Source organism: Thioalkalivibrio thiocyanoxidans ARh2, assembly GCF_000385215.1.
In the GTDB taxonomy this organism is placed as follows: domain Bacteria; phylum Pseudomonadota; class Gammaproteobacteria; order Ectothiorhodospirales; family Ectothiorhodospiraceae; genus Thioalkalivibrio; species Thioalkalivibrio thiocyanoxidans.
On the sequence record NZ_ARQK01000058.1, the window covers coordinates 57,672 to 113,758 of the forward strand.

General features: G+C 65.2%; 57 protein-coding genes and 1 pseudogene (2 of these 58 cut by a window edge). 32 read left to right on the top strand and 26 right to left on the bottom strand.

The window, feature by feature from the left end:
- Window positions 1-1,227, bottom strand: partial view of an amidase gene (locus G372_RS0110790; RefSeq protein ID WP_019624153.1) — the 5' portion only. 303 nt of this gene lie to the left of the window's left edge; only the first 1,227 of its 1,530 coding nucleotides appear in the window; its start codon is at window positions 1,225-1,227; the stop codon falls past the left edge of the window.
- A gap of 218 nt (window positions 1,228-1,445) precedes the next feature.
- Between G372_RS0110790 and G372_RS0110795 the strand changes: the two genes are divergently transcribed.
- The 5 genes from G372_RS0110795 (at window position 1,446) to G372_RS0110815 (ending at window position 6,388) form a co-directional block, all read left to right on the top strand.
- Window positions 1,446-2,756, top strand: a complete 1,311-nt coding sequence (locus G372_RS0110795; protein ID WP_019624152.1) for a GGDEF domain-containing response regulator — start codon at window positions 1,446-1,448, stop codon at window positions 2,754-2,756.
- Window positions 2,757-2,899: 143 nt separating this feature from the next.
- A complete protein-coding gene (locus G372_RS0110800; RefSeq protein ID WP_026278956.1) occupies window positions 2,900-3,649 on the top strand; it encodes a class I SAM-dependent methyltransferase in 750 nt (249 codons plus the stop codon).
- A gap of 92 nt (window positions 3,650-3,741) precedes the next feature.
- Window positions 3,742-4,059, top strand: a complete 318-nt coding sequence (locus G372_RS0110805; RefSeq protein WP_019624151.1) for a hypothetical protein — start codon at window positions 3,742-3,744, stop codon at window positions 4,057-4,059.
- Between the two features lie 25 nt (window positions 4,060-4,084).
- A complete protein-coding gene (locus tag G372_RS0110810; protein WP_019624150.1) occupies window positions 4,085-5,344 on the top strand; it encodes a GspE/PulE family protein in 1,260 nt (419 codons plus the stop codon).
- Window positions 5,345-5,380: 36 nt separating this feature from the next.
- The gene (locus G372_RS0110815; protein ID WP_019624149.1) at window positions 5,381-6,388 is read left to right on the top strand and encodes an MDR family oxidoreductase; all 1,008 of its coding nucleotides are present in this window, start codon (window positions 5,381-5,383) and stop codon (window positions 6,386-6,388) included.
- Between the two features lie 9 nt (window positions 6,389-6,397).
- Here G372_RS0110815 and thiI read toward each other — a convergent pair whose 3' ends face one another.
- Together thiI and G372_RS0110825 are read right to left on the bottom strand one after the other, a co-directional pair.
- Complete coding sequence (gene thiI / locus G372_RS0110820) at window positions 6,398-7,879, bottom strand: tRNA uracil 4-sulfurtransferase ThiI (protein WP_019624148.1); 1,482 nt, start codon at window positions 7,877-7,879, stop codon at window positions 6,398-6,400.
- The gene (locus G372_RS0110825) at window positions 7,872-8,810 is read right to left on the bottom strand and encodes a DUF523 and DUF1722 domain-containing protein (protein WP_019624147.1); all 939 of its coding nucleotides are present in this window, start codon (window positions 8,808-8,810) and stop codon (window positions 7,872-7,874) included. The genes thiI and G372_RS0110825 overlap by 8 nt, the downstream gene beginning before the upstream one ends.
- Window positions 8,811-8,907: 97 nt before the next feature.
- Between G372_RS0110825 and G372_RS0110830 the strand changes: the two genes are divergently transcribed.
- From G372_RS0110830 to G372_RS0110840, 3 genes are all read left to right on the top strand, one after another.
- Window positions 8,908-9,897 carry a patatin-like phospholipase family protein gene (locus G372_RS0110830; protein ID WP_019624146.1) on the top strand — a complete coding sequence of 330 codons (990 nt, stop codon included), beginning with the start codon at window positions 8,908-8,910 and terminating at the stop codon, window positions 9,895-9,897.
- Window positions 9,894-10,877: a pentapeptide repeat-containing protein gene (locus G372_RS0110835; RefSeq protein ID WP_019624145.1), complete on the top strand. Its 984-nt coding sequence runs from the start codon at window positions 9,894-9,896 to the stop codon at window positions 10,875-10,877. Before G372_RS0110830 ends, G372_RS0110835 begins: the two co-directional genes overlap by 4 nt.
- A 203-nt stretch (window positions 10,878-11,080) precedes the next feature.
- Window positions 11,081-11,494, top strand: coding sequence for a hypothetical protein (locus G372_RS0110840; protein WP_019624144.1), 414 nt, complete (start codon window positions 11,081-11,083; stop codon window positions 11,492-11,494).
- Here the strand turns inward: G372_RS0110840 and G372_RS14495 are convergent.
- A complete protein-coding gene (locus G372_RS14495) occupies window positions 11,491-11,685 on the bottom strand; it encodes a hypothetical protein (RefSeq protein WP_018863919.1) in 195 nt (64 codons plus the stop codon). The two genes, G372_RS0110840 and G372_RS14495, sit on opposite strands and share 4 nt — an antisense overlap.
- Window positions 11,686-11,805: 120 nt before the next feature.
- On the opposite strand from G372_RS14495, the gene G372_RS0110850 reads away from it, so the two are divergent.
- Both G372_RS0110850 and G372_RS0110855 read left to right on the top strand, forming a co-directional pair.
- Window positions 11,806-13,374 carry an EAL domain-containing protein gene (locus G372_RS0110850; protein WP_019624143.1) on the top strand — a complete coding sequence of 523 codons (1,569 nt, stop codon included), beginning with the start codon at window positions 11,806-11,808 and terminating at the stop codon, window positions 13,372-13,374.
- Entirely contained in the window at window positions 13,371-14,090 is a 720-nt protein-coding gene (locus G372_RS0110855) for an OmpA family protein (RefSeq protein ID WP_018863921.1), read from the top strand. The genes G372_RS0110850 and G372_RS0110855 overlap by 4 nt, the downstream gene beginning before the upstream one ends.
- A gap of 1 nt (window position 14,091) precedes the next feature.
- Here the strand turns inward: G372_RS0110855 and G372_RS0110860 are convergent, their stop codons facing one another.
- Window positions 14,092-14,793, bottom strand: a complete 702-nt coding sequence (locus G372_RS0110860) for a GGDEF domain-containing protein (RefSeq protein WP_018863922.1) — start codon at window positions 14,791-14,793, stop codon at window positions 14,092-14,094.
- A 629-nt stretch (window positions 14,794-15,422) separates the two neighbouring features.
- Here G372_RS0110860 and G372_RS0110865 point away from each other — a divergent pair.
- Window positions 15,423-15,869: a PRC-barrel domain-containing protein gene (locus G372_RS0110865; protein ID WP_019624142.1), complete on the top strand. Its 447-nt coding sequence runs from the start codon at window positions 15,423-15,425 to the stop codon at window positions 15,867-15,869.
- A gap of 252 nt (window positions 15,870-16,121) precedes the next feature.
- Window positions 16,122-16,862 (top strand): Crp/Fnr family transcriptional regulator, encoded by a 741-nt coding sequence (locus G372_RS0110870; RefSeq protein WP_026340370.1) that lies wholly within the window; start codon window positions 16,122-16,124, stop codon window positions 16,860-16,862.
- 35 nt (window positions 16,863-16,897) lie between these two features.
- On the opposite strand, the gene G372_RS0110875 is transcribed toward G372_RS0110870, so the two are convergent.
- Entirely contained in the window at window positions 16,898-17,110 is a 213-nt protein-coding gene (locus G372_RS0110875; protein ID WP_018863925.1) for a CsbD family protein, read from the bottom strand.
- Between the two features lie 370 nt (window positions 17,111-17,480).
- Between G372_RS0110875 and G372_RS0110880 the strand changes: the two genes are divergently transcribed.
- Window positions 17,481-18,029, top strand: a complete 549-nt coding sequence (locus G372_RS0110880; protein ID WP_019624139.1) for a hypothetical protein — start codon at window positions 17,481-17,483, stop codon at window positions 18,027-18,029.
- 35 nt (window positions 18,030-18,064) lie between these two features.
- On the opposite strand, the gene G372_RS0110885 is transcribed toward G372_RS0110880, so the two are convergent.
- Together G372_RS0110885 and G372_RS0110890 are read right to left on the bottom strand one after the other, a co-directional pair.
- Window positions 18,065-19,600 (bottom strand): L-lactate permease, encoded by a 1,536-nt coding sequence (locus G372_RS0110885; RefSeq protein ID WP_018863926.1) that lies wholly within the window; start codon window positions 19,598-19,600, stop codon window positions 18,065-18,067.
- Between the two features lie 72 nt (window positions 19,601-19,672).
- The gene (locus tag G372_RS0110890; RefSeq protein WP_019624138.1) at window positions 19,673-20,296 is read right to left on the bottom strand and encodes a hypothetical protein; all 624 of its coding nucleotides are present in this window, start codon (window positions 20,294-20,296) and stop codon (window positions 19,673-19,675) included.
- 131 nt (window positions 20,297-20,427) lie between these two features.
- Between G372_RS0110890 and G372_RS0110895 the strand changes: the two genes are divergently transcribed.
- Complete coding sequence (locus G372_RS0110895; RefSeq protein WP_026372265.1) at window positions 20,428-20,814, top strand: MliC family protein; 387 nt, start codon at window positions 20,428-20,430, stop codon at window positions 20,812-20,814.
- On the opposite strand, the gene G372_RS0110900 is transcribed toward G372_RS0110895, so the two are convergent.
- Window positions 20,747-21,433: a hypothetical protein gene (locus tag G372_RS0110900; protein ID WP_018863928.1), complete on the bottom strand. Its 687-nt coding sequence runs from the start codon at window positions 21,431-21,433 to the stop codon at window positions 20,747-20,749. The genes G372_RS0110895 and G372_RS0110900 overlap by 68 nt on opposite strands.
- 123 nt (window positions 21,434-21,556) lie before the next feature.
- On the opposite strand from G372_RS0110900, the pseudogene G372_RS14230 reads away from it, so the two are divergent.
- Window positions 21,557-22,217, top strand: a pseudogene (locus tag G372_RS14230) (flagellin); the annotation flags it as partial.
- 20 nt (window positions 22,218-22,237) lie between these two features.
- Here the strand turns inward: G372_RS14230 and G372_RS0110915 are convergent.
- Window positions 22,238-22,996, bottom strand: coding sequence for a hypothetical protein (locus tag G372_RS0110915; protein WP_026340369.1), 759 nt, complete (start codon window positions 22,994-22,996; stop codon window positions 22,238-22,240).
- A gap of 406 nt (window positions 22,997-23,402) precedes the next feature.
- Between G372_RS0110915 and G372_RS0110920 the strand changes: the two genes are divergently transcribed.
- From G372_RS0110920 to G372_RS0110930, 3 genes are all read left to right on the top strand, one after another.
- Window positions 23,403-23,654, top strand: a complete 252-nt coding sequence (locus G372_RS0110920) for a hypothetical protein (RefSeq protein WP_019624134.1) — start codon at window positions 23,403-23,405, stop codon at window positions 23,652-23,654.
- Between the two features lie 186 nt (window positions 23,655-23,840).
- Window positions 23,841-24,518, top strand: coding sequence for a DUF3047 domain-containing protein (locus tag G372_RS0110925; protein WP_019624133.1), 678 nt, complete (start codon window positions 23,841-23,843; stop codon window positions 24,516-24,518).
- A gap of 265 nt (window positions 24,519-24,783) precedes the next feature.
- Entirely contained in the window at window positions 24,784-26,067 is a 1,284-nt protein-coding gene (locus G372_RS0110930; protein WP_019624132.1) for a putative bifunctional diguanylate cyclase/phosphodiesterase, read from the top strand.
- A 21-nt stretch (window positions 26,068-26,088) separates the two neighbouring features.
- On the opposite strand, the gene G372_RS0110935 is transcribed toward G372_RS0110930, so the two are convergent.
- A complete protein-coding gene (locus tag G372_RS0110935) occupies window positions 26,089-26,484 on the bottom strand; it encodes a DUF4168 domain-containing protein (RefSeq protein WP_019624131.1) in 396 nt (131 codons plus the stop codon).
- Between the two features lie 286 nt (window positions 26,485-26,770).
- Complete coding sequence (locus tag G372_RS0110940) at window positions 26,771-27,472, bottom strand: DUF4197 domain-containing protein (protein WP_019624130.1); 702 nt, start codon at window positions 27,470-27,472, stop codon at window positions 26,771-26,773.
- A gap of 108 nt (window positions 27,473-27,580) precedes the next feature.
- Here G372_RS0110940 and G372_RS0110945 point away from each other — a divergent pair, with 108 nt between their 5' ends.
- Window positions 27,581-28,774, top strand: a complete 1,194-nt coding sequence (locus G372_RS0110945) for a lecithin--cholesterol acyltransferase (RefSeq protein ID WP_019624129.1) — start codon at window positions 27,581-27,583, stop codon at window positions 28,772-28,774.
- On the opposite strand, the gene G372_RS14070 is transcribed toward G372_RS0110945, so the two are convergent.
- Both G372_RS14070 and G372_RS0110955 read right to left on the bottom strand, forming a co-directional pair.
- Window positions 28,688-29,386, bottom strand: coding sequence for a substrate-binding periplasmic protein (locus G372_RS14070; RefSeq protein WP_026340368.1), 699 nt, complete (start codon window positions 29,384-29,386; stop codon window positions 28,688-28,690). The two genes, G372_RS0110945 and G372_RS14070, sit on opposite strands and share 87 nt — an antisense overlap.
- Window positions 29,387-29,490: 104 nt before the next feature.
- Window positions 29,491-31,014: an NAD(P)H-dependent oxidoreductase gene (locus G372_RS0110955; RefSeq protein WP_019624127.1), complete on the bottom strand. Its 1,524-nt coding sequence runs from the start codon at window positions 31,012-31,014 to the stop codon at window positions 29,491-29,493.
- A 113-nt stretch (window positions 31,015-31,127) separates the two neighbouring features.
- Between G372_RS0110955 and G372_RS0110960 the strand changes: the two genes are divergently transcribed.
- Window positions 31,128-31,619, top strand: coding sequence for an SRPBCC family protein (locus G372_RS0110960; protein ID WP_019624126.1), 492 nt, complete (start codon window positions 31,128-31,130; stop codon window positions 31,617-31,619).
- Here the strand turns inward: G372_RS0110960 and G372_RS0110965 are convergent.
- The gene (locus G372_RS0110965) at window positions 31,586-32,134 is read right to left on the bottom strand and encodes a cyclin-dependent kinase inhibitor 3 family protein (protein ID WP_020008865.1); all 549 of its coding nucleotides are present in this window, start codon (window positions 32,132-32,134) and stop codon (window positions 31,586-31,588) included. The genes G372_RS0110960 and G372_RS0110965 overlap by 34 nt on opposite strands.
- A gap of 102 nt (window positions 32,135-32,236) precedes the next feature.
- Here G372_RS0110965 and G372_RS14385 point away from each other — a divergent pair, with 102 nt between their 5' ends.
- From G372_RS14385 to G372_RS0110985, 4 genes are all read left to right on the top strand, one after another.
- A complete protein-coding gene (locus tag G372_RS14385) occupies window positions 32,237-32,380 on the top strand; it encodes a hypothetical protein (protein WP_018863942.1) in 144 nt (47 codons plus the stop codon).
- 35 nt (window positions 32,381-32,415) lie between these two features.
- Complete coding sequence (locus G372_RS0110975) at window positions 32,416-33,036, top strand: phosphoribosyltransferase (RefSeq protein ID WP_019624124.1); 621 nt, start codon at window positions 32,416-32,418, stop codon at window positions 33,034-33,036.
- 89 nt (window positions 33,037-33,125) lie between these two features.
- Window positions 33,126-33,779: a phosphoribosyltransferase gene (locus G372_RS0110980; RefSeq protein WP_019624123.1), complete on the top strand. Its 654-nt coding sequence runs from the start codon at window positions 33,126-33,128 to the stop codon at window positions 33,777-33,779.
- Window positions 33,766-34,413 carry a dienelactone hydrolase family protein gene (locus G372_RS0110985; protein WP_026340367.1) on the top strand — a complete coding sequence of 216 codons (648 nt, stop codon included), beginning with the start codon at window positions 33,766-33,768 and terminating at the stop codon, window positions 34,411-34,413. Before G372_RS0110980 ends, G372_RS0110985 begins: the two co-directional genes overlap by 14 nt.
- Before the next feature lie 36 nt (window positions 34,414-34,449).
- Here G372_RS0110985 and G372_RS0110990 read toward each other — a convergent pair whose 3' ends face one another.
- On the bottom strand, window positions 34,450-34,638 hold the full coding sequence (locus G372_RS0110990) for a hypothetical protein (protein ID WP_018863946.1): 189 nt from the start codon (window positions 34,636-34,638) through the stop codon (window positions 34,450-34,452).
- 49 nt (window positions 34,639-34,687) lie between these two features.
- Entirely contained in the window at window positions 34,688-36,745 is a 2,058-nt protein-coding gene (locus G372_RS0110995) for a sodium-translocating pyrophosphatase (RefSeq protein ID WP_026340366.1), read from the bottom strand.
- Between the two features lie 496 nt (window positions 36,746-37,241).
- Between G372_RS0110995 and G372_RS0111000 the strand changes: the two genes are divergently transcribed.
- From G372_RS0111000 to G372_RS0111020, 5 genes are all read left to right on the top strand, one after another.
- Entirely contained in the window at window positions 37,242-37,787 is a 546-nt protein-coding gene (locus G372_RS0111000) for an HIT family protein (RefSeq protein ID WP_019624120.1), read from the top strand.
- 122 nt (window positions 37,788-37,909) lie between these two features.
- Window positions 37,910-38,578, top strand: a complete 669-nt coding sequence (locus tag G372_RS0111005) for a c-type cytochrome (RefSeq protein WP_026340365.1) — start codon at window positions 37,910-37,912, stop codon at window positions 38,576-38,578.
- Window positions 38,579-38,656: 78 nt separating this feature from the next.
- Entirely contained in the window at window positions 38,657-38,872 is a 216-nt protein-coding gene (locus G372_RS14500; RefSeq protein WP_244263200.1) for a hypothetical protein, read from the top strand.
- 385 nt (window positions 38,873-39,257) lie between these two features.
- Window positions 39,258-40,040, top strand: a complete 783-nt coding sequence (locus G372_RS0111015; protein ID WP_019624117.1) for a hypothetical protein — start codon at window positions 39,258-39,260, stop codon at window positions 40,038-40,040.
- A 253-nt stretch (window positions 40,041-40,293) separates the two neighbouring features.
- Window positions 40,294-40,818, top strand: coding sequence for a DsrE family protein (locus G372_RS0111020; protein ID WP_019624116.1), 525 nt, complete (start codon window positions 40,294-40,296; stop codon window positions 40,816-40,818).
- Between the two features lie 197 nt (window positions 40,819-41,015).
- On the opposite strand, the gene G372_RS0111025 is transcribed toward G372_RS0111020, so the two are convergent.
- The 8 genes from G372_RS0111025 to G372_RS0111060 all read right to left on the bottom strand — a co-directional run bounded on the left by G372_RS0111025 (window position 41,016) and on the right by G372_RS0111060 (window position 51,628).
- Window positions 41,016-41,930: a TSUP family transporter gene (locus G372_RS0111025; RefSeq protein ID WP_019624115.1), complete on the bottom strand. Its 915-nt coding sequence runs from the start codon at window positions 41,928-41,930 to the stop codon at window positions 41,016-41,018.
- A 188-nt stretch (window positions 41,931-42,118) separates the two neighbouring features.
- The gene (locus tag G372_RS0111030; RefSeq protein WP_019624114.1) at window positions 42,119-43,618 is read right to left on the bottom strand and encodes an SLC13 family permease; all 1,500 of its coding nucleotides are present in this window, start codon (window positions 43,616-43,618) and stop codon (window positions 42,119-42,121) included.
- Window positions 43,602-44,171: a CBS domain-containing protein gene (locus G372_RS0111035; protein WP_019624113.1), complete on the bottom strand. Its 570-nt coding sequence runs from the start codon at window positions 44,169-44,171 to the stop codon at window positions 43,602-43,604. Before G372_RS0111035 ends, G372_RS0111030 begins: the two co-directional genes overlap by 17 nt.
- Window positions 44,172-44,424: 253 nt before the next feature.
- Complete coding sequence (locus G372_RS0111040) at window positions 44,425-45,210, bottom strand: TorD/DmsD family molecular chaperone (RefSeq protein ID WP_019624112.1); 786 nt, start codon at window positions 45,208-45,210, stop codon at window positions 44,425-44,427.
- Between the two features lie 4 nt (window positions 45,211-45,214).
- Window positions 45,215-46,054, bottom strand: coding sequence for an ethylbenzene dehydrogenase-related protein (locus G372_RS0111045; protein ID WP_019624111.1), 840 nt, complete (start codon window positions 46,052-46,054; stop codon window positions 45,215-45,217).
- Window positions 46,055-46,068: 14 nt separating this feature from the next.
- The gene (locus G372_RS0111050) at window positions 46,069-47,196 is read right to left on the bottom strand and encodes a 4Fe-4S dicluster domain-containing protein (RefSeq protein WP_019624110.1); all 1,128 of its coding nucleotides are present in this window, start codon (window positions 47,194-47,196) and stop codon (window positions 46,069-46,071) included.
- A 19-nt stretch (window positions 47,197-47,215) separates the two neighbouring features.
- Window positions 47,216-50,698, bottom strand: coding sequence for a molybdopterin-dependent oxidoreductase (locus tag G372_RS0111055; protein WP_019624109.1), 3,483 nt, complete (start codon window positions 50,696-50,698; stop codon window positions 47,216-47,218).
- Between the two features lie 153 nt (window positions 50,699-50,851).
- The gene (locus G372_RS0111060; protein WP_425274050.1) at window positions 50,852-51,628 is read right to left on the bottom strand and encodes a TolB-like translocation protein; all 777 of its coding nucleotides are present in this window, start codon (window positions 51,626-51,628) and stop codon (window positions 50,852-50,854) included.
- Window positions 51,629-51,831: 203 nt separating this feature from the next.
- On the opposite strand from G372_RS0111060, the gene G372_RS0111065 reads away from it, so the two are divergent.
- Window positions 51,832-53,100, top strand: coding sequence for a hypothetical protein (locus G372_RS0111065; protein ID WP_019624107.1), 1,269 nt, complete (start codon window positions 51,832-51,834; stop codon window positions 53,098-53,100).
- A gap of 77 nt (window positions 53,101-53,177) precedes the next feature.
- On the opposite strand, the gene G372_RS0111070 is transcribed toward G372_RS0111065, so the two are convergent.
- The gene (locus G372_RS0111070) at window positions 53,178-53,597 is read right to left on the bottom strand and encodes a CBS domain-containing protein (RefSeq protein WP_018863959.1); all 420 of its coding nucleotides are present in this window, start codon (window positions 53,595-53,597) and stop codon (window positions 53,178-53,180) included.
- A gap of 445 nt (window positions 53,598-54,042) precedes the next feature.
- On the opposite strand from G372_RS0111070, the gene G372_RS0111075 reads away from it, so the two are divergent.
- Together G372_RS0111075 and G372_RS0111080 are read left to right on the top strand one after the other, a co-directional pair.
- Entirely contained in the window at window positions 54,043-55,281 is a 1,239-nt protein-coding gene (locus G372_RS0111075; RefSeq protein WP_019624106.1) for an MFS transporter, read from the top strand.
- Between the two features lie 183 nt (window positions 55,282-55,464).
- Window positions 55,465-56,087, top strand: the 5' portion of a protein-coding gene (locus G372_RS0111080) for a hypothetical protein (RefSeq protein WP_026340363.1). Its footprint extends 316 nt past the window's final position; only the first 623 of its 939 coding nucleotides appear in the window; the start codon lies at window positions 55,465-55,467; its stop codon lies off the right edge, out of view.

Sequence of the window (56,087 nt, forward strand, 5' to 3'; positions counted from 1 at the left end):
GCGAACCAGGGGAACCGGCTCCAGCTCGCCGATCCGCGGCGGCGGCATGGCCACGGTCGGTAGCAGCAGGAGGTCGTAGCGCTCGAACAGCGCCGCCAGCTCGAGACGGACGCGGTGCCAGCCCTGCCGCGCGCGGGCGTATTCCCCCGCATTCAAAGCCCGGCCCAGGCGCGCCAGCGTGCGCGTATCCAGCTCGAATTCGCCCCGGCGCGCACCCCGTTCGCGCGCCCGCGCCACAAACGCTGCGGCCTGCCCGTAGAACAGCGCCAGTACTGCCCGCGCCACCCCCCGGCCGTCCACCGGCCAGTCCGTTACCCGCTCGACGACGTGCCCCTGGGCTTCCAGTAACCCGCCGGCTCGCTCAACGGCCTCGACACAATCGCGATCGACCCGCCCGCCCACGGGCGAATCAACGTTCCAGCCGACCCGCAGGCAGCCCGGCTCACGCCGGGCGAGCGCCTCGAAGCTTGCCGGAGGCGCCTCCACCCGAAAGGGCGCGGCGGCGCTGTGTCCGGAGGACAGGACATCGAGCATCCGGGCACTGTCGCGCACGCTGCGCGAAAGCACCCCCTCGCTCACCGCACCCTCCCAGGCCTCACCGGCCAGTGGCGTGGTCGGCACCCGCCCCCGGGAAGGCTTCAATCCGAACAGGCCGCAGTACGAGGCCGGTATGCGAATCGATCCGGCCCCGTCGTTAGCACCGGCCATGGGCACAACCCCGGCCGCCACGGCCGCCGCCGCCCCACCACTGGAACCGCCAGGCGACCGCTCAATGTCCCAGGGATTCCGTGTTGCCCCCCAGAGCACGGACTCCGTAATCCCCTTGAGCCCGAATTCCGGCGTCGTGGTCTTGCCCAGAATCACCAGGCCCGCTTCCTCGGCGCGCCTCACACTGTCAGCCGTGGCCGATGCGACCACATCGCGGCAGGCCCGACTGCCCGAGGTACTCCGCAACCCCTGCACGTCCTGCAGCAGATCCTTGATCAGGAAGGGGACGCCCGCAAACGGGCCTTCAATACGCTTCTCGATCCGTTTGCGGGCACGCTCGCGGGCGTCGATGCAAACCGCATTGAGCACGGGATTGACGGTATCCAGGCGCTCCAGCGCACAGTGGAGCAGAGACTCGGGCGTTACCTCCCCGTCCCGTACCGCTGCCGCACTGGCACAGGCATCCCATTGGCGATACGCGCGCGCATCCAGTGCCTGTTCCGGTTTTTCCCCTTTCATCCGGGAACTGTACCGTGGCTCGCCGCATGCGGTCAGGACACCAGGCTCCGTTTCCGGGCCGCCACCGCGGGGCTGCCGCGTCAAAGTTGTTGCAAAGGCGCACAGCACGCACTATACGAAGCGGCAGCACGGAGGCTGCAGTTTCAGGATGGACTCGGGAGCAAGGACATGCGCGGCCACAGGGGGCCACCGCCAGATCACCAACAGGGGCCGGGATCATGAGGATTCTGGTGGTGGATCGCTCGCGCGTGTTCCGGGCCCTGTGGAGCCGCATGGTGGGCGCCGCCGGGCATGAAGCCAGCATGGCCGGCACCGGCGCCGAGGGCCTCGCGCGCCTTGAGATCTTCCGCGCGCAGCTGGCCTGCGTTGCGCTGAACCTGCCCGACATGGATGGCCTGGCATTCTGCCGCGAGGCGCGCAAGAAGCGCTACGGCCAGGGTCTCCCCCTGATCATCCTCACGTCCAACCCGGACAGACGTATTCGTGAACGCGCTTTCGCCGTGGGGGCGACCGACGTCCACGACCGGACCAACATTGGCGACCTCTTCCAGCAGGCCGAACGCTACGCGCAGCCTCTGGAACACCTCCACAGCGCCCGCATTCTGTACGTGGAGGACAGCCCTACCGCCGCGCGTTATCTGCACCGCGCACTGGAGCCCATGGGGCTCGATATCGTCCACTACACCAGCGCCGCCGCGGCCCTCGCGGCATTCGAGCCGTCGCAGTTCGACCTGGTCCTGACCGATATCCTGGTCGAGGGCGACCTGAGCGGGATGGGGCTCGTGGGGCACATTCGTCAGCAATGCCCGGACATGACCGCCATGCCGATCGTCGCCATGTCCGGGCTGGATGACCAGCATCGTCGCGCGGAGCTGTTTCGCCTGGGGGTGAATGACTTCATCACCAAGCCTTTCCAGGGGGATGAACTTCGAGCGCGCCTGTGCAACCTGCTGAACAACAAGCGACTGGTGGAAGAGGTACGCCTCCAGCGCCAGAAACACTACGAACTGGCCATGGTCGACCCGCTGACCGGCCTCAGCAATCGCAATGCCCTGACCGACTTCGCCAGCCGTTATGTCGACGATCCGTGCAGCCGCGAGCAACCACTGGCCCTGATCCTGATGGACCTCGACCACTTCAAGGCCATCAACGACCGTCACGGTCATCTGATCGGCGACGAGGTCCTCGCAGCCATTGGCGAGCTCCTGCGGGCGGTCGCCGCCCCCGGCGAGGTCCCCATCCGCTTTGGCGGCGAGGAGCTGCTGATGCTGATGCCGGGCAGCGACCTGTTCGATGCCCATACCCGTGCCGAGGACCTGCGCCAGCGGATCCAGGATCTGCGCCCGGCGGGCCTGCCGCTCACCGCATCCTTCGGCGTCACCAGCCGAGAGCCCGGCAGCAATGCCGAACTCAATGACCTGTTCCGTGCGGCCGACGAGGCCGTCTACAACGCCAAGGCCCGGGGACGAAACTGCGTGGTCTCGGTCCCCGCACAGCCAGATGAGTCAGCGGAACAGCAGTTCGGCTGACTGGCATCTCTCCAGACCAGCGCGCCCTCCCGGGGCCGGAACCCGGAACCTCTTCACAGCTTCCCGCATGCGTCCCCCAGTATCCGCCATGGGGTTGTACAGAATCCCTATACTCATCACACATTCGCTTCCCGGAAGTCTGCGTGCCTGAGCCCGCCTCCCCGCACATGGCCGACCACGATCGGCTCCTCGACACCAACCGTCGTTTCTACAATGACTTGTGGAAGGACTCGCAGCTGGTGTCACCCGATCAGTTCAATACCTGGCCCCTGGTCTGCCGACTCAATCGGGAAGGCTGCGAGCGCCTCGAAGTCGGGCCCGGCATGCGTCCACGGCTGCCCCTGGCCGGCACTCACTTCGCCGACATCAGCGACCCCGCCCTGCGCACGCTGCGAGCCGAGGGCGGGCATGCGGAGTCCGCGGTCATCGGCGACCTCCCCTACGAAGACGGGCGCTTCGACCTGATCTGTGCGCTCGATATCATCGAGCACGTGGAGGATGACGAGCAGGCCCTGCGCGAACTGACGCGAGTCGCGGCACCGGGCGCGCGCATCCTGCTGTCGACGCCACTCCATCCGCAGTACTGGACCCGCTTCGACGAAATCGTGGGGCACTATCGGCGCTACACACCCAACAGGCTGTTCGCCTTGCTGGAACGCCATGGTCTGGTCATCGACCAAAGCGCTGTCTTCGGCATGAAGCCCCGCTCGTCGCTGCTCACCCGGCTGGGTATGTGGTTCCTGCAGCATCATCGCGATACGGCCATGCATTACTACAACCGTTACTTCATGCCGATGGCCCTGAAGCGGCAAAAGACGCTGCAGCTCTACCCGGGCATGATCCCGACGGAGGATGTCGGGGAGGTCTTTCTGGTCTGCCGCCGGGTTGCCTGAGACGGACACTCGCCAGGCAATCGTGGTTGCTTGAATGAACCCGCTCCCGCGGGTATTGTCCATGGATCAAGACTCTGACTCAGGCTGCATCGATGTTCGATACGCGTCCCCTGCATACGGCCCAACAACAGCACCCGTTCATCCTGTCGCTGCTCGTGCTGGCGACCGGCTTCGTGCTGACGATGCAGAATCCGCAGGCCCAGGACGCCACCGCCGAGTTGGTGTCCAAAGTCGAGCTGCCCACCCTCGCCCAAGTCATGGAGATGCGTCCTCAAAGCCCGCCACCCGGGGTCGAAGGCGACCAGCTGATGAGCGAGGAGGCCGAGGAAACTCAGGCCCTGATCATGCTGGACCGCGAGGCACAGGTCACGCGCTCCGCGAGCGAGCTGCGCGAACGCCCGCAACGGTAAGTCCTGTCGTTCGACCGGGGGCTGAATGCCGGAACCCCTCCGCCAGACGCCCGGTGACGGACGCGCGCTGAAACCCCACCTTGTCCCCGGCCTGCGCGAATACCTCGACGAGGACGAACACGCGCAGGGCCGGCTCGAGGCCCATGCCCTGATCGAGGACGCCGTGGCCGTACGCGCCTCGGATATCCACCTCGACCCGGAACCCCACGGCTATCGTATTCGCCTGCGCATCGACGGCCTGATGGTGGATGCCATCACCCTCGAGCCCGGGCTGGGCGAGCTCCTGGCCAACCAGCTCAAGACACTGGCCGGCCTGGACCCCATGCCAACCCTGAACTCCGCCGAAGGCAGCTTCGCCTGGCGCGGTGAAGACACGGGGCACCTGGATCTTCGTGTCACCACGGTGCCCTGCATCAACGGCGACAAGCTCTCCGTGCGCATCCTGGCCGAGCCGGACGCCTTTCAGGACCTGGGGGACCTGGGCCTGCCGGGGCGCGAGCTCGACGCGATCCGCCAATGGACACAAACGGCCGGCGGTGTGCTGCTGGTCACCGGCCCCACCGGCAGCGGCAAAACGACGACGCTCTACGCCCTGCTGCACGAGATTGGTCAGACGCCGCAGCAAATCATTACCCTCGAGGACCCGGTGGAGTACGCCATCCCCGGGATCAACCAGATCCAGATCAACAGCGAACAGGGGCTCGATTTCGAACAGGGTACCCAGACACTGCTCCGACTCGATCCGGACTACGTGCTCGTGGGCGAGGTCCGCGATGGCGGTTCTGCGCGGGGGGCGATCAACATCGCCACCAGCGGGCGCTCCCTGATGGCCACCCTCCACAGTCGCGATGCGGTCGGTACCGTCGCCTCCCTGCGCAATATGGGCCTGGAGGACTTCGAGATTGCACCGACGCTCGAACTGGTGATCGCGCAGCGCCTCGTCCGACGTCTGTGCCCCCATTGCCACGAACGCCGGGCACCGGACGACAGGGAGCGACAGTGGCTCGGTATCAGTGGGCGCGAAGCCCCCGAGACGATCTGGACCGCGCGCGGCTGCTCCGCATGCAACAATCTCGGCTACCATGGCCGAATCGGCATCTTCGAGGTCTGGCACCTGGACGACGATGACGCCGCGGCGATCCTCGATCACCGCGACGACCGCGGACTGCGCCAGCGCCTGTCCGACAAGGGCCGGCGCATGCTCCTCGATGACGGCATGGACAAGGCCGAACAAGGCCTGACGACCTACGACGAACTCTTTCGCGCCGGCCTGCTGTCCCCGTAGCGGGCCATGCGGCCCATACCCGAATACAGACCCGCCATGACCTCGACAGACACTTTCAGCGCACTGCGGCTGCAGACCGGCTACCCGCGACCGATCCCCGACGTATGCACCTTGAACCGGAGCGACCTCCCCGCCGGCGAGGTGCTGGTCGCCGTTGAACACTCCGGGCTGAACTACAAGGATGCGATGATCATCAACGGTCTCGGCCGCCTGGTGCAGGAATACCCCCATGTGCCGGGGATCGACCTGGCCGGCACGGTGCGAGAGTCCACCGATGACCGCTACCGGCCGGGGGATCGCGTCCTGCTGACGGGCTGGCATGTCGGCGAGCGCCACTGGGGCGGCTTTGCACAGTACGCCCGCGTCCAGGGCGACTGGCTGACCCCGATCCCGGACACGCTGGATGCGCGTAGCGCGATGATCGTGGGCACGGCCGGGTTTACCGCCATGCTGGCGGTCGAGGCGCTGGAACAGGGCGGTATCACCCCCGAGAGCGGCGAGATCCTGGTCACGGGCGCCTCCGGCGGCGTGGGCAACCTGGCGATCGCACTCCTTGCCGCGTTGGGCTATCGCGTCGCGGCCGCCACTGGACGGCCGGAGAACACCGCCCATCTGGAGGCCCTGGGCGCCTGCTCGATCGTGCCCCGAACCGAGCTTGCCGAGCGACCCGACCGCCCGCTGCTGTCCGAACGCTGGGCGGGCGTGATCGACAGCGTAGGTGGCGATACCCTCGCCCACGCCCTCGCCGAGACGCAGGCGCGCGGCGTGGTGGCGGCCTGCGGGCTCGCGGGCGGTGCGGAGCTGACCACCACGGTCATCCCGTTTCTGCTGCGCGGCATTCGCCTGCAGGGCATCGACTCGGTTCAATATCCGGCGAACGACCGCGAACGGGTCTGGCAACGCATCGGCGAACTCCTGTCAGCGCAGACGCTGGAGCGTTGCCTGGCCGAAGAGACCGGTCTGTCCCGGCTTCCACAGCGTGCCGACGCGTTGCTGGCCGGCCAGATCCGCGGACGCGTACTGGTCACCCCCGGGAGCCCCTGACGGGGAATGTCACACACCCGCATCGGCAGTCGGGCGTCCTTCCCATTGTCGGCGCAGTTTCGCCACGTTGCCCGCGAAGGCCCGCGCATCATAGCCCGCGGCCCGCATGCGTTCGGCCAGCACCGCGGACTGCGTCCCGCGAAAGCAGTAAAGCACATACGAGCGGTCACGCGGCAGTCGCTCGAAGCTCGCGGCCAGTTCATCCGCCGGGTGGTTCACCGCGCCTGGAACATGCCAGTCGCGGTACAGATCCGGCGGCTGACAGTCGATTATCTCCGCCCTGTCGGGAATCCGGTCCACCAGTAGCGACCCCGTACGCTCGGTCGTTGCCGGCACCGCGCCCAGATCATGCATCCGGGCCTCGGCGACGGCGTGCTCCAGACAAGCGTCACTGAGTGCCGCTTCCAGCCGTTCGATCTGCGCACGCTCGCTTGTGACCATCGGCCGCTGGTCCGCGATCGCGCAGAACTCGGGGACCTTTTCGCACAGCTCGAATGTGCCGATGGCCCGGGCACGGTTCATGATCTCGGCCTTGTCGAATCCGATCAGCGGTCTCAGTACGGGAAGGCCGGCCACCGCATCGATGGTTTCCAGGTTCGACAGCGTCTGCGAAGAGACCTGACTGAGCGCCTCGCCGGTGACCAGCGCCTCCGCGCCCCGCTTGCGCGCGATCGGCTCGGCCGCCCGATACATCAGCCGTTTCAGCACGATCTGCCAGGCATCGCCGGGCACCTTCGCCCGCAGATCCTCGACCACGCCGGAAAAGTCGACGCTGAACATCCTGGGCCGGATGCCGGCGCCCCAGTCGCTGACCAGGCGGCGACAGACTGCGAGCACCATCTCCTCGTGCACGGAACCACCGAGGTTGCAGAAGACGAAGTCCACGGCTGTCCCGCGGCGCATGATGTACCAGGCGGCGACCGCGGAATCGAACCCGCCCGAAATCAGCACCATGGCGCGCCCCTGCACACCCAGTGGCAATCCCCCTCCCCCCTGCTCGCGTCTGGAATAGATCCAGGCCTGCTCGCGATCCAGATCGATGCGGACGACCACTTCCGGGTTGTCCAGGTCGACGCTGCCAGGCCCGTCCAGCACCGCGCCTACCCGCCGCTCGACCTCGGTCGCCGAGAGATCCTTGCGGCCATGCCGCTTGCAGCGAACGGCATACCGGCGCCCGCGCACCGCCTCCGTGAAATGCGCGCCCACGACCTCGCAAAGGCGTTCCACCGAGACCTCCTTGAGCACCACCTCGACCGGCGAAAAGGTACTGACCCCGAAGGCCTTGCGCAGGACCGATTGTGCCGCCTCCGGCTTCGGTGTATAGAGCACCAGCCGGCCCTGCTGGGTGCGCAGCTCATGCGGGATGCCGGTCAGCCCCCGCTTGAGGTTCCGCCGCAGGACCCGCGTGAAGTGCCTCCGGGTGCTGGGCGACTTCAGGTGAATCTCCGGGGCCAGGCGTACGATGATCGGGGTGGCGGCGACGTCAGTCATGAGTCTCTTCGGTCAGGAGTTCCTGGGGAAACGGGGTCAGGATGCTTTGCTCGCGCACCCACTGGATATCCAGCTCTTCTGCCAGGGCACGGATTTGCGCGTAGACATGCGGTCGCGGGCACTCGTCCCGGCGACAGGCGTCGATCGCACGATGCAGGTCCGCGAGGCGGGAGCGGTCGAGGTGATCGCGAAAGTGCCCCGCCAAATGCTGTAGCACGTTCACATGCTGGCCGACCGAAGCGGGCTTGGCCAGCACCCGCATAAACCGCTGCGTGTATCCCCGCGTGACCTCGTCACGAGGTCGCGCGGATGCCTGTGCGACCAGGCGCCCCAGCTGGTCATAGCCGACACGGTCATGGGCAAGCAGAAGCATCTTCTCGCGCGTATGGAAACGCACCAGGTCTTGCGGGGTCCAGCGCGCGGCGAACAACCCTCGGATCCGCGCATGGGCAAAAACGCGCTCGAGAAAGGCCTCGCGGGTATCCCGACCGACGAGCCCGGCCTCCTCGATCACGGGAAGATCGGGTAGCGCATCGGTCAGTGCGGCGGCGAACAAGCCCCCAGAGGGCTCGGCCTCGTTCGCCACACGAACCTGCAGCCCGCAACTGGGCGATCGTGCCTTGAATACATAGCCATCCAGGCCGGCATCCGCGAGGGCCGGCACGCGCGCTTGAACAAAGCCCTGCACGGGCCCCGTGCAGTCCCCACCCGACTCGTTCCCGCGCAGCGCCAGGCGTGCCCCTTCCCGCGCCAGGTGCATCGGCTCGCGCGGCGTGCCCAGCACCGCCTCCGGACAAACGGGTACCCACGCGACATGGCGTGCCAGGCGGTCGACCAGAAAGGCATCCCGCCGGTGACCACCGTCATAGCGCACCGGCTCGCCCAGCAGGCACTGCGACACGCCCAGGTTGGGGGTTGCTTGCGGATTCATCTGTGATGCGGATCGGTATGCAGGGGATTCAGGGTAGCAAGCCACGCCAAGCCAGACCGACCGCTATACTGCGGACAGTACCTGCCGGAGCATCCACGTGTTCGCGATCAAGCCCCTCCAGCGCCAAACCTCGACGGCCCGTCCCGGGGCGGGGCTGCTGATCGCCGTGCTCCTGGCATTCCTGGCGATGCCCGCGACCGGCGACGATGCGGAACCGGCCACCGATCGGGGCCCGACGATTGGCCTGGCCCTGGGCTCCGGTGGCGCGGGTGGTCTGGCGCACATCGCGATACTGCAGGCCTTCGACGACCTCGGTCTGCAGCCGGACCATATCGCAGGCACCAGCATCGGCGCGATAATCGGCGGCCTGTATGCCGCCGGGCTCAGCGCGGAGGAAATCCTCGACATCTTCGACGATTTCGCCGGCTCGGAGATGGACGCCCTGTCCCGCCTGGCGCGTTCGGATCTCGAACTGTTCGAGCTGATACCCCTGCGCCTGGGCCGCAACGCCCTGCTGGACGCGGATACCTTTCTGCGGTTTCTGGCCGAGCACACCCCTGCCCGCAGCTTCGACGAGCTGCGCATCCCGCTGACCGTGGTAGCAACCGACTACTGGACCAGCCAGACGGTCGCCCTCCAGGAGGGCGAGCTCTTTCCGGCGATCGCGGCAAGCATGGCGGTCCCTGGTCTGTTCGAACCCGTGCCTGCCGATGACGGACGCCTGCTGATCGACGGCGGAGCCTCCAATCCGCTGCCCTACGACCTGCTGCAGGACAAGGCAGACATCGTCATCGCCGTCGACGTATCGGGTGCCTGGAATGCCAGCGACCGGCCGCAGCCCGGACTCACCGATCTGCTGTTCAAGACCTTCAGCGTCATGCAGAAGTCGCTGATCCGGGAGATGATCAAACGTGAACGTCCGGATCTCTACCTGACACCGGACACGGGAGGCGCACAACTATTACATTTCAACCGAATACACCTGATTCTGGATGCGGCCCAGCCAAGCGCCGACGAGCTGCGCCACTACCTGAAGGACCGGCGACCGGACCATTCCGGCACGAGTGAACAAGGGGCGAGTCGGTGACCACACGACCGTCCGATCCATCCGACTCGACCGACGAGGTGGTGGCCCCATCGCCCTCCTCGTCGGAGGCCGTACGTCATGAGCGCTGGTTCCTGCGGCGGCCGGACGGAGTCTGCGGGCCCTACCCCGCGCGCCAGATCGGGCGTTTCCTGATCCTGGGGCGCCTGACCGAACAGGACGAGGTCAGCCAGGACCGACAGTTCTGGGTTCGCATCGCCGAGCGCCCTCACCTGATCCCTGAGGAGGTCCGCCTGGCCGACACCCCCGGAGGCCGGGAACGTCTGGAACGCGCCCGGCTGCGCGAGGACGAACGCCTGCGGGAACGCCGTTCCCGAGCCTCGGAACCGATCTACCGCGAACAGCGCAAGGGGGACCGCCGCTGTCCCGAGAATCTGGAGACCTTGAGCCATCGCCAGCTATGGGCGGATCTCCTCGATCGCACGCCCTTTCCGTGGCGCCGATGGGTGCAGGGCCCGCGTCCCTGGGCCATATCCGGGGTTGCGCTGTTTCTGGTCGCCGGCCTGCTCGCCTGGTTCGCGCTGCATCAGGAGGCCACACCCACACCGGATTGCGATGCGCCCCCCGGCCCCTCGGTGAACTGGAACTACTGCAACAAGGCCGGGGCCGCGCTGCGAGGGGCCGACCTGACCGGGGCCAGCCTGTATGACGCCCGCCTGAGCAACGCGCGGCTGGAGCGCGCGCAACTCATGGATGCCGATCTGCGCTACACAGACCTCGACGGGGCCCGCCTGGAAGGCGCTGATCTCTCGGACGCGCTGCTGACCGGCGCGAACCTGCGCGGAGCTCGACTCCGCGGCGCCCGGCTCATGGGCGCGGACCTGCGCCACGCCGACCTCACCGGTGCAGACGTGGCCGGGGTACAACTCGAGGGGGTCCGTCTGGACCGCGCCATCTGGATCGACGGGCGCATCTGTGCAGCCGACTCCATCGGCCATTGCGCCTCCAGCACGGCCGACTGAACCCGCCAATCCATAGTTTGATCGCAGTCCGGTTCCTGGCTCCCCCCAGGTGAAGCTGTTCGCACCTTTCCTGCGGCACCCTTTCGTTCGCCTGGCAGCGCACGCTAGACGTGTACACGCAGACCGGCACAAGCCGATGCCCGGCCGGTCGGTCATGACGCACGGAAGTAACGTTCACGAATCCGAAGCAGGAGGTTGTACTGATGTTTAGCTATCGCAAGACTGCAATTGCCTTTGCCCTCGCCTCGATGTTTGCGCTGGGTGGTCTCGCCACCGCACAGGCGCAAAACCTGGGCGCAGCCGCCGAAGGTGCCGCCGAGACCGGTGCCGAAGCCAGTGGCGGTGCCGCCGGCGGTTCCGAAATGGGTGGCGAAGCCAGCGGCGGGACGGCCGGTGGCGCGGCGGCCGAAGGCCAGGCCCCGGGTGCCGAAGGCGGTGCTGGCGCAAGCGGCGATGCCGGAGCCAGCGGTGATGTCCGTCAGGACGACGATGCCCGTGGCGGCGCTGGCGCCGACGCAGGTGCCGGCGCTGGCGCTGGCGGTGAAGCCGGTGGTAGCGGTGCCGAAGCCGGTGCCGAAGGCGAAGGCGAGGCCGAGGGCTCCGTCGAGGTTGACTAACCTAGTTCCGGCCGGGTGGCCTGTGCCGCCCGGTCCGGTTTCTCGGACTCCGGATCGATCCCCATCTCTGCGGCAACACCCCACCAGTAAGGCTCCGCCTCGCACGAACAGCAGTCACACGCCACCGATACCCCATCATGCTGGCTCAGCGACTGCGGCGACTTCTCCTGAAGCTCCCGCCTGGTATCCATCGTCTCACTCCCGATGTGCAGCAGAACTATACGTTCGGACCAGAATGCATGGGGCCGCAATAACCCCGTGCTACACTCCTGAAATCTTCCCTATCGGATCCCTTCGGAGGGCTGCCCGCGATGGCCTCCCGGCGCGACAAAGTGCTGTTTGCCGTCTTCGGCGTAACGGTCCTGGGCTTGCTGTTCCCGCTGTTTTTGCTGGGCTGGTACCTGTGGCAGGGGTCAGTGGTCGCCGAGGAACAGCGCCTGGATGAACTGGCGCAGCGCCTTGGCAAGCAGACCGAATGGGCCATCATCGACGCACGCGACCTTCTGGACGAATTGAATGCGCTCGACGCAACGCCCTGCTCCACGGAACACCTGAACAAACTCCAGGACGCTGCGATGTCGCGACCCTATATTCGCGCCGTCGGCTACTGGCGGGCCGTCGAGCGCGTGTGTGGCGCCGGCTTCGTGCAGGGCGACGCCCTGACGCCACCCAAGGCCAGCCGGATCTACGACAGTGGTCTGGTCGCATGGTGGCCGAGCCCCAGCACGGCCGTGGGCGGCGTGGAGCTGTTCCTGATGCGCTATGGTCAGCACGATATCGCGATCGACCCCCGCTTGCTGGTCACGCCAGGCTTGCTGGAGGACCAGAAAGTGGGGCTGTGGGTCGAATCCATGCCCATGGTCACGCATCCCTCCGCGGCGATCCTGCCCGATCTCCACTCCTTCGAACCTGGCCTGACCGTAGACCGTGACGCACAGCGGATGGTGAGTCGCTCGTCACTGGGCACGATCTTTCCAATTGACATCATCGCCGTGCAACCGATGGCGCAGTTCTGGCAACGCTATCTCCCGACACTGGCTGGTGCCGGGGCCTTGGGGCTGCTGCTGATCGGTATGTGGCTGTTCCTGATTCTGCGCTATTTCCGCCACCATCTGAGCCTGGCTTCGGAACTGCGCGAGGCCATCGCGCATGACCAGTTGCAGGTGGTCTTCCAGCCCATCGTTGATCTGGAAACGGGCACCTGTCAGGGTGCCGAGGCCCTGGCGCGCTGGCGCCGGGAGAACCAGGAGACCATCGGCCCGGATGTCTTCGTGCCACTGGCCGAGGACACGGGACAGGGCACGAACCTGACGCTCGCCGTCCTGCGCTGCGTTCTCCGTGAACTGGGACCGCAACTCCGTGCCCGCCCGGATTGCCCGATCAATCTGAACATCACCGGCCAGGACCTCGCCTCCACCCACTTCAGCGAGGCGCTGGAGCGCGAGCTGGAGAAAGCCAGGGTCCCGGCCCGCGCCATCAAGCTCGAGATCACAGAGCGCTCGCTGCTCAACACGGATGACGTTCGCGCACGCATCACGGCCCTTCGCGCGCGCGGCCACCGTATCGCCATTGACGACTTTGGTACCGGCTACTCCAGCCTGGCGTATCTCGAGAGCTTCGAACTGGATACACTCAAGATCGACAAGACGTTCGCCGACGCCATCGGCCATGAAGCGGTGACCAGTAACATCATCAGCCATATCATCATCATGGCGCGCTCGCTGAAACTGGATGTCGTGGCCGAAGGCATCGAGTCCCGACATCAGGTGGAATGGCTGCGCCAGCAAGGGGTCAGGTTTGGGCAGGGGTACCATTTCAGTCGCCCGATCACTGGGCCCGCGTTTCGCGACTGGTGCCATGACTCCGAGGAATCGAAGTGAGTACGATCTTTCGCCGCAATAGCCTTGCCGTGATCGTCGCGACGCTGCTGCTGACCGGCTGCGAGCTCATGCCCACCCGCGATGCCGACACCGCCAGCGAGCCATCGGCAGAGCCGAGTCGGGAACGGGCTGCCGACAGCGATGATGGGGCCTCGCAGGATCAGTCTTACGGATACACCCGTAACGGACTCTATCTGGCGCGCAATGACCAGGACATCTCGGAACGCCGCCAGCGCTTGCTGGACGAGGGCCACGAATCCGTGGCCACGGACCGTGTGGGCTTCTATATGGACGTTCTGACCGCCCGATTGCGTCAGGATCTGGCCAACCAGGGCGTGGAGCTCTCCCGCGAGGACCGCACGATCACCCTGACTTTCGCGGGTGACCTCGCCTTCGAGACCAACAGTGCAACGATTCACCCGGACATGGTGCCGATCCTCGACGCGCTGGGACAGGTCCTGGAGGAGTATCACGCGAGCATCATCACGGTTGCCGGCCACACGGACTCCGCCGGCGCGCGCCAATTCAATCAACACCTGTCGGAGCAACGGGCCCTGTCCGTCGCACAGCACCTCCATGCCAAAGGCATCGGGGACGCCCGCATCATGGCCATCGGTCATGGACCGGACCGCCCGATTGCGGACAATGACCACGGACAGGGGCGGGCCCTGAACCGGCGTGTCGAACTGCGAATCGAGCCGCTGACCGCCTCCTGACTCAAGGCAGGCCAGACTGGTCGCCGGGATGGTAAACCTCCACGCGGTTCCGGCCGCGGGACTTGGCCCGGTACAGCGCCACGTCGGCCTTGCGCACAAGATCCTCCAGGGTGTCCCCGCTTTCGCGGGACACGACCCCAAGGCTAACGGACATGGGCTGTCCATGGGCGGCCGGGACATCGGCCACAGCGTGGCGCAGCTTCTCCGCCAGCAGCGTCGCACGGTCCAGATCCGCGTGGGGCACCAGAATCAGGAATTCCTCGCCGCCCCAGCGGCACAGATGGTCCGAGTCCCGCAAGCTGTCCTTTACCCGTTCGCACATCTCGCGCAGGATGGCATCCCCCATCGCGTGCCCATAGCGGTCATTGACCTCCTTGAAGTGGTCAAGGTCCAGAAAGATCAGCGAAAGGGACAGATCGTAACGTTCGGCCCGGGCAACCTCGTGCTTGGCCTCGCCCTCGAACTTCAAGCGATTCCAGACCCCGGTCAACGGGTCCGTGTTGGCCAGGCGCACAAGCTCGTCCTGCTGCTTGCGCAACACCGTCTCGACCTCCTGGTGCAGCCTGGCCTCGTGCCGCAGCCGACGGTTGAGCCAAATGTAGTGAGCCAGAAGCAGGCTGACCAGCAGCAACGTACCCACCGCAATCATCGCAATGAGGTACCACCAGGTCTGGTCCGGTTCTCCGCGTCCTTCGTAGACCATGGCTTGAGCTCCGTGAGCGACCTCTCGGCTCAATCCGCAATGCACAACGTTCTCGCCCATGCACAGGCGACGGGACAACCCATTCGACGGTCCGAGCGAAGGGGATTCCTGGACAGACCCGTCTTTCCGCTCCTGTGATCCAGAATCCCGTCGGATCGTCTGCATGCCATGCACGATCCCGTCCTGGCTCAGGGCGGCTACGTCCTGCTGATCCAGTGTCGAGAAAACGGGCCCCGGAAAAAACAGAAACAACAGCGCCACCAGGCCAAGCCGAGGGCATTGGCTGACTACGCCCCTGAACTGGACAAACGTCATCGGCGCCCCTTGCATCACCAGGCAATTGAGTGCCGGTCTTCGTCCTGAGACTAGCACTGCATTGCGAAAAAGATGTGAACAGGGATCGATCCTGTGGGAAAGGGTCGCGGAACACGCGCCCAGGTGGTCTCCACAGCGACACATAGGGGTCCTCGCACCACGCGTGCGAGCGTTTGTGGTTCAGCGTACAGACGCCGGTTGTCGGTGCACCCAGGATCAGCGATACGACTGCATCGTGCGGTATGCGCGCCCGTGCGATCAGCGTGACCTGTCGACCGCCGGCCCCAGGCCGGACACTTTTAAGGAGACAAGCCATGAACAGATTCACTTCACTGAAACTCGCCGCGGCCATGATCCCCGTGCTCGCCTTTGGCATCGGCGGCGCAATGGCGGACGAGCACGAGATGGACACCAATGACGGCAATGCGATGGAGGAACAGGATGCCAATGACCGTGACGATGCACCCCATATCGACCGGATGCCTGCGCAGGGACTGCATGCCTCCGACCTGATGGACAAGAAGGTCCATAGTCGAGACAGCGATGAAGAAGTCGGGGAGATCAGCGACCTGGTCATCGACCAGGACGGCCGTATTATCGCGGTTGTGATCGGCACCGGAGGCGTCCTCGGCATGGGCGAGAAGGACGTGGCCATCGCCTGGGACCGGATCGACCGCTCCACCGAGAACGACGAGGTCAAGCTCTACATTGACATGGATGAAGACACGCTCAAGGAGGCGCCGGAATACGAACGCGACTAGGCAGGACCCTGCGTCCAGTCCCGAGGGGGCTTTCTCCCCTCGGGATTGCTTCCCACTCCGCATCGGGGCACGCCGGTTGCCACGACCGGACGCGGCTGAGCCAATCGGCTTAACAGCAAAATGGTGTCGGCGTCTGGAAGATTTCAGTCGCCACCGCGGGGGTTTGGCATTGCTCGAGCGGGTATGCTGAAGCCATGCATCATCCGAAGCTTTCGGATCTTCGACTTCCCCGGAAACCAAACGGACCTGCCGGTGCCCTTGCCCCAATCGATCGGCCTGTCGCCCCGCGACAATGGATTGCTCGCGGCCTTGCCCGACAGCGAATACGACTACCTGCGCCCTCACCTCAAAGCAATCCTGCGACAGCAAGGGACCAGCCTCTACGAATCGCCCACGGACACCCATTACGTCTATTTCCCCACCGAGGCCATTGTCGCTCTGATGTGCGTAATGGAAGACGGAAAGTGTGGCGAGATTGCGGTGGCCGGCCGTGAGGGGGTCGTCGGAATTTCCTTGCTGATGGGCGGCTATACGACCCCCACCCGGGCCACGGTGCGCATGCCGGGCCATGCCTACCGCATTCGCAGCGCCATCGTAAAAGAGGCATTTTCGCACGCTGGCGAACTGCAACGCCTGACATTGCACTACACACAGGCGCTGTTCACACAAATGGCGCAGACCTCCGCCTGCAACCGCCATCATTCGGTAGAGCGACAGCTTTGCCGATGGCTGTTGCTAAGTGATGACCGCGCGCCGCATCGCGAGCTCAGCATGACTCACGAACTCATCGCGAACATGCTGGGGGTTCGGCGCGAAGGCGTCACCGAGGCCGCGGGCAGACTGCAAAAGGCCGGCTTGATCACCTACCATCGTGGGCGCCTGATCATCCTGGATCGTCCGGGACTCGAGGCGCGCAGCTGCGAGTGCTATCGGGTGATTGCCCGCGAGTACAGCCGCCTCCTGGGTGAACCCGCGACTACGCAACCTTACTGAACCGGGAGGGCGCGTTGCCCGCGCACTCTGGCTGTTCAGTGCTTCTCCCGATCCACCTTCTTCTCGAACTCCTTGATCTGCTTTTCTGCCTCGTCCTTGGTGACACCGTATTGTTCCTGGATTCGTCCTGACAGTTCATCGCGTTTGCCCGCCACAGATTCGAGCTCGTCATCGGTAAACCTGCCCCAACGGGCCTTGACCTTGCCCTTGAACTGCTTCCAGTTGCCTTGAACCCTGTTCCAGTCCATGTCCTGCCCTCCCAAGTGGATAATCGGCGGGATTGCCGGTCGTATTTCGAGTATAGGCATTCGCTACCGATGCAGTCGCACTCGCCCCTCCCTGAGTAGCGCCCCGGCCTCCATTCCCGGAATCAGGCCCTTTCTGATGTTGAACAACATCATCTGGCTCGTCGGTTTTAGTCTGATTGCGCGGGGCATACGGACCTTCTTCGGTTTGGGGCAAGCACTGGGGCGCGTTCTGTGTACGCCACCGTACAGAACCGCCCTCCCCCGCACTTGCAATCTGGCCTCAGGAGCTGGAGTCGGCATAGCCGAGCCTGGTCCTGGAACATGACCCCGATCCATCCTGGACCCGGGTCTAACAAAGAGGCCCTGCAACATGAAAAAACTACTGGCGCTGACACTTTGTCTGGCCGGAGCCCTTCCCCTGGCCGCACAGGCTCAGCAAGGGTCCGCAGCGAATTTCGGTCCTTCCCAGGGCGACCGCGAATTCTCGCTGTCCGGCACCGGCAGCAGTGACCGAAAGTTCGACAATACGAGCTTTGGCATCTCCGGCGAGATGGGATGGTATCTGCGTGACCACTTCATTCTGGGGATTCGCCAAAGCGTCAACTACGCCAACATCGAGAGCGAGAGGCTGCGCGATGACTTCTGGAACGGATCGACCCGCGGTTATGCCAACCTGCAAACGCGGGACGGACGGCTGCGCCCGTTCGGTGGCGGCAGCCTGGGCGTCATCTACGGCGATGGCGTTCGTGACAGCGGCTTTGCCGGTCTGGAGGGTGGCCTGAAGTACTACGTTCTGGAAAACACCTACGTACTGGGCCGGGTGGAGTATCAGTGGTTCTTCCGGCGTTCGAGCGACGCGGAAGAAGCCTTCCGCGATGGCGCCTTTGCCTACACCGTGGGGCTTGGCTACAACTTCTAGCCACAATCGGGCAAATGATGTTCGGGGCCGGGTTCCTACCAGACGAACGCCAGCAGGCCGGCCCCGAGACACACCACAACGACCGGCACGATCGTCTCCCGCACCACCTGGCCTTCACGTGCCTTCAGACCGCAGGCTGCGGCCGCCATGGCGATGTTGTGCAGCGAGATCATGTTGCCCACGCCCGATCCGATCAGCTGCAGGGCGAGAATCGACGGCAGCGACAATGCCACCGCCTCCGCGGTATCGGCCTGCAGGCGGGCAAAGAGGAGATTGGAGACCGTGGCGCTTCCGGTCATGAACGACCCCAGCGCGCCCAGGAATCCGCTGAACAGCACGAACGTACCGCCCAGCCAGTCGGCCAGCCCCTGCCCCAGCACCTGCGGCATCGAGGGCAGCCCCGCCGCGTTCAGCTCGGACATCAGCAGGATCTGGGTGAGCGCGATGATGAAGATCAGCACAATCGCGGCCACGCGCAGCTTGCGTCCGGTGGCCACCACGGCCTCGCCCAGCGTGGTGCGCCCCACGCGAAACAGGATCAGCGCGGTCACCAGCGCCAGGGCAAAGTAGAAATAAGGCGTGTACAGCGGGGCCAGGCTCTGCCCCAGTTCCACACCCCGGAACTCCCCCGGCGACCAGCGAACCGACTGCAGGGCCTCGCGCAGGGGCATCACCGTGCGCGAGGCAATCAAGGCCAAAGACATCACGGCGAACGGCATGAAGGCGATCAGCACGCGCCTGATCGGGGCCGATTCGGTCTCGGTGTTGCGCAGGCTCGCCGGGAGCAGAAAACCCTTGTGCGCAGCCAGCGCGATGACCACCATCGCGACGACGCCGCCGACGATCGAGGGCAGTTCCGGCCCGATCAGCCACGCGACCAGCGCATACGGAATACCGAACGCGAGTGCGGAGAGCACCGCGAACGGCACAAACTCGCGAAAGCGCCCCTTCTCTTCCCCCAGGGTCGCGACCCAGGTCATGAATATGGTGATAAACACGGCCAGCAGCGCGAGGATGAACGCCGTGCGTACCACCGCCTCCTGTACCACCGCATCGTCCAGCCCCAGCCCCGCGAAGCCGATCACCACAGGGGTGCCCGCCGCACCAAACGGGACGGCCGTGCTGTTGCCGATCAGGGCAATCGCCACGGCCTTGAGCGGCTTCATGCCGAAGTAGACGAGCAGCGGCGCCGCCAGCACGGCCGGGGTCCCGAACCCGGCGATGCCCTCCACGAACCCGACCAGGCCCCACCCCAGCAGCATCGCCAGCACGCGCTGGTCGCGCGACACGCTCGCGATCACCGACTGAATCGCATCCATGTGACCGGTCGCGATCATCACGTTCAGCACCAGCAGCGCGACGGCCACAATCAACATGACCTCGACAAACACCACGCCCGCATCCAGCAGACTCGCGCCCAGCACGGCCCCCGGCATCTGCCAGACCCAAAGGGCAATGATCAGTGTTGCCAGATAGGCCAGTGGCGCCGCCTCGTAGGCCGGCCGACGCAGTGGAACCAGCCAGACAAACAGCACCACGAACGGCACCAGGGCCACCCAGAAAAGCGTCATGTGCGCGCGCTCCTCGAAAAAGCGTTCCCGGGAGAGTATCGCCTGTCCCGGGCCGGGGCCCACTGCGTCAGATCAACCGCGCTCGCCTTCCCGGCGCGGATGAACGTGCCCGAAGCGACCCATGCCCCACCACAGCATGCGATGACTCAGCCACCAGACCAGGGCACAGCCGGCCATCAGGGCTGCGAGCCACACATAGGGATGCACCAGCTCCTGAGGGCGCGCCAACGGCCCCAGCACCCAGTTCACGTTCGCCTCGGGTGTCGACAGCACATACGACAACAAGAGCACGGCCCAGCCCGCCAGCACCCACAAGCGGCCCGCCAGAGGGTCGTATCCCAGGCGCCAGACCATCCACAACAGCACAAACGGTAGCGGCAGGTGGTAGAGGGAGAACAGCCGCAGGTAGAGCGGGAGCTCCGGATCGAACATGTAGCCGACAAAGCCGAATGGCGGATTGCCCAGCAGCATCAGGCCCAGCAGGAAGTCGATCACCCACCCCATTTCCAGCAGGACCACGCCCACAGCCAGCATGCTGGCCAGGCGCCGGCTCTCCAGCCAGGCCGCCGCACACCCGGCGATCAGCGCAAGATTGGACAGCCAGAGGAAGTTGAGCCAGCCGTAATGGACCGCATAGACCGGTACCAGGACGCAGACAAACAGCAGGTAAGCAACCAGAAACCACCGCGGAAACAAAACGTAATCGCCTTTCGTGTCTTGGCTCCCACTATAACGGCTCGAATCCCGCGTCACAGCGCTGCCTTCACGTGCAACACCCGGCTACGCGTATCATGGATGGTCCACTTGAACCGCAGGAGAACCGGCGCGTGCGGACCTGGACTGTCATCGGCGCAACACTGGCCCTCGCGGCCTGCGGCACCCTGCCCCCGACCGCCGAGCAGGCACGCGATGTGCCCTACAGCTGTGATCGCGGCCCGAACCTGATGGCAAGCTTCAGTGGCAACGAGGCCGAACTGCGCTTTGGGCGCTCCAGGGCCGTCTTGCAGGCGACCGACGTCGCCTCCGGGGCCCGCTACGCCAATCCCGACGAGCAGATCGTCTTCTGGACCAAGGGCGACGCCGCCATGCTCGAATTCCACGGCATCTACTGGACCTGCCGGGTGCGCCCGTCCAATGCCGATGCGGCTACTCCGGTTCCACCAGCTCGACCGGTGCCACGGCACTGGAGTGCCTCGGCTGGTGTTCCTGAATAAATGCCTCCAGGCGGCCCAGCACCTCCCCGGCACTGGAAAAGCCTTCCAGATCACACTCGACCGAGCTATCCAGATACGGTCGCATGCCCTCGCTGATACTCGGCGTGTAGCCCACGCCCGTGGTCGCCAGCAATTCCGGGTCCAGTCGCCCGTCGGCACGAATGCGCTGGATCTGCAGGACCGCGATCTCTTCCGGGGTCAGTCGGTCCTTACGCACCAGTAGCGTCTCGCCGTTGTCGCATTCGATTATCTGGCGGGCCCCTTCCCGTGCCGTTTGTGCCATCTGGTGTTCATAGCTCCGTGCCTCGGGATCCTGCAGCATCACGCGAACACCCTCGAAGACCAGAGCCACCAGCAGCAACAGCCCGGCCAGCCCGAACAACGCAGCCGCCAGCCGCGCCCGCCCCAGCGCAAACCCGACGGCCCCGCCGAGCAGCAGGAGCGGCGTGCCCCACTCGAAGGTCCGGGCCAGCGGCACGGGCATGAAATCGATCCCGCCGCCAAGCCCGAGCAGGGCGGTCACATAAAGCCAGACGATCCCCAGCCCGACCCCTAGCAGGATCGCGATCACTATGCGCCAGAACCGCGAATACCGGTGTCCGGGTTGCGTATCGGCCATGGCCCCCTCCCAATCCAGTCCAATTGGCGCAGCCTAAGGAAACATGCGCCGATGTGCACGCCTGCGCATCACCCCCTGCCCTGTGATCAGTATTCCCACGGGCCTCAAGTTCGCCCAACAGTGGCCGCGCAGACTCTCGCCATCGAGCTCGGCAACAGCCTGCGCAACCGCTTCGTGGGTGCCATTGCCAGCGCCTCTTCCGGCGAACTGGAGCCCCACTTCGCGGCCGAGCCGCTGGAGGTGGAGCAGGATTTCTTCATCCGTGTGGGCGAGCGCGAGCCGGTGGAGGTCCCTGCAGGCCGCTATCGCACGCCGCAGGAGCTGGCGACCGCGATCGACCGCGCCCTGGGATCAACCGGGCGCGCTCCTGACCGACGACGGCCGGCTGAACCTGATCGCCCGCGAGACCCTGACGATCTTGGGTGAGACCGCCATCGACAAACTCGGGCTGCCGGCCACCACCCAGCCCGGGGGGAGCCTGAACGATGCCGACCTGACCTCGCGCCAGGGGGCCAGCGACGCCCGTTGACGGCTGGATGCCGCGCTGGCTGCGGTCAACGCGCGGCGCAGCCAGTTCGGGGCCATCCAGAACCGCTTCGAGTCGACCATTGCCCACCTGGGCATTACCAGCGACAACCTGGCAGCGGCCCGCAGCCGCATCCTGGACACCGATTACGCGGCCGAGGTCACCCGCCTGGTGCGCGCCCGGATCCTGCAACAGGCCGGACTCGCCGTACTCGTTCAGGCCAACGCGCTACCACAGACCTTCCTGCGGCTGCTCCAGTGGTCACGCAAGCGTCGCGCCTATTCTCCGGCCGGCCGCGCGGCCGCCCCGGTGAACTCCGGCCCCCGGACATCGTCGTCGGTCCAGCCACGATCCTGGTCACGACCGGTCACCCACCACTCGTGCACGAACAGGCGGATCGGCCCGAGCACGCGCTCCTCGAAGCGCGAAGGAAGCGTGTACGGGCCGACGTCCTCGTAATCCAGGAAGGTTGTGTCGACGTGCGCATTCCGGGTCGGTTCGAAGCCTGTTAGGGTGATGTGCACCCGGTAGAGCCGATCGGTTTCGGGGTGGATCCACATCACCACCTGATCTTCGTCCGCCTTGCCGAAGCCGGGCTGGATCGTCGCCAGCACACGACGATAGTCCACGCCATCCTCGCGGCGATCTTCCAGCCGCGTCATTGATATCGCGCGGTGCTTCACGAAGGTCGGTCCGTAGTGGAACAGCTTGCCGGCATCGGTGGTCATCGCAGTTGCGCGGATCCGATCCTCGTCATCGCTGCGCTCGCCGTTGTAGTACACGCGAATGTCGTCGCGCTGGCGGACTACCGTCTTGGTGCCCTCCGGACCCGTGTAATGAACCGCATAGAGCCCGTCCGCGGGGCGGTAGCGCTCCTCGCCCTGGCCGCGGTATCCACCATCCGCCACCAGTGGCTGAACCCGCTGCACCATCCGTCCCCACTCGCCATCAGTGGACTGGTTCAGGTCACCGTCGTACTCGCGAAGATCCCCTCCATGGGCTGCCATGGCCCGGGCAAAGAGCTCCTCCGCTGTCAGCCCGTCAGCAAACTGCTTGGCGGGATCCGGGTCCGGGAAGGGCGTTGCACAACCCGCCAGCAGCGCAAGCGATGCCGCCAGGAACCACGGCCCCCGGCAGCAGATCCCGAACACCCGGAAAATCCGGTTGCTGGACGTTTTCATGGTTCGGTCCTCGCGAATTCTGCATATCCTTTCTTATAGGGTGTCTGCATGGCGCATTCAACGCAGTCCGCATTGGCAATCCCTGGCGTGCACGAATTTGACGCGCCCCGGGGCAACATTCCTAACGTGGGTGTGTAGTGGTCAGGGAAGAAGCTGCACTTCCGAATCCACAGGGAAGGCAACAGGAGCACGCCCAATGCACCATTACGACAACGTCCCCACAGTGAACTGGGATGACGGACAGCACGCGATGTAGGCCAAGATGCAGGTCCTGAAAAAAGAACCCGTGGTACTCAATATGCCCGATGGCATGGACTGGACCGTCGACGACACCGCGTTCCATTGCCGCCAGGACGGCGAGGTGCTGATCGACTGCCAGGGCAGCGAACTGCTGCGCCACCTTGCCCGGCGGAACGACCTGCCCGGACTGGAGCAGGTCGCGGAAGCCTGCGCCGAATCCAAGTCCCGCGTGGACCTGCACCCCACCCGCCAACGCATCGTGGTTCACGAGTAATCCCCTTTCGCGCCCGAGGCCGTCGCCGCGCTTCGGGCGCTTCCACACCACCTGCTCGGACGGCCTCCATGCCTCCCTTGAACGTGTCAGCGTGCTGGACGGGCGGCCCCGCCCCCGCGCTCGGGCTTCCCGTCGGGTCAGCCGTCACCTATGCTTGAAGATTCATGAGGCAGGAAAGGGTGGGCCATGGCCATCAGCAACCCGTTCCGCTACCCGCCAACCGACAACCGGCTTCCACGGCTCCTGCTTGCCGTTATTCTCGCCTGCCCCCCTGGGCTTGCCCTTGCCTCGGAACCGCGATTCACCCCCACCGACATCCTGAATTGGGAGAAAGAGGTGTTCGAGGGCGAGACGCAGTACGAGCCCGTCGAGATCGACGGGCGCGAGGCGCTCCACGCGCGTTGCGACAACAGCGCGTCCGGGCTGTACCTGAAAAAGACGATCGACCTCGAACGCACCCCCATCCTCGAGTGGAGCTGGCGCGTGGACGAGACATTCAGTGGCATTGACGAGACCACACGTGCCGGTGACGACTACCCGGCGCGCGTATACGTCGTGAAGGATGGCGGCCTCCTGCGCTGGCGCACCCGCGCGATCAACTACGTGTGGGCCAGCGAGAAACCGGAAGGTGCCGACTGGCCGAATGCCTACGCGAGCCAGGCCCGCATGCTCGCCGTGCGTTCCGGCGCGCCCGACGAAACCGGGCAATGGGTCACCGAGCGGCGCAATGTGCGCGAGGATTTCCGGCAGTTGCACGACCGCGAGATCGACACCATCGATGCCGTCGCGATCATGACCGACTGCGACGACACCGAACGCACCATCGAGGCCTGGTACGGCAAGATTCGCTTCCTCCCGGAATAGCCTCGCCCGCGATGGCGCCGGTCCAGCAGATCGCCCGCATCCTGCAGACTCCGCGCCCCTGCCACGCCCATGTTCACAGCTCGGGACAGCACGTGATTTACATCTGCACCCGGCACAGGGACGCATGGCTCGCACTTGCTGTGGGCTGTACTAGACTCCAGACAACTCCGAGCGCGACATTATTTCAGAACCTCTGACTTCCTGAAGCCGCCGTGGCGGGCACCGCCCCATGGATGGGCCGGCGGCAACCAGCAAGGAGCTCCCGATGTCCAGGTCCGACTCGGCACCTCTCCAGGCAAACGGGTCCTGGTATTCCGAATACCTGGCGCGCACCACGCTCCGCTCCTGGGTCGGGATGTCCTTTGTCTCCGCGACGCTCATTATTGTCGGGGGCCTCCTGCTTTCCTGGCTGATCCCCTACCTGGCGGGCGGTGCCGACCGCATCGTGCCGCACCTCTACTACGTGCCGATCCTGTTTGCCGCCGCGCGCTTTGGCCCAGGCGCCGCCCTGATCGTGGCGCTGGTAGCCGGTGTGCTGGCCGGCCCCCTGACCTACGTGGATGTCGCAACGGCCACCGCCCAGGAGACCGAACGCTGGCTGACGCGCACGGCATTCTTCGTTGGGATCGGGCAATTGATGGCCTGGCTGGTCATTCCCGCGCTGCGCCCGGTCACCGAGGAGCTGCGGCGCATGCGCCAGGAGTTCGACATTCGGCGAGGTCTGAAGCACAACGAGTTCTTTCTGCGCTACCAGCCGATCTACTCGATCCGCCAGCGCCGTTTTGTCGGAGTCGAGGCACTGATCCGCTGGCAACACCCGGTACACGGGGAGCTCACCCCGGCGGACTTCCTCGACGTGGCTGAGGATTCTTCTCTGATACACGATATCGGGGAGTTGGTAGTCGCCGAGGCCTGTCGACAGACCGAAGAGTGGAAGAACCACGCTCAGGCGCAGGGCCGCGAGCCCTGGTATACCGCGATCAATCTCTCCGCCCGGGACCTGATCCGCCCCGAACTCGCATACGATGTCGCTCGCGCGCTCAAGCGACACCACTTGCCGCCCGACCTCCTGACCATCGAACTCACCGAGACCGTGCTCGTGCTCGAGGACGCCAAACCCGCCCTCGCGGCCCTGAAGCATCTGGGAGTGCATCTCGCCATCGACGACTTCGGCACCGGGTATTCATCCCTCGCCTACCTCAACCGGTTTCCGATCGACACGCTCAAGCTCGACCGTCAGCTTGTTTCCAACCTTGGCCACGATCCCTCGGCCGCTGATCTCGCGCGAGGCATCGCACTGCTGGCCGGCTCACTTGGCCTGACGACCGTGGCCGAGGGCATCGAGACACGGCACCAGATCGAACTGAGCCGGGAACTCGGGTTCGACCGCATCCAGGGGTTTTACTTCGCCCGACCCCTGCAAGCGGACGAGGTCCCATCCCTGCTGCTGCTCGAGGCGGTTGACCCTGATAACCCCCCGACGCCGCGCAGCAGCCCTCACACAATGAACCCCAGCGGGCAAAGCCTCCGCCGGGGTCCTGGGAGATAGCAGGCGTAGTGCTTGTGCAGGTTACGAACCCTTCGCAATCTCGGCGAATTGCTCCCCGAGATCGCTGTCGTTGTCGATCAGGTAGGCAATATCCTGGTATTCCTCGACCGTCAGGTCCTCATCCTCAATCGCTGCCACCATTTCGTCGTTGGCTTCGTCACGCAGTTCCTGGGCGTCCTCGCCCTCCGCCTCCGCGATGTCGTCCGCGTATTCAGCGCGGATGTCCTGAGCGGCATGCGCCGCAGCCAGGAAGCTCTCCAGATCGCTTTCACTGACATCGTCGGCGAACATTTCGGGATCATCCGTCCATTCCTGCTCGAACACCGTCGGGTCCTCTGCGGCCGCCGTGCTCGCACCGCCCAGGGCAAGGCCCAGGGCCAGCGCGATCGAATATGCGGTACCGGTCTTGTGTCCCATCGTGCGCCTCCTGCTGCTTCAGATCGGTTGGCTTTTGATGGCCCGTCGCGATTGCTCGGGCCTTGGTCCAAAGCAAAGCAGGCTCCGTGCCAAAACGACCTGATCTCGGAAACTCGCGCCAGCAGGCGCTTTCAGCCTTAGGGCACCGCGAGCAAGTTGAACACCATCACACTTGCAGATGCGTCATTTCGACACATGCATCGCCTCGACCCGTGTCGCCACGACCCAGACACGAGGCGCTTTCGATACCGGTCTCATGGCGTCACAAACGCCGGTCATGCACGTGTCATGAGCCGAAATAGTCCCGCAGGAGTTGCGTCGTACGTGCAGCCGGGTCCTCGCGGATGCGGCGTTCCTCGTCCGCCAGGATGGTAAACAGGCCATCCAGCGCGTGATCCGTCACATAGCGGTCGAGATCCACATCCAGATCGGCCAGGCCGGGGATACGGCTGGCTGCATCGCGCAGCGGCTGGTACACCCGGTACACCCCGGCACCTTCCATGTGCTCGCGCACCACGGGCGCATAGCGCTCGCGCAGATCCGACTCGGACGCACCGCGCAGGTACTGGGTCGCGGCATCGTCATCACCGCGCAGAACCGCGTGAACGTCGGACGGGTGCATGTCGCGAATCGCATTCACGAACACCGGAGTCGCCTCGCGTGCGGCGGCCTCTGCGGCCCGGTTCATGCGCCGTTCGAGATCATCGACCTGGTTGCCCAGTCCGGCGCTGCGCAGCACATCCCCTGCCTGCCGCAACTCCTGCGGCAGACCGATCCGTATGGCCTGGTTGCCCCAATAGCCGTCCTCCCGCCCCGTGCGTTCCACGGTTCGTTCGGTGCCGACTCGAAGGGCCTCGCGGATCGCCTCTTCCGCCCGGTCTCCTCCACTCCCCTCGCCATTCAAGCCGAAGTCGCGGACATCCAGGCCTGCGCAGGCCGAGAGGAGAAACGGCAGGCACAGCAACAACAAGAGCGGCGAATGACGCATGCGGAAGCTCCGGGAAAAGGGTACGGACATGATACACCTCGCCCCACGCACACTCCGTGGCCGGTCCACCACATCCGGCACCGGGCGGCCCTTGCGATCCGCGCGCGCATGCCCAATCGTTACAATATGACCCGCCAATCGCGCCGCCGAACACGCTCCCGCAAGCGGCTGTACGCAGCCGCTCTGGTGATCGGCTTGCCGGTACTCGCGTTCCTCGCCTGGGTCACCTGGACCGAACAGCATCCGGAACAGGAGCGCGAACTGCGCCTGGAGGTCCAGGACCGCCTGCACGAATGGTTTCCGGAGATCATGGCGCTGCCCGATGACCTCCGCGGCTTTGTTCCGCGATCCTCGGTCTTCGATGATGACGTCCACCCCGAGGTCGTCATGCTGCACGGCCTCGACGAGCCCGGGGATATCTGGGACACGCTTGCACCTGCCCTCGACACGGCCGGCATCAATGGCTGGGAGTTTCGGTATCCTAACGATCAGGCGATTGATCGAAGTGCCGACCTCCTGGCCGAATACTGGGAAACGCTGGATACCGACCAGCCGATCATTCTGGTCGGGCACAGCATGGGCGGCCTGGTGATCCGCGACTTTGTCACCCGCTGGAGACACCCGGTCGACGAAGCTCCACGTGTCGAAGGACCGCCCATTGCGGGCGTGATCCTGGTCGCCACACCCAACCAGGGCTCTGACTGGGCGCGCCTGCGGGTCTGGCTCGAGGTCCGCGAATGGCTCGCCGACATACGTGAGCAGCGCTTTTCGCTTTTCGCCGGGCTGCGCGACGGCACGGGAGCGGCCAAGATCGATCTGCGGCCCGACAGCGAATTTCTGGCGGATCTGAATCGGCGCCCCTGGCCGGAGGGTATCCTGGTACAGATCATCGGCGGCCTCGTGCCGGAACCGACACCGGCGATGGAGGCCAGCCTGCAGGCCCTGAGCGAGCAGTTCGGCATCGAAGACCTGCCCGAACGCATCGAAGACTGGTGGGAAGACACCAGCGAAGGCCTGGGCGACGGGGTCGTGCCGATCGAGTCCCTGTCACTGGAGGGCCACCCCGAACCCCTGATCCTGGAGGCCTCGCACCGCGGTCTCCTGGTTCCCGGTCCGCTGACGGAATACCCCCCGGCGATCGAACCGATCCTGCATATCCTGTTCGACTGGCGGGGCGAAGAACCGCCAGTCGCACCCGTCTTCCCTGAGCGGACGTCAGATGCCCAGCTCCCGCAGGACCTGGTCGATCCGCGGCACCAGATGCACATGCGGCGAGTCCTTGCGCACCAGAAGATGCATTGATGTCACATCCAGCACGTTCGACGAGGCCACCAGTCGCTCCAGCGAATCCGCCTCGTGGGGATAGGCCCGCTTCAGTTCCCGGATGGTGTGCTCGGTCACCTCGCTCATGTTGATCAGCACGTCGCCTTCGCCGGCCGCCAGACGCCGCAGGGTTTCCGAAAGCGTACCTTCGCGCTGCACGTCCAGGCCCTCCAGGTTGGCCTTGCCCCAGCCGTTGCCGGCGTAGTCCAGCACGCGGTAACCGGCAAAGTCCTCCAGGCGTTCCTTGGCCAGCAATTCATCGCGCTCGGGATGATCCTCACGCACGAAGGCCACCCATTCCGGCTCGGCCAGCGCAACTTCGCTCGCGACCAGGTATTCCTCGCGCTCCGGCGTCATGGTGGTGATGATCGCGTCGGCCTTGCCCTCCTTCACCAGGCGCTGCGCCTCTTCCCATTCGTGGGGCTCGTGGCGCAGCGGAACCCATAGATGGGCAAAGGCCTCCTGCATCAACTGGACATAGTGCCCGACGAAGCGCCCGTCGCGGTCAATCCAGCCATACGGCGCCTCATCCCGATCGCCTGCGATATAAAACGCCTCACGGTCTTCCGCCAGGGCCGGCGTCGCCAACATGCCCAGCAGAACGAAACTCGACATCAGCCTTCCAAACATCTTCCGTCCCTCCCCAGCACGAACACCCGTCTCCGCATCGGCCATGGCGCCGGCCTTCTGCTCAATCAACCCGCCGCGAGATTCACCAGCGGCACCAGGCCAAACCACAGCACATAGGCTAGCGATACCGCCATCAGTCCGTCGATGCGTCCGTCGGGCGCACCGCGCTGCCGCTCGCGCCACAGGAGCCACATCAGCCACGCCGCATGCGGAACCACGAAATAGGCAATGCCTTCATAGGCCCCCTGAGCCCAACCGGTCAGGTGGAATGTCGTTCCCGCAACCGCCGCCAGAACGGTGAACCCCATCGCCACACCGAGGGCACCACCATTCCCCAGCCGCACCGCCAGGGTACGTTTGGCCACGGCCGCGTCCGCCTCGCGATCGGGAATACCGGAAAGCGTAATCGACGGGATGATCGCCAGAAACAGCGGCAGACTCAGCCACCAGGGCAGGGGGTCCGTCCAGTCACCGCCCAGGAATACATAGCCACACAGCAGCACACCCAGGCTGTGGGTCAGCGCGACATCCACCTCCCCAAGCCCGCGGTAGCTGAGCTTCAGAGGCGGCGCCGTGTAGCCGATCGCGAGCACCGCCAGCACGCCGGCCACCCACAGCATGGGACCGGCATCGCCGGGCGCCACCGCGAGCAGCGCGGCAAACGCCGCCGCGAAGCCCCCCAGCGCCACCACCGTACCGGTATTGATCTCGCGCAGGGACAGCCGACCCTCCACCAGCACCCGCGAGCCGCCGGTAAACGGACTGTAGAACCGGTTCTGGCGATCGGAGCTGTAATCCACTCGCTCATTGACCAGGACCGTCGCCACCTCGAGCAGGAACAGGCACAGATAGCCAAGCCAGAACACCGGGTTGCGCAGTACACCGTCGTCCGGGGCCGCTGCCAGGGCCCCTGCGGTGTAGGCGACGAAGGTCATCGGATAGAACTGCAGACGCAGCGCCTGCAGCCAGCCCCCCAGCTTGAAGCCGGCCCGTTCGCGCAGACTCTCGCGCCCATGCTGCAGGCGCAGCCCTTCCTCGCGTGCGCGTTCGAGCCATACCTCGCGCTTTCGGTCGTCGGCCTCGCGCACCGAACCCAGCATCAACGACCGCACCGGGCGGATGCCGCAAAAACCCAGGGTCGCCCGCGCCATCGCGTTGATCCCCGGCTGGCGATACAGCAGCCGATGGATCAGTACCGGGGTATCCATCGTGGTGATCAGTTGTGCGGAGCGGCCCTGCAGCAGCCCCTCGTATCCGGTGCCGCCCTCACAACTGCGAAAGGCGAACTCGGGCGTCATCACCCGATCGAGAAAACCCTTGAGCAGCGCCGGCATGGTGCCCCACCAGGTGGGAAAGACGAATACGAGGTGATCGGCCCAGGCGACCAGTTCGCGCGCCGCGTCCAGGTCGTGTTCCAGCGCCTGCTGATTCGGCGAAGGCGTGTGGACATGCGGATCGAAGTCGAGATTCACCAGCTCCAGGGAGCGCACTTCCGCCCCGGCGGACCGGGCCCCGTCACGGTAGGCCTCGGCCAGCGCGCCGCACAGGCTGTCGGTACGCGGGTGACCCAGGATCACGAGCACCTTCATCCACCGTCGCTCCCGTAAAGGGTGACGCGGCCGCTACATCCCGGAGCGGGGGTGTGATGCACACCGGGTTGCCTCCCTGCATACTCGAAGTCCTCCGAACCGCGTCGCTGAACATGCCCACGATCGAACACCAGGCCCACATCCGCGCGGCCCGAGCCGATGTATTCGCCCTGATCACGCGCGTCGAGGATTTCGTCCATTACAGCGAGGCCATCGAAACGATAACGCGCGTCGGGGAGGCCCGCTACCGATGGGTCGTCCGCATCGCCGGCATACCGCTGAATTTCGATGTCGAGATCACAGAATCGGACCCACCGGAGCGCTTTTCCTGGCAATCGCTGGCCGGCGTGCAGAATCATGGCACCTACCACCTGACACCCGTGAAAGACGGCACGACGATCCACCTGCGTCTAGAGTACGAGCTCGACAATCCTGTGCTTGAAGAGACCGTCCGCCAGGCGGCCAAACCGCTGATCCAGACCCTGAGCCGGGAGATCATCGGCAACGTGGAGGCGGAGCTGCAGAAGGCGCCGGGAGAAGGCGCAGACCGCGAGGCTCCGGACCCGGATGCTCAGGCGCCGTTTACGGACAGGCCCAACAAGTAGCGCTGCTGGTCCGGGCTCTCGATCGCGCCGGGGCGCGCCTTGCGCACCGTTGCGATGGCCTCCTCCGGGGCGAGGCCCCGTTCGATCAGCGTCAAGGCCGCAATCGTCCCCGCACGGCCAAACCCGCCACCGCAGTGAAACATCACCCCTTCGCCCGCACGCAGCCGCCGGTGCACCTCGGGGCGGACTTCGCGCCATCGCGACTCCCATGGGCGATCCGGTGCCGCCATGTCACCGATCGGCAGGGGCAGCCACGCCAGCCCCGCCGCACGCACGGCCTCGCCCAGCTCGGGCACACCGAGCGCGTCCAGTTCATGCCCCTGGTTCAGCGTGACCACGGCCGTCGCCCCCCAGCCCCGGATCGCGGCCAGATCCGCCGCCAGGTCCCGCTGACCACCGGGCGTACCCGGCTCGCACTTGCCGGGGCAAAGCGTCATCCCGATGGCTCCGCCCTCGGGCAGGCGCACCGTGCCGATCTCCAGGGGGCAGGCCGGAATGTCGTTATTCTGCGTCATCAAGCCTCTCCCCATCGACGGGCGCGACGCCCCATCGTTCCGATCCCGGGTCCACAAAGGCCCGGTCTGCGAACCAACGGCGCATCCCCCAATCCTACCGGTATGGACATCCCGCTACTCATCCTCGGCCTGCTGCTGGTCGCCAGCCTGGCCGCATTCTTCACCGGCGTACTGCCCTATCCCATCGGATGGATCATCCTGACCATCGCGTTCATCGCACGCTTGCTCTTTCTGGCCGGCCGATAACATCCTTGATGAAGCAGCGATGGAGAGCGCCAGCGATGTCTGAAGCCCGCAAGATGCCGGTACAGCTGATCAGTGTGGACGAGGTGGTCGACGCCTCAGACACCCTTGCCCGCCAGATTTTGGACAGCGACTTCCGGCCCGACACGATCGTCGCCATTGCCCGTGGCGGCTTCATGCCGGCGCGATTCCTGTGCGACTTCCTGCAGGTGCACAAGCTGCTGAGCGTCAAAGTGGAGCACTACACCTCCGGCGCGCGCGAGAAACAGTCCGCGGCCGTGACGGTTCCCCTGAGTGGCGAGGTCCGCGGTGAGCGTGTGCTGGTGGTGGACGATGTCAACGACAGCGGCGATACCCTGGCCGCGGCACGCCCGCATCTGGAGACCTTGTCGCCCGAGGCGGTGCGTACCGCCGTTCTGCACGAAAAGACCACGACCACCTGTCCGGCGGACTTCCGCAGCCATACCGTTCGCGAATGGCGCTGGCTGCTCTACCCCTGGGCGGTCGTCGAGGACGTCGGCCAGTTCATCCAGCAGATGGACCCGTGCCCCCATCACCGTGCGGACCTGATCGAACGCCTGCGCCTGGATTACAGCCTGGAGCTGCACCCCGGCGAGCTCGACCGCGTGATCCGCTACCACAATCTCGAGATCCGCTAACTCAGATTTTGCCCAGCCCTTCGGTGTTTTCCGCTCCATACGGGCCTACACTCCAGGTCAGTTCAACTGCGTATCGCTCGGAGAGCCCCATGCGTTTCCAGGACCGCACCGACGCCGGCCGACGACTCGCGCAAGCGCTGGACCGCTTCCGTGGCCAGCCCGGCGTGGTGTATGCCCTGCCGCGCGGCGGCGTCCCGCTCGGGGCCGTGGTCGCACGTCACCTGGATATGCCGCTGGATTTGCTGATCCCCCGCAAGATCGGCCACCCGTTTCACCCCGAATACGCGATCTGCGCGGTCCCGGAACAGGGCGAGCGCGTTTGCAACCCCCGCGAGGAAGAACGCGTCGACCCCGAATGGCTGGAACAGGCCGAGGCACGCGAACGCGCCGAGGCCCGTCGGCGGCGCGACTTGTACTGCACCACGCCCGCCCCGGACGTCGCCGGCAAACTGGCCATCATCGTCGATGACGGCATTGCCACCGGCCTGACCATGCGCGCCGCCATCCGCGACGCCCGTCAACGCCGCCCCAGCCAGATCATCGTCGCGATCCCCGTGGCCCCGGCCGAAACGGCGGAACTGCTCGAGGCCGAGGTCGACCAGGTGGTGACCCTGGACAGCCCGGTGTACTACCTGGGTTCGGTCGGGTCCTACTACGAATCATTCGAGCAGACCTCCGACGACGAGGTGATCCACCTGCTGGCGAGCGCCCATCATTCGCACAAACCCGATGTCTCGCGCTGAACAACAGGATGTGACCCTCGCCCTGGACGGGCACCCCCATCAGGGGATACTCGGCCTGCCCGAAGCACCCGCCGGTCTGGTCGTGTTCGCACATGGAAGCGGCAGCAGCCGCCTCAGCCCGCGCAACCACCAGGTGGCCCACGTGCTGCAGGCAGCCGGTCTCGCTACGCTGATGTTCGACCTCCTGACCGAGATGGAAGATCGCACCTACGAGAACCGGTTCGACATCCCGCTGCTGGCCCGGCGGCTCGTACAGGCCTGCGAATGGGCCGCTTCGCAACCCCGACTCGCAGGGCTCCCGATGGGCCTGTTTGGCGCCAGCACCGGGGCGGCGGCCGCATTACAGGCGGCAGCGGCGGCCCCCGATACCATCCGCGCCGTCGTCTCCCGCGGCGGCCGCCCGGATCTGGCGGGCGAGGCCCTGCCCCGGGTCGAATCGCCTACCCTGCTAATTGTCGGGGGCAACGACACCATGGTGATCCAGCTCAACCGCGAAGCGCAGGCCCGCATGCGTGCCACCTGCAAGCTCGCTATCGTGCCGGGCGCCACTCACCTGTTCGATGAACCGGGCACCCTGGAGCAGGCGGCCGATCTGGCAACGGACTGGTTTACGCGCTGGCTATGCTCGGCATAGTGCTCGCACGGGCCATGCCCCGTGTTATCCGCCCCGTTAGCGCGGCTTGCAGGCCAGGCCGAACTCGAAGGTGTGAATCTTGAAGCCCTCGGGGAACGCGGCCTTCAGTCGGCGCTCGAATTCGGCGTAGATCTCGGCCTTGTGCTGCTGGACGTCCCAGTCGCGGCTGTCGCAATCAACCCCCTCGACCTCCAGCTCCATGTTCAGCTCCAGATCCGGGGCCATTTGCAGTCGGATTGTCGGCATGTCGGTTCTCCTTCCGTTTCGCTGGGCCCTAAAGGACGGGCACCAGCAGCAGCGCCATGATGTTGATGACCTTGATCAGCGGGTTGATCGCGGGGCCCGAGGTGTCCTTGTACGGGTCGCCCACCGTGTCGCCGGTGACGGCCGCGTGATGGGCCTCGGAGCCCTTCCCGCCGTGGTGTCCGTCTTCAATGTACTTCTTCGCGTTATCCCACGCCCCGCCACCGGCGGTCTGGGAGATCGCCACGAACAGGCCGGTCACGATCGTCCCGATCAGCAGGCCGCCCAGCGCCTCGGTGCCGAGGAACACGCCGACCAGCACCGGCACCAGCACCGGCAGCAACGAGGGCAGGATCATCTCGCGGATCGCCGAGCCGGTGAGCATGTCCACGGCTCGGGTGTAGTCCGGCTTGGTGGTGCCCTCCATGATCCCGCTGATCTCGCGGAACTGGCGCCGCACCTCGTTCACGATGCCCGAGGCCGCGCGTCCGACCGATTCCATTGTCATCGCGGCGAACAGGAATGGGACCAGGCCCCCGATAAACAGCCCGACAATCACGTTCGGATTGCTCAGTTCGAAGTTGTGGGTGGCATCGGAGTGACGCATCAGCTCGTGGGTGTAGTCGGCGAACAGCACCAGGGCCGCGAGCCCGGCCGAGCCGATCGCATAACCCTTGGTGACCGCCTTGGTCGTATTGCCCACCGCGTCCAGGGCATCGGTGGTGTCGCGCACCTCGGAGGGCAGATCGGCCATCTCCGCGATGCCGCCGGCGTTGTCCGTGATCGGCCCGTAGGCGTCCATGGCCACGATGATCCCGGTCATCGACAGCATCGTGGTCGCGCCGATGGCAATGCCGTACAGGCCGCCGAAGGCATAGGCGACCAGAATCGCCGCACAGACCGCCAGCACTGGCGCGGCGGTCGCCTTCATCGACAGCGCCAGGCCGGCGATGATGTTGGTCGCGTGCCCGGTGGTCGAGGCCTGTGCCAGATGGCGGACCGGGCGGAACACCGTGGAGGTGTAATAGTCCGTGGCGACCATGATCACCCCGGTCAGCACCAGGCCCACCAGCGCCGCGCCATACAGACGCAGGGCCGCGCCACTCTCGATGCCCATGCTGGTGGCCAGCGCGTTGTCCGGCACCAGCACCAGCGTAATCGGCAGGAAGGCCACCGCGGCAAGCCCGCCGGACACCATCAGGCCCTTGTAGAGCCCCTTGATGATCTCCGAGCCATCGCGCGCCTTGACCGCGAAGGTGCCCACGATGGAGGCGAGGATCGCCCCGCCCCCCAGCACCAGCGGATACACCGAGGCCATCAGCCCCAGCTCGGGGATCAGCAAAGTACCCAGGATCATCGTCGCGATGATGGTCACCGCGTAGGTCTCGAACAGGTCCGCGGCCATGCCGGCACAGTCCCCGACGTTGTCGCCCACGTTGTCGGCGATCACGGCCGGGTTGCGGGGGTCATCCTCGGGGATGCCCGCCTCGACCTTGCCCACCAGGTCCGCCCCGACATCCGCGCCCTTGGTGAAGATGCCACCGCCGACACGCGCGAAAATCGAGATCAGCGAGCCGCCCAGTGCCAGCCCCACCAGCGGCGAAAGCCCGACCTCGCCACCCTCGGGTGTGAGCCACCAGAGCACGGCAAAATAGCCTGCCACCCCCAGCAGCCCGAGCCCGACCACCAGCAGGCCGGTCACCGCGCCCCCGCGGAAGGCCACGTCCATCGCCGCTTCCAGCCCCGACTTGGCCGCCGCCGCGGTTCGCACGTTGGCCCGCACCGCCACATGCATGCCAATAAACCCCGCCGCACCCGAAAGCACTGCACCGATCAGAAACCCGATCGCGGAGCCCACGCCGATCACCAGCCAAAGCCCGACGAACAGCACCACCCCGACCACCGCAATGGTCGTGTACTGCCGCTTCATGTAGGCCGATGCACCTTCCTGCACAGCACGGGCAATGCGCTGCATCTCCTGGCTCCCCTCTGACTTCGAGAGCACCCAGCGGATGGAAAACAGACCATAGGCCAGCGCGGCAACACCGCACAGCAGCGCAAACACAAGGCCATAAAATGGCATGGACATGGACTCCCCCTTCGATACGTCGTGACACAAAACATCCGGGGCGTCGGGCACCCGCGGCGGCCGGCAGGCAGGCAGGCTGTCGACGCGACGCGGCCGCCCGGCGCGAATCCGGGCATCCGGTTTGTGCTTCAGGCGCGCATCGGCGCGACCATCGAGGCGCGCGGCCACCGCGGACGCGGGGCGTACAGCCTCGATCAACGTATCGGGGGATGGTGGGTCTGGCCGCAAAACGGCTCGAAGGAAGGACCGCAAAAACCCCTTGCAATGATGGGGAACTTACGTGTTGACCCGCGGGGCGTCAAGCGCGACTTGCGACACCACAAGCGAAGGGGTGGTCGAATCTTGCTGGCGTTCGCCCGGCAGCGCCCACGCACGCCCACGAGATCGGGCGTACGGTCACACGAACTTCACCCGCCACTGCCCCACGAAGGATTGAAGATCCAGTAGAATTGCCGGTTTAGGTTCCGCAACCAATCGATCACCACCAGGCATTTCGATGACCCGTGCCACAGCCAGCAAGGATTGTTACTTCTGCCGCGTCGCGGCCGGACTGGCCGATCCCCTCATCTACGAAAACCGTTCGTTCGTCGCCCTGTTCGACACCAACCCGGTCAATCCGGGGCATGCCCTCGTGATCCCGCGGCGGCACGTGGTTTCCCTGTTCGAGCTCGACGAAACCGAGCACGCCGACTACTTCGACGCCATTCATGGCGTGCGGCGGGTGATCGAAACGACCGACCGTGGCAGCCTGTACCGCAAGATGCTGCAGCGCGAGGATCTGCGCGAACGCCCCAAGGACCACATCGAAGCCGTACTGGAACTCCCCTTCCTGAACAGTCCGCCGGACGCCTATACCATTGGCAACAACGACGGCCGGGCCGCGGGACGAAGCATCGACCATCTGCACGTGATCCTGCTGCCCCGCTATCAGGGGGACGTCGAGGATCCGCGAGGCGGCATCCGCAACGTCATCCCGGACCGCGCGAAATACCACAGGCCCCCGCACGCTCGCACTGGCGCCGACCGCGTGGAATCACAATAAATTCACCGGCGTACTGGCGAGACCTGCCGCACATCCCTCGGGCCTTCAGCACTCCAGCTTCCTCGCACAGCGGCCCCATCCCGCTACAATGGGAGGTATCCCTTCCGCAAGCGGGGCTCTCGATGACTGCAGCACGCACGCCCAGCCAGGCCGCTTTACGGTTGCTGATCCTGATTGCCCCGCTATGGCTCGCAGGTGGAGCGGCCAGCGCCGAGGAAGACCCCGGTGCACGCATTGCGCAAGAGGGCAATGACCGCGGTGCGACCGCCTGTATCCAGTGTCATGGCGAACAGGGCCAGGGCCAGTCGCAGCCCCCATTCCCGCGCCTGGCGGGACTGCCGGAGCAATACCTGATCGAACAGATGGAGGCCTACCGCGAAGGCCTGCGTCCGAACGCCACCATGGCGCAGATCGCGCAGAATCTGGACGACGACGAGATCGAAGCAATCAGCCGCTATTACGCCGAAATGAAACCGGCGGGCGGCCCGCACGACGTGCCGGACGATCTGGTCAACAGAGGGCGCGAGATCGCCCTTGAGGGGCTGCCAGAACGCAACATCCAGTCCTGCGCCTCCTGTCATGGCGACGAAGGGCGCGAGCGCAATCCCAGCCTGCCGCCGCTGGCCGGCCATCCCCCCCGCTATCTCATGGCACAACTCCAGGCCTATGCCCACGGCGCCCGCGAAACCTCGCTCGCCGGACTGATGGAGGGCATTGCCAGCGAGCTGGAAGAAGAAGAAATGGCGGCCCTGGCGGCCTACTACGCCTCCCTGCCCGCGCACCCGGACTGAAAGCCGGTAGCCAGCGGGCAGACCCCGGCGCGCTGCAGGACCCGCCCAATTCGCCCGGGCCACAGGACGAACGGTCGCATGGCCCGAGGGCCTGTGACACGAGAGCCCGAGCAGGTAACCGCCTGGTGTATCGATGACGCCCAGCGCCCTTTGCCCGGGCGTGCGGAGCTCGTGCGCCATCACCGCAAGTATGCCGAGGGCGACCTGCGCTGGCACAGTTTCTATTTTCGCGGGCCCGATGGGCGCCACAACCTCAAGGCGCAGAACCTGGCCGTTTCACCTGCATCGCGGTGACAACTCGCGCTGGTTTCGTCACGCGGTCAGAGACGATTTCCTGGTAGAGGAAACACGCCGCGCCGAGCAGCGAACCGACCTGGCACCGGCACAGACGCGTCAAATGATCACCGAACTGGCACAAGCCCGCTACACCCTGCCGGAAGAAGTCGGCGGGGGCAGCCGACGCAATCGCGCCACCAATCACGTCGGGCACGGGGGCGTCAGGTTTCTTTCCAGAAAGGCGCTCGGGATCCGGGAGTACGGCCAACGAATTCGCGCAAGTGGCTGTTTATTTTTGGTGCCCCTTGGTTGGCCCGGGCTTCACTTGACTCGTGTCGTCGGGCGTTGGCGGCGGCTGTCTGAGCAGACGAAGGCTCGCCCAGTCGACGCAAGGGAGCTATTGATGAAACGAATCCACAATCGCACCGGCTTTCTCGTCTTCCTTACCGGTATTGCGCTCGCCGCCTCCGGCTGCGACCAGCCAGATGAAGCCGATGCGGCCAATGCCGCGGCTCCGGTCGATGCAGAGGAAACCCGCAGTCTCGGTCCGCCCAACCCTTATCTGAAGAACCTGCCCGAACTCGAGCAGACGCGCTTCGATGAATCCGCGCAGTGGCAGCAGGAACTGCGGCAACTGCAGGCGACCGACTGGGAGCAGGCCGAAGCGTTCCGCGGGCACGTCGCTGAAAGAGAACGACAATGGGACGAGAAGATCTCCGAGTATGTCTTCACGAACCTGGTGGGACAAACCATCCCCTTGGTGCCGATGGAAGGCAGGCCATACAACGTTGACGATCTCAGGATCGAAGGAAGAAGGCCCATGCCGTTCAATCACCTGATCCTGACCGGCACTGCCACACTGACGGAGGACTTGATCGAACCGGATCGCGACGACCCTGCCCCTCCCGCCTTCACCCTGAGAGGACCGCCGATCATCGGTGCGGGGGATTTCCTGGATCATCGAGGCCAGGCGCTTACCCTGTTCGTCCAGGCAGCGGACCTGGATGGCAACAAGATCCCCGGGATCAAGGCACGGCTGACATCGACCGGGACTGCACAGCGCGAAGAGCTCGTCACAGGCAAGACGTTCGAACTGCAGATGAGCGTTGACCGGAGCGACGTCGCCCGACTGCACAGCTTCGGCCAGTTTGTGGAAATCACGCGAGCAGAATTCGACGCCAGGTAGACGCCCGCCCACAACACGGCGCCAACATCATGGGCACCCAGTTCCTCGACGCCTCGTAGATGGGTGCTGCACCTCCTCCCGCGCCGCGAATCCATTCGTGCCCTCTTTCTTTCTTTCTTTCTTTCTTTCTTGCTTGCTTGCTTGCTTGCTTGCAGCCGCTGGTAGCCCCTCTGGACATCGGATAGAGTACACGCGCCCGCTACAGGGGAATTGCGGGCGAATATGACAAGAAAACCATCAAAGGAGACCATCCATGAAACACCCGAATCTGCTCGAATGCAGACGCTTGCACGCCGTCCGACCGGGTCTGGGCGCCGCGATTTTGCTGGCGATGCTGGCCTGGGCCGCACCGTCCCACGCGTTCGACCCGGAGGCGAAGGTTGTCTACCACGTGGACTACGGGGACCCTCAGCGACTCTCGTCCATGCTGACCAGCATCAACAACATGATGACCTATTACCAGGATGCATTCATGGATGTCGACGTACGCGTCGTGTTCATGGCCGACGGCATCCGCTTCACCACCGATAACGATCTCGAAGGCACCCCATTCGAAGTGGATACGGAATTCCGGGAGGCACGCGGCGACCTGCGGACCCGCATGTCCGGGCTGCAGCAGACGCACGGTATCCAGTACGAGCTCTGCGACATCACCCGGAGCCAGGTCCGGCTGGATGCCGATCAGGTCCACGACAACGTGGAGCGAGTCCCGTCTGGCGTGGTCCGGCTTGCCGAACTACAAAACGAACAGGGGTTTGCCTACATCAAGATCGACTGACTCAAGGACATACCCGAAACACCGTCAGGGGCGTCAGGGGGACGTCCTTGACGGGTTTCCTCGACGCCCTGCAGATATTTCGTTGTACCGACGCTGCAGATACACTAGGCAAACACCTCTTGTACCGCATCTCCAACGCAGGCTGCGCCCGCCGGCGCCGGGCCTCTTCGCCGCCACACATGCGCTACCGCGGCCACCTAGTCCATTGCGGTCGCCAGTGCCGACAGGTAATAGATCGCCAGCATCAGAATCACGACACCCAGCAGCACTGCCAGTGCCTCGCGAGGAACATAGCGCTGCAGCCGCGCGCCGACATACATGCCCAGGGCGCCTCCGATGCCGAACAGCACACCCAGCTCCCAGTCCGGCCGCGCAGCGACGCCCGGTGGCGCGGGCAACAGGCTGTACATCAAGACGCCCGCAATCGACGTGATGAACGTGGCCGCCAGCGCCGCGCCTGCCACCGTGTAGACCGGCAAGCGGAAGATGGCTACGCAAAACGGTGCAATGAGTGCACCGCCCCCGATGCCATAGATCCCACCGATGATGCCGACGACGAATGCGAGCAACGCCATCGCCGGGAGGCTGAACGAGTGTGTGTCTGCCCCGAAGGTGAAGGTAACCCTGAAGGGGTCGACCGTCCGGGTGCGTGCAACGAACCCCGCCTCCATCCCCGACGCGCCCCGGCGGGCCGTTCCCCGCCAGGGCGCGAAGTCGGCCAGCAAGCGCAGGGCGAGATACATGAGCACCATACCGATGAAGACCTTGAACAGCGCCGGCTCGTACAGGTGATAGACCCGAACGTAATAGCCGACGCCAACACCGGGCAGGGTTCCCGCGACGATCACCCAGTTCAGCGACCACAGCATTCGCCCTTCGCGGAAAAAGCGGTAGACGCCCGAGGGTATGGCAACAAGATTGAAGACCAGGTTGGTCGCGCTCACCGATGGAGCCGTGTAGTTCAGTACACTCATCTGAAACGGCAACAGCAGGAATGCCCCGGAGACACCCACCATCGCCGTCACCAGCGAGATCAGAAACGCGATCAGCGGTGGCAGCCACAGGCTGGTTTCCACGCCCGATCGTGCAAACTCGTACTGGAGGAATTCCAAGGCAATCCCCCTCGACCTGACACAGGTTCAGCGAGGGGAGACGAACCCCTGCCGGCGCCAGGTCACGTTCGTCGCGATCCTCTGCCATCATGCCCAGGCGGCATCCACCACAGCCGCCGGCTCCGCCCCCCTCAGCCACCCGCTACCGCTCGTTCATCACGGCCCCGACACTGCCGGACTTCAGGCGCTCAGCCAGCAAGGATGGGCATACCCAGCAGCGGCCAGATCACCAGCACCGAGAAGCCAATCACAACCGTAAGCACAATGCTGGCGGGAACACCGGTACGGAAGAACTCCCAGGTGGAGAACTGACCGGACTGGTAGGCGATGGCATTGGGCGCCGCACCCACCAGAAACAGGAAAGGCATGCCGGTGGCCACCAGCGCCACGAACAGCACGACATGCGGACTCACTCCCATATAGCCGGCCATGACCAGCGCAACCGGCAGCACAATGGCAATGGCGGCGACATTCATGATGACGTTGGTCATCACCACGAAGAACAGGCCCAGCCCCAGGACGAACAGCAGCCAGTGGGCCCCCTCGAACATCCCGAGCCAGGTAATCGCCAGCCATTCGGCGGCCCCGGTCTGCCACAGGCAGAATCCGATGCTCATCGCACCGCCAAACAGCAGGATGATGTTCCAGGGGATCTCCTCGAGTTCCTTCAGCGTGAGCACGCCCAGCGCGAAGAACAACAGCGTCGTGACCAGCAGGATCGCCGGGCGGGACACGGGCTCCAGCGCCGGGACCATGGCCTGCAACGCCAGCACCAGAACGGCGCCCACCACGATCAGGATCGTGAGCCACTCGTCCCGCTTCATCGCGCCGAGTTCCCGGTAGCGGCGCTCGGCCACCTCCGTCAGCCCCTCGATGCGCTTTTTCTCCGGGGGGAAGAAGATCAGCATCATCCACCATATGAGTACCGTCATCAGCAGCCCCACCGGCGCCAGATAATAAGTGACCTCGAAAAAGCCGACGTCGATATCGGCCACGTCCCGCGCAAAGGAGATCCCCACGATCCCGCGCGCCGACCCCAGCAACGTGATGATCGAACCGGCCCCTGCCGCGAAGGCCATGCCGATGAACAGTCCCTTGCCGAATCGTGTCGGGCGGTCGCCCGCGTCGTACAACGAATAGATCGCCAGCAGCACCGGGAAGATGGTCGCCGCCACCGCGGTGTGGGCCATGACCAGGGTGAGCGCGACCGTCACCAGGAACGTGCCCAGATAGATGGTGCTGGTGCGTTCCCCCACCAGCATCAGCATGCGATAGGCCAGCCGCTGGGTGAGCCCCGACTTGGTGAACGCGATGCCGATCACCAGCGAGGCGAAAATGAACCACACGGCCGGATCCATGAAATTCCCGAATGCCACCTCGGGCGGGCGAATCAGGAACAGGGCCTGGAAGACACCGATGGCAATCGCGGTGACACCGATCGGTATGGGGGTAAACACCCACCAGATGGCCGCCAGCAGGAACAGGCCCAGTGCGGCCTTGCCGGCATCGCTCAGCGGGAATTCCTCGCCGGCCGGGTCGACCGCCGGGGCCGGGGCGTCCATGAACCAGAAGAGGAAGAATACCGCCAGTCCGGCGGCCAGGATCGACCAGCGCCGCCAGTCCAGCGTGTTCGGTGCTGCGCTGTCTCCCGGGTCGTCTTTCGACTCCGATCTAGGCTCCTCGCTCATGGACTTCTCCCAGTACGTGCTTGACTACCAGGTCGAAGATATCGGCCAGCCGCAACGCCCCGACCACCTTGTCGTCCTTGACGACCGGAAGCACGAAGGCACCGCACGCGACCATTTCCTCGAGCCCGTGCGCCAGCATGTCGTCGCGGGAGAGCACTTTCCTCACTGGTTCCGCCAGGTCGCCCGCGGTGCGCGAAGCCAGATCGAGCCTGGTCTCCAGCCGGTCCGCCAGCAACCGCTCCCAGAAGACCTGCATGGCCACGTTCTCGCCGGAATCGGCCCGACCCCAGTACCCCTGGGCGGCACCACGGGCTTCCCGCTTGAGCAGCGAGGGCTCGATCGCCTTGAGCAGTGTGTGGATCGACAGGATCCCTTCCAGGCCGCCATCCTCCTTCAGGACCAGAAGGTGGCGGAAATAGGGAGTCCCGTCCTTGCAGGGCTGGTGCCCCAGGGCCGTGAGTGCATCTTGTATGGTCGCGGAGGAAGGCAGGTGTGGATAAAGTTCGAGGGGAATCATGAACTCCCCGATCAGGAGTCGGTTCGGATCGGCCATCCCCTGCCCCCTTTAAGTAAGGCGTTCGCGCCGAATACCGAGCGGTCGGCGCTCCGTCTCTCAACTCAACACACTGTGTTGAACAATAGACCGTAGACAAGCATGCAGCCAGCAGAGGGGCAACGGGCCAAGGATGGCCCGGCAATTGTTGGCGGTCAGTACGTGGCGTGGTGCCTCACACTGACCGCAACCTGGCGTGCAGTCCCTGTCGTGCCCCCAGGCCCCCTGTTGCCTTGACCCGTATGGTGCATGCTCAGTGCTGAGCGCCCTCCCGGTGCTCGAAGTGAACCGGCTGCTCGGCAGGTACCCTGGCGCTTCCGCCCGCACCGTGCGGACAGATGAACTCGTCGGCCTGGAGGGGGTCTTCGAGCGGGCGCTTGAAGGGCGTTGGGTCAACGCCCAGCCGGGCGCACTCGTCGGCGAGTCCCTCGTCCAGCCATGCCGCGGTCTCCGGATAGGGGGAGGCGGCATTCTGCTCCCGCAGCCGCGGCAGCAAGACGCCCTGCCATCCCCCCAGATGGTCCGTCAGGAATCGGGCCACAGCCTTATGGGTAACCTCCGCGTGTCCGCCCCACCCCTCGGAAATGGCGTAGGCCTCCTTGACCAGCAGGATCCCGTAGAACCCCAGCTGAACGGCCAGGTGATCGGGTCGCTCGGCGTCCTCATCCGACGTGTCGAGGCCAAAGGCCTGGTAGAAGCCGCTGATATCCGCCAGCAGCGGACCCGGCCCGGCCAGTTGGGTACTGCCGGCATAGGTGGCCGCGTGGAGAGAACAGGGCGTGCGGCCCATGAACAAGCGCGTGTATTCCGCCCTGAGGGTTTCGTCGTCAAGCGCCGCCCAGGCCTCCAGCACCGCGGACCCCGACGGGAGCACGGCGAGGGTTTGGGGACAAACGGCCGCTTCCAGGGCCTGGTGGATCCTCGCGCCGTCCCCGAGTCCGGGATAGGCGAAGCAGGTGCCCAGGATCCGAAAACGGTAGGCCCGGGCGAGGAGATCGGAGATCTGCAGCTCCGGTGACTGGGTTTGCGCGGTGCTCATGGGCTTACTCCTCGACTTTGAGGTCGATCCAGCCGGACCAGGACTTGCGGCCACCCACTTCCCGGTTGCCCCCGTCCCAGACGGCAAAAGCGGCCTGGGTTTCGGTTCCCCGAGAGAGGTCGGGATCGCCCGGCATTATCTGATTGGCGGGACGCGTGATGGCCACGCGCCAGGTCCCGTCCTCCCAGACACCCCAGCCGTCGGCATGTTGCATCGGCTTGACAGTGAGGCTGCTCCACCCCTCCGCCATCTGCTCCAGCACGGGGCTTTCGAATGGGCGGGCCACCGGGTTGTCCACCCCCATGGCCCCGGCAAAGGCCCGGGCGTCGGTGACCCTCAGGACCTCGTCCGGATAAACGTCGACCAGGGCATAGGGATAGAGATCCCGAATGTCCGGCTCTCCATCGACCAGATCGCGCTGAAAAGCGGCCCGCCACTGGAGGATGTTCACCTTGCCCCCGGGGTTCCCCATCATCGGACTGGCGGGCCCCTCCACGGGGAACTGGACCGCCACCTGATCGCCGAACGCGTCCGTCACAAACCAGTCGTCACGGGTGTCGTCGTCCCATTCGATCAGGATCCCGACCCAGTTCCCGTTGTTGACAGCCCGGACCGTCAGCTCGGTCACCGCAATGTCCGCGTGATGGGGCCGCGTGACCTGCTGGGGATTCAGGCTCACGGTCACGGCTGGCGCCTGATCCCACACCTCCGACTCCGGATCATTGAAGGGCCCGGTGGCATCCACCGGGACGGCGCGCAGCGTATCGGCCGCGGCCACGGGTGCCGCGGCCATGCCCACCACCAGGGCGGCGGCAAGGCTGCAGTGAAATGCGGTCTTGTTCATGACGGGCCCTCCTGTCAGGTGACGTTGGTCCGGTGCACGTCCAGATCCGAGTCGTACTCGACCCGCATGTAGATGGGCTCGCGCATCGGCACCCGCACCACCTCGGCACGCTTGTCGTCGTAGCCGATCACGTTCCTTCCCTCGACCTTGAAGTGGTGGATGATCTCGGGGGTGGCGCCGAACAGGAGCATCGCACCCAGCAGCTGGGGGTCTTCACTCGCACGCTTGTAGGTGTCGATGGCGTCCTCGACGCCCCAGCCGAACATCTGCCGCAGGTACTGCGGCGGGACGTGGATCGGCGGGATGTAGAAGGTGTTCGGCTCCAGGCCAAACTGGGGGTAGAGCGGCTTGCCGATCTTGGCCACATGGATCAGGTAATCCATGGGGTTGTCCTCGCGGATCTCGTCGGGCCGGGAAATGAAGCCCTGGAGCCGGATCTTGCCGATGCAGGTGATCGTGCACTGGGTCTGCCGGTTGTTCTCGATGGCCGGGTAGCAGCCGATGCACTTCTCCGACACACGCGTGACCGAGTTGAACATCACCTTCTTGTAGGGGCATCCCTTGACGCATTCCCGATAGCCCCGGCAGCGCTGCTGGTCCAGGAGAACGATCCCGTCTTCCGGCCGCTTGTAGATGGACTGCCGTGGGCAGGCGGACAGGCAGGCGGGATAGGTGCAGTGATTGCAGATGCGGGGCAGATAGTACATCCACTGCATGTGCGGCATGGTCAGCAGTGCCCCCTGCTCCATGGAGCCCGTGCAGTCGTCTTCCCCTATATTGGGATAGGCCCAGTCCTCGTCATCGGGTGTGTAGCCCAGGACAATCTCGCCATCGGGGGCCGCCTCGAACAGGGTCTTGCCCTGGTATTCGGGGCCATCCATCTCCTGCACCCCGTGCTGGTCCAGGATGTTCACATCCCAGCCCAGCGGGTAGTAGCCGTAGGGCTTGGTTTCGACGTTGTTCCAGAGCATATGCTCCTGGCCGCGGCCCGAGGTCCAGGTCGTCTTGCAGGCGACCGTGCAGGTCTGGCAGGCGATGCACTTGTTGGTATCGAAGATCATGGCGAATTGTTTCTCGGGCCGGACCCCCTCGAAGGGGTAGTCCATCTCGCGACCGAGTTGCCAGTTGTAGACGCGGGACATGGCGAGTCTCCTTGAGCCGTTATTCGTCGGTATCGCGGATGAAGTCGCCCGCGAGATAGCGTTTCATGGCGTCGCTTTCGGACGTGGGCCGCAGCCCCAGGGTCACGGGGCGCCAGGCACCCTCGCCCCCGATGCCGCCCGGTTCGGCCTTGGTGATCTTGGCCATGGCCTCGCGGGGGGCACCCGTCACGCAGTGGACATCCGCGGCGAAACCGCGGCCCTGGACATGGCTGAACAGGCTCCTCCAGACCAGACTGTTGGTCTGATGGGTGGGCTTGAGCCAGGAGCGGGTCAGGCTCTGGTGGCCGCCGTAGCGGAACATGGACTGGTAGTTGGTCTCGGGATTCTTGGCGAGACCGTCATCCCGCTCCTCGTGCCCCTTCACCGAGCCCGGGGTGGCCATGTAGCCGTTGAACCACATCCGTGTGACCCCCGGCGGCGTGCCGGGGTAGTACCGCGCCCGGGCCATGAGGCGGGCCACCTTGTAGGCCTCCTCCTTGCCCTCTTCCTGCCAGCCGCGGAACGGCAGCTCCTTGGGATCCCCGTCGATCCAGACATAGTCCCCGTCCTCGACACCCAGCTCGCGGGCATCGTCGGGGTGGATATCCACATACAGTTCGCTGGAGCCGGGTATCCGCTTGTCACGCCGGTAGATGTCGCCGAAGGGCCCGAACAGCACCATCATGTAGTCGGTGTCGATGGGCGTCGTGTGGGCGCCATGCCGATACTTCGGCGTATGGAAGATGTACCGGTAGCCGTCCCCCAGCAGCGGGTGCGTGCTTTCCAGGATCTCTTCCCCGGTGCGTACCACGTTTCGCATCTGGCGGGGCTGGTGGCCCAGATCATCCGGGTCCATGCCCCAGTCCTCCGGCACTTTGGGGCGGATCGCCGGATGGTCCTTGGCCAGGATCACGCAGGGCTCGTGGAAGGTGGAGTCCGAGGGCTCGCGATAGACGACCAGGTTCTCGCCCGCCTCGATGAACTCCTGCTCCGGACGGTAGAACTCCAGTCGCCCGGTCCTGGTGTACCAGGGCTTGGACTCGTGCACCTGCTCGTAGCTGAAGATCCGCGGGTAGGTCCGGGTATTCATCAGGGCGGGTACGCCCCGGCGGGCCAGCCCGTTGATGGTCTCGAACCGGTAGCCGCGCGTGGCCGCCGAGTAATCCAGAATCCGCTGCAGGTAGATATCCACCCTGTTGTCGGCGACGAATTTCCAGTAGTCCTCGAACCGCTGGTCCCCCGTCTCCTCGGCCAGGGCCCGGGACACCAGGAGATAGGTCTCCATGTCGTGGACGGTGCCGTAGGTGCGCCGCAGCGGCGTGGAGGGGAAGACCTGGAGGAATGGGTTGGTGTTCGAGGCGGTCATGTCCGGGTACTTGAACTCCATCCAGGAGTCCACCCCGTAGACGATGTCGCTGTACTCGCAGGACCCGGTCCACCACCAGTCGTTGTAGACCACCAGTTCCGTGTTGGGCAGCGTGTTGTTGACCACGTCATAGTGGCCCTTGGTGTTGCCCAGGCTGGAGTTGGAGTTGGCCTGCCAGATCGCCTTGGTCGGCGTGGGCACATGGTTGCCGGTGGTGATGACCTTGTCCCCGGCCTGCATGATCCGCTCGCCGTTCGACCAGTAGTGCATGGACTCGTAACGGATGGTGGAACGCCGCTTCACTTCCCCGTTCGGATCCAGCTGGATGTCGAACGGGTCCTCGGAAGTCCACTCACCGGCGCCGGAGAACAGCGTCACCCGGTAGTTGCCGGCGTAGCTGCCGATATTGCCCCCGTGGCGACCCACGCTGCCGGTCAGCGCCACCAGCATGAAGATCGCGCGGTCCTTGTTGTCGTTGTTCCAGAACTGATTCGGGCCCATGCCGCAGGCGATCAGCGTCTTGCCCGGGTGATCGGCAATATCGTTGGCCAGCCGGGTCACGGCCTCGGCGGGTGCCCAGGTGATCTTGCTGACCTGCTCGGGCTGGAGGTTCTCGTCGATGTACTGCCGGGTCAGGTCGAAGACCGGCCGCACCTGGACGGTCTCGCCGTTGGCCAGCGGCACCTCGAACTCGCCCTCCAGGGCCGGATCCATCCCCAGCTTGTCGAAGTGGTCGCCCACCTGGTCGGTGGCCACGGCGGCCGGCTTGTCCGCGTTCCGATCCCAGACCACGTAGTCCGCGAAATCACCTTTCAGGTGCGCCGGGATGTAGCGGCCTTCCTGCTGGTGGGTGAGCGGGGCCTCTTCCCCTTCCGCCAGCACATGGGTCCAGTTGTCGGGCTCCGCGTCCTGATGGTCGGGGAACACATCGGTGGCCTTCAGACGCTCCAGGGTGTCCATCCTGACGAGCGCCGGAAGATCGGTGTACCGCTTGACGAAGGACTCGTCATAACGGCCCTCCCGCATGATCACGCCGGCCGCACCCAGCGCCAGGGCCGGGTCGGTGCCGGGACGGATCACGATCACGTCATCGCACTTGTTGGCGGTGGCCGAATACTCGACGGTAACGCCGATGGTCTTGGCCCCCTTCAGCCGCGCCTCGGTCAGCCAGTGGCTGTCGGGCATCTTGGTGCAGATCCAGTTCATGCCCCAGGCGATGACCACCTCGGCGTTCTCGCAGTCATGAAACTCGAAGTCGTTAGTCTGGTCGCCGCACACCATGGTGTGCCCCGGGGGCAGGTCGGTATGCCAGGAGTACGAGTCCCAGGCACCGCTGCCCTTGGCCTCGTCGGGGTCCACGCCGCGGACGTGGTGGTCCAGCAGCGCCATGGAATTGCCCATCCGGAAGTTGCCCAGAATGCGGGTAGCGCCAAGCTTGGCCATGCCACCCCGGTACTTCATGGTCCGGGTGCCGGCGCCCTCCATCGCATCGATCATGGACGACTCGTATCCCTGGGCCTCCAGATACTGGCGGCCCTGGTCGCCGGAGTAGGTTTCCGCGATGTTCTTCAGGGCCTTCGCGTGATACTGGGCCGCCTCCTCGAAGTCGACCTTGATCCAGCCGTCCCATCCCCGGTTCAGCAACTCGCCGGGCGGTTTCCCGGTCTCCGCATCACGCGGAAAGCCCCGGTCCACCCAGTCCTTGAAGCCCTTGCGCAGGAAGGCGCCCTTCACCCGCCGGTCGCCGTACAGGCGCCGGGTCAGCACCAGGCCCTTCTGGCAGCAGCGGGGATCCCAGCGGTGGGAGGCCTGGTTGCCGTACAGGTCCGTGGCCTTGCCGTAGCCATAGGTCGGCTCGATCCGCACCAGGACCTTGTTCTTGTAATAGGCCCGGAGCAGACAGTTGTGGGTATCGTTGGGCGCGCAGGTGAAGACAAAGGAGCCGTCGGTCCGATACAGATCCCGGTACATCTGCTCCCAGTCGCGATCCGGATAATCGGCAAGCGGGTTCTCGACGCTGACCGGCGAGAGGAACCGGAACTGCGCCAGCAGCGCACCCGGGTAAGTGGCGGCACCGAAGCCGGCCAAACCGGCCAGTTGCAGAAAGCGCCGACGAGAGAGGGGGATGTCTGCCATGGTCTCACCTCCGGTCCCAAATCCGAGCCTGGTGACAACCACGATCCTCCTCGACCGCAAAACTTTTATTGATCTATCTCAAATAAAGCTTTAAATCCTTACGCGGGTCGTGGAGTAAGCGGCAAGCGCCGGATGGCCTGAAGCAGCCGGGTATTATTCCGACTTCACATCCCTGCTGGCCGGATCAAACACCCCCTGCTCCCCTCCAACGCGGAACAACAGCCTTCCATTGGCCCAGCCCAGCGCCTCGTAGCGCTGGGCCTGCGAATCCAGGTCTCCGTGAGAATCGCCCCGCACCGGAATCGCACTCGCTTCTACGGATGCTCCCAGCGCATCTCGATCCACGACGGTCAGCGTACGGTTCCCGGCAGGCCCTTCCTGAGCGAACACCACATGGCGCCCGTCTGCACTCCAGGGGCCGATCGTGACGCTGCCCCCGTATTGAAACGCGGCCGGACTTGCCTTGCTGCCGTCCGCCCGCACCAGCCAGCCGGCGCTGTGGGCCGCGCCGGTGGTGACGACGGCCACCCAGGCATCGTCCGGGGATACCTTCGCCTCCCGGAAACGTGCCGTCGCACCGAAGGCGTTCTGCTCGTCCACCTGGATGTCGCGAGGCAGGTCATCGATGCGGAGTAAGCTGGTGCCATCCGCTTTCCGGATATGCTCGTCGCCAGTCTCCAGCGAAGCCACCGTCGCAATATTGCCTCTCTTCGACGCCTGGGACGGCTCACCCTCTTCCCACGGCGCACAGCCAGCGGCAGCCGCGGTCGTGATCACAATGGCGCTGGCAACCAGCCGCACCCCCCATTGCGACCGGCGGCCCCCGCTGTACTCTCCCCCAACATGCGCGGGCGACCCGGCTCCCGCACTGCCCCCTTTTCCACTTCTCGATCGGACCGTCATCGCCCCACCCTCGGCGCACGCCTCCACCGCAGTCAACTCGCGCGCTTTCTGCACGCTGCCCCCGACCCATGGGCCCGCCGGACCCTTTGCAGGATCCGTTGGCGCTCATGGTCTCCTTCCAGGGTGCGGAAATCGCTGGACCCGGCTATCTTGTAGCGGTGGGACAGGAGCGTCCCGCCATCCGGACCCTGCAGCGTACGATCCGGATGGGCCGAAAAAAGGGAGGAAACATGCCAGGGAAATGGATCGTTGGCGGCCTTGCCGTGGTTGCCGCGGGTATCGGCTACTACCACTACGAGATTCGCCAGGTCGAGCAGAGACTCGACGATATGGTGGCAATGCTGGAGCCGGTCGGGACACTGCACTACAGCGGGGTCAATGTCGGCCTGCGCGGGGAGCTGCACGTGAACGGTCTGCTGTTCGAACCGCGCAACACCGCCATCGGGCGCACACGGGCCGACCGCGTCACGCTGGAAGCCGGCAGCCTGTGGCGGCTCGCCCGCCTGCGGCACACACTGGATGCCCGTCGCGTGCCCCACCAGATGGGCTTTTCGATCGATGGCCTGACCCTGCCGCCCGGCCTCGCCACTGGCGCGCAGGGCGACATCCCGGCCCTATGGCTCGACACCGCCGGCTGCGGCCCCTACCAGGGGGCTGCGCCGGACGCCCTGCTGTCCGCGCTCGGCTATCGCGACATCCCGCTGGACATGAGCATCCGCTACCGCCTCGAGGAGGATCGCAACCGCTTCACCGTGCACAGCAGCCTCGGCATGGGTCCGCTGGGGCTGGGCACGTCCACCGGACACTTCGAGGTCCAGGCCGCCTCGAACCGGACGCGCGATCTCGCGCCTGCCCTGATGACCGCCTCGCTCCAGTCGCTAACCGTGGATTACGAGGACCGCGGGTACTATCCGGCCCTTATGGACCTCTGTGCGGCCGAGATGGACATGGAGCGCGAGGACTATCTGGAGCACCACAAGGCCGCCTGGGTCGAGGCCTGGCGTCCGTTCGGTGTGCAGCCGGGTCCCGGCATGGTCGAGGCCTATGGCCACTTCATCCAGGAACCTCGGGGCTACTCCCTGCACATCGGCCCGATCGACAACCCCGCCCTGCTCTGGGCCAGCCTCGATTCCCCAAACCAGCTGCTGCGACGGATCGAGTCCAGCCTGAGCGTGGGGGAACGGCACTTCGGCCCGCTGGATCTCCGCCCGGTCGCGCCGCGTCCAGCCGGAACGCCCGCGGTGCCCGACAGGCACACGCCACGAATCGACTCGGCCGGGGCCGGCGAGCCTTCGCTGGCCTCGACCATCGCGCTAAACGCGCTGGGCGACCACGTCGGCCGGAATCTCCGGATCACCCTCGCCGACGGGCGTGCCCGCAATGGCGAACTGCTCGCCGTCGAGAACGCTCACATTCGCATACGCAGACGCTTCGGCAGCGGCTACATGGTGGTGCCGATCGCGCTGTCCGACATCGCGGAGGTACGCCCGTTGCACTAAAGCCTCGGGCGCAGACCCGCGCAAGCCCGGGTGGAAGCTGAAACGCCACGGTGATTCTTGACGTCCCGGCACCGGGGTCATCCAGTAGATGTGCCCCCGCCGCGGACGATCTCGATCAGCGCATTCAGGGCGTCGCTGGCTGTGAAGATCCCCAGAAACCGACCGTCTTCATCATTGACGATGACACTGCCAATCTTCTTGTCGGACATGGCGTATGCGACCTCGTCCAGGGGAGTAGACGCCACCACCGTCAGCGGATCGTCCGCCATGATGTCGGACACCCTGACCTGGTTGATTTCCGTGACCGGCAAACCCAGCACAATGCGGACATCCCGGTCACTGACTACCCCCACTACCGCATCGCCACGCACGACCGGAAGATGCCGGACGCCATGCTGTTCCATCAACGCCCGAAGATCGCCGATGGTCATGTCTTCGTTCGCGGTGATCGGGTCGGGGGTGGTGAACTCCTCCACCGGTACACTCGTCGGCACCATCTTCAGGTCTCCTGTAATCATCGGCGGGCAACGGGTCCGGCCAGCCTTCGAACCCAATCTACCAGATACCGGCGAGGCCATCGGAACAGGCCCCACCGAGGTGGTTACACAGCACCCTGCAACGTCCCGGTGCACCGACGCCGCAACCCAGTGCACATCCCGGACCGCTGGGCGGCAACACGGGCTGCTGGACTGACCAGATCCCCACACTTGAAGGGACGGATGCCCGATCCACATACACCGGCTGTGCCGGGGAACCCTGTACCGATTCTTCACTGTGCCAGCAGAGCAGCTTGTGCAGCCCGATGCCGCCTCTCGCAGCCCCCCGCAGCCCTGCCACTCCGGCAGGCCCGCCGCCTGCCCGGTATCCAGCCGATTTGACTAGCGCCCTGTCCCGCGCCAACCCTTGTCTGAGTGCTTCCGGAAAACTTGCCAGGCGGCCCTCATGACCGAGACCTCAGACATACGCAGAAAGGGCTTCATCGCCCACATGGCGACCGTCTTCATCAATGCCCTCAACGACAACTTCTTCCGGCTGGTGGTCATTTTCATCGCCATCCGCCAGTTCGTCGCCGAGGGGGAAGGCACCTTCTACTACAGTCTCGTCGGTTTCGTCTTCCTGCTGCCCTTCGTGCTGTTCTCGCCCTGGGCAGGCTACATCTCGGACCGCTACAGCAAGAAAGTCGTGATCGTCACCACGCGTCTGGCCGAGGCCGCGGTACTACTGGCCGCCGCGCTGATGCTGATCACCGAAAACTTCATCGGCTTGTTGGTGACCACGTTCCTGATGGGCCTGCAGAGCACGTTCTTCAGCCCGTCCAAATTCGGCATCCTGCCGGAGATCGTGCGCTACCAGCAGCTCTCGCGCGCCAACGGGCACATACAGTTGTGGACGTTCCTGGCCATCATCCTCGGGACAGCACTGGCCGGCTTCGTGATGGAGTTCGCTGGCGAGGACCTGTGGATACCGGCTGCACTCATCGTGGCACTGTCCCTCACTGGCCTGGTGACGAGCTTCTTCATCACCCCGACCGGGGCCACCGACAACCCCGCACCGTTCCGAATCAACCCGCTTGCGACGATCGTGCAGTCCATCAACGAGATTCGCCCGCATCGAGTCCTGTTCCTGGTGATTCTCGGCATCGCGTGGTTCTGGACGCTGGGCACGCTGTACCAGCTGAACGTCCCCCTGTTCGCAGAAATCCACCTGGAGCTCGGCGAGCTTGCAACCGGCATCATCCTGACCACGCTGGCGCTCGGCATCGGTGCCGGCAGCATCCTGGCCGGCTATCTCTCGCGCGGGACCATCGCCATGCACCATGCCCCGGCCGGAATGATCGCCGCAGCCCTGTTCAGCGCACTGCTGTACTTCGCCGCCGACAGTTACCAGGCAACCCTGGTGCTCATGGCCCTGCTGGGTGTCGCCTCCGGATTTTTCATCGTGCCGATCACGGCCTACCTGCAGGGCCACAGCCCCGCCGAGCGACGCGGCCGGTTCATCGCCGCCAGCAATTTCCTGGCGTTCGCCGCGATGCTGGTGGCCCCGGTACTGTTCTGGCTGCTCACCGGCCCGGCAGGCATAACACCGGCACTGGTCTTCGTGACTGGCGGGCTGGCTTCGCTACTCGTCGGACTGGCGTCCTGGCGGCTTTATCGCCGGCACCACGCAGAAGCGAATACCTGACACCGCCAGACATCGGCAACGTACTTCGAATCCGGGCCGCTCGAGCGAACTTCGAACATCCGGGCCTGCCGGTTCTTCCAGTCAGCGTGACCGGACCTCGTTCGTGCTTACCGCGTCGCACAGCAGGTACTGGCACTTTCCGCCGGCCTTGACCAATCTCACCGTATGGACACGGAACAACCCTTGTGCCTCCACCTGCCGCCGGGACGGTCACCCCCGCGGCGTAGCCGCCTGATTTCGGCCGTGCTGGCCCTGGCGGTATTCGGCGGCGCGTGGGTCCCGGCGTCTGCCCTCGAGTACGGACCACTCCCGGAGCGAATCGAAGACGCAACCGCAGGCATCGAGCGCACGCCTCTGGATGCCGAACCCATACGGCTGGACTCCGATCAGGATAACGACACCGTCATGGTCCGGGTGGACGCCATCCTCGAGCATCCCTTCCATCAGGTGTCCCAGGAATTCCGGTCCGCGGCCGTATGGTGCGAATCCCTCTTCCTGCATATCAATGTGAAGGCCTGCGTCCACCACGGGGACGGCGAGCGGTCCGGCATCGAACTCTACATCAGCAGAAAGCGCTTCCAGCGCCCGGAAAACGCCTATCGGATGGACCTGGACTTCCGGGTCCAGATCGCCGAGGAGGACTATCTGGCCGTGAAACTCGCAGGGGACCGGGGGCCCTACGGCACCCGGGACTACCGCATGACCCTGGAGGCCGTGCCTCTGGATGCCGAGCGGACCCTGATCCACGTTCGGCATGCCGTTGATTACGGAGCCCTGGCCCGGGGTTTCCTGAACCTCTATCTCCG

What these genes read in the sequence shown, in the direction of transcription:
- G372_RS0111005 (WP_026340365.1), top strand. Translation starts at nt 37,910, where the DNA reads ATGACTGCAGCACGCACGCCCAGCCAGGCCGCTTTACGGTTGCTGATC.
- G372_RS0110960 (WP_019624126.1), top strand. Translation starts at nt 31,128, where the DNA reads ATGCCCACGATCGAACACCAGGCCCACATCCGCGCGGCCCGAGCCGAT.
- G372_RS0111000 (WP_019624120.1), top strand. Translation starts at nt 37,242, where the DNA reads ATGACCCGTGCCACAGCCAGCAAGGATTGTTACTTCTGCCGCGTCGCG.
- G372_RS0110935 (WP_019624131.1), bottom strand. Translation starts at nt 26,484, where the DNA reads ATGGGACACAAGACCGGTACCGCATATTCGATCGCGCTGGCCCTGGGC.
- G372_RS0110880 (WP_019624139.1), top strand. Translation starts at nt 17,481, where the DNA reads ATGAAAAAACTACTGGCGCTGACACTTTGTCTGGCCGGAGCCCTTCCC.
- G372_RS0110995 (WP_026340366.1), bottom strand. Translation starts at nt 36,745, where the DNA reads ATGTCCATGCCATTTTATGGCCTTGTGTTTGCGCTGCTGTGCGGTGTT.
- G372_RS0110990 (WP_018863946.1), bottom strand. Translation starts at nt 34,638, where the DNA reads ATGGCCCCGGATCTGGAGCTGAACATGGAGCTGGAGGTCGAGGGGGTT.
- G372_RS0110860 (WP_018863922.1), bottom strand. Translation starts at nt 14,793, where the DNA reads ATGGTCTACGAAGGACGCGGAGAACCGGACCAGACCTGGTGGTACCTC.
- G372_RS14500 (WP_244263200.1), top strand. Translation starts at nt 38,657, where the DNA reads ATGGCCCGAGGGCCTGTGACACGAGAGCCCGAGCAGGTAACCGCCTGG.
- G372_RS0110900 (WP_018863928.1), bottom strand. Translation starts at nt 21,433, where the DNA reads ATGGCCGATACGCAACCCGGACACCGGTATTCGCGGTTCTGGCGCATA.
- G372_RS0110810 (WP_019624150.1), top strand. Translation starts at nt 4,085, where the DNA reads ATGCCGGAACCCCTCCGCCAGACGCCCGGTGACGGACGCGCGCTGAAA.
- G372_RS0110865 (WP_019624142.1), top strand. Translation starts at nt 15,423, where the DNA reads ATGAACAGATTCACTTCACTGAAACTCGCCGCGGCCATGATCCCCGTG.
- G372_RS0111020 (WP_019624116.1), top strand. Translation starts at nt 40,294, where the DNA reads ATGAAACACCCGAATCTGCTCGAATGCAGACGCTTGCACGCCGTCCGA.
- G372_RS0111040 (WP_019624112.1), bottom strand. Translation starts at nt 45,210, where the DNA reads ATGAGCACCGCGCAAACCCAGTCACCGGAGCTGCAGATCTCCGATCTC.
- G372_RS0110850 (WP_019624143.1), top strand. Translation starts at nt 11,806, where the DNA reads ATGGCCTCCCGGCGCGACAAAGTGCTGTTTGCCGTCTTCGGCGTAACG.
- G372_RS0110965 (WP_020008865.1), bottom strand. Translation starts at nt 32,134, where the DNA reads ATGACGCAGAATAACGACATTCCGGCCTGCCCCCTGGAGATCGGCACG.
- G372_RS0111075 (WP_019624106.1), top strand. Translation starts at nt 54,043, where the DNA reads ATGACCGAGACCTCAGACATACGCAGAAAGGGCTTCATCGCCCACATG.
- thiI (WP_019624148.1), bottom strand. Translation starts at nt 7,879, where the DNA reads ATGACTGACGTCGCCGCCACCCCGATCATCGTACGCCTGGCCCCGGAG.
- G372_RS14385 (WP_018863942.1), top strand. Translation starts at nt 32,237, where the DNA reads ATGGACATCCCGCTACTCATCCTCGGCCTGCTGCTGGTCGCCAGCCTG.
- G372_RS0111065 (WP_019624107.1), top strand. Translation starts at nt 51,832, where the DNA reads ATGCCAGGGAAATGGATCGTTGGCGGCCTTGCCGTGGTTGCCGCGGGT.
- G372_RS0110795 (WP_019624152.1), top strand. Translation starts at nt 1,446, where the DNA reads ATGAGGATTCTGGTGGTGGATCGCTCGCGCGTGTTCCGGGCCCTGTGG.
- G372_RS0110920 (WP_019624134.1), top strand. Translation starts at nt 23,403, where the DNA reads ATGCAGGTCCTGAAAAAAGAACCCGTGGTACTCAATATGCCCGATGGC.
- G372_RS0110940 (WP_019624130.1), bottom strand. Translation starts at nt 27,472, where the DNA reads ATGCGTCATTCGCCGCTCTTGTTGTTGCTGTGCCTGCCGTTTCTCCTC.
- G372_RS0111045 (WP_019624111.1), bottom strand. Translation starts at nt 46,054, where the DNA reads ATGAACAAGACCGCATTTCACTGCAGCCTTGCCGCCGCCCTGGTGGTG.
- G372_RS0110925 (WP_019624133.1), top strand. Translation starts at nt 23,841, where the DNA reads ATGGCCATCAGCAACCCGTTCCGCTACCCGCCAACCGACAACCGGCTT.
- G372_RS0111030 (WP_019624114.1), bottom strand. Translation starts at nt 43,618, where the DNA reads ATGAGCGAGGAGCCTAGATCGGAGTCGAAAGACGACCCGGGAGACAGC.
- G372_RS0110825 (WP_019624147.1), bottom strand. Translation starts at nt 8,810, where the DNA reads ATGAATCCGCAAGCAACCCCCAACCTGGGCGTGTCGCAGTGCCTGCTG.
- G372_RS0111050 (WP_019624110.1), bottom strand. Translation starts at nt 47,196, where the DNA reads ATGTCCCGCGTCTACAACTGGCAACTCGGTCGCGAGATGGACTACCCC.
- G372_RS0110975 (WP_019624124.1), top strand. Translation starts at nt 32,416, where the DNA reads ATGTCTGAAGCCCGCAAGATGCCGGTACAGCTGATCAGTGTGGACGAG.
- G372_RS0110985 (WP_026340367.1), top strand. Translation starts at nt 33,766, where the DNA reads ATGTCTCGCGCTGAACAACAGGATGTGACCCTCGCCCTGGACGGGCAC.
- G372_RS0110885 (WP_018863926.1), bottom strand. Translation starts at nt 19,600, where the DNA reads ATGACGCTTTTCTGGGTGGCCCTGGTGCCGTTCGTGGTGCTGTTTGTC.
- G372_RS0111015 (WP_019624117.1), top strand. Translation starts at nt 39,258, where the DNA reads ATGAAACGAATCCACAATCGCACCGGCTTTCTCGTCTTCCTTACCGGT.
- G372_RS0110945 (WP_019624129.1), top strand. Translation starts at nt 27,581, where the DNA reads ATGCCCAATCGTTACAATATGACCCGCCAATCGCGCCGCCGAACACGC.
- G372_RS14070 (WP_026340368.1), bottom strand. Translation starts at nt 29,386, where the DNA reads ATGTTGGCGACGCCGGCCCTGGCGGAAGACCGTGAGGCGTTTTATATC.
- G372_RS0110875 (WP_018863925.1), bottom strand. Translation starts at nt 17,110, where the DNA reads ATGGACTGGAACAGGGTTCAAGGCAACTGGAAGCAGTTCAAGGGCAAG.
- G372_RS0111035 (WP_019624113.1), bottom strand. Translation starts at nt 44,171, where the DNA reads ATGGCCGATCCGAACCGACTCCTGATCGGGGAGTTCATGATTCCCCTC.
- G372_RS0110955 (WP_019624127.1), bottom strand. Translation starts at nt 31,014, where the DNA reads ATGAAGGTGCTCGTGATCCTGGGTCACCCGCGTACCGACAGCCTGTGC.
- G372_RS0110980 (WP_019624123.1), top strand. Translation starts at nt 33,126, where the DNA reads ATGCGTTTCCAGGACCGCACCGACGCCGGCCGACGACTCGCGCAAGCG.
- G372_RS0110930 (WP_019624132.1), top strand. Translation starts at nt 24,784, where the DNA reads ATGTCCAGGTCCGACTCGGCACCTCTCCAGGCAAACGGGTCCTGGTAT.
- G372_RS0110805 (WP_019624151.1), top strand. Translation starts at nt 3,742, where the DNA reads ATGTTCGATACGCGTCCCCTGCATACGGCCCAACAACAGCACCCGTTC.
- G372_RS0111055 (WP_019624109.1), bottom strand. Translation starts at nt 50,698, where the DNA reads ATGGCAGACATCCCCCTCTCTCGTCGGCGCTTTCTGCAACTGGCCGGT.
- G372_RS0111070 (WP_018863959.1), bottom strand. Translation starts at nt 53,597, where the DNA reads ATGGTGCCGACGAGTGTACCGGTGGAGGAGTTCACCACCCCCGACCCG.
- G372_RS14495 (WP_018863919.1), bottom strand. Translation starts at nt 11,685, where the DNA reads ATGGATACCAGGCGGGAGCTTCAGGAGAAGTCGCCGCAGTCGCTGAGC.
- G372_RS0110840 (WP_019624144.1), top strand. Translation starts at nt 11,081, where the DNA reads ATGTTTAGCTATCGCAAGACTGCAATTGCCTTTGCCCTCGCCTCGATG.
- G372_RS0110815 (WP_019624149.1), top strand. Translation starts at nt 5,381, where the DNA reads ATGACCTCGACAGACACTTTCAGCGCACTGCGGCTGCAGACCGGCTAC.